This is a genomic window from Burkholderia cepacia, from assembly GCF_001039005.1.
GTDB lineage: Bacteria > Pseudomonadota > Gammaproteobacteria > Burkholderiales > Burkholderiaceae > Burkholderia > Burkholderia theae.
Window position 1 is genome coordinate 56,545 of the sequence record NZ_LDWR01000013.1, and the last position, 56,473, is coordinate 113,017.

Annotated in this window: 52 protein-coding genes, 2 tRNA genes and 1 pseudogene (2 of these 55 running past the window's edge); 22 read left to right on the forward strand and 33 right to left on the reverse strand. The window is 66.3% G+C overall.

The features are described 5' to 3' along the window. The 14 genes from VL15_RS08035 to def all read right to left on the reverse strand — a co-directional run. Window positions 1-34, reverse strand: the start of a protein-coding gene (locus VL15_RS08035; RefSeq protein WP_048244686.1) for a tetratricopeptide repeat protein. It extends 728 nt beyond the left edge of the window; the window shows 34 of its 762 coding nt (coding positions 1-34); its start codon is at window positions 32-34; the stop codon falls past the left edge of the window. Further along, window positions 31-816, reverse strand: coding sequence for an HpcH/HpaI aldolase family protein (locus tag VL15_RS08040; RefSeq protein WP_048244688.1), 786 nt, complete (start codon window positions 814-816; stop codon window positions 31-33). The genes VL15_RS08035 and VL15_RS08040 overlap by 4 nt, the downstream gene beginning before the upstream one ends. A 297-nt stretch (window positions 817-1,113) precedes the next feature. After that, window positions 1,114-1,566: a 6-carboxytetrahydropterin synthase QueD gene (gene queD / locus VL15_RS08045; RefSeq protein WP_006477472.1), complete on the reverse strand. Its 453-nt coding sequence runs from the start codon at window positions 1,564-1,566 to the stop codon at window positions 1,114-1,116. An 18-nt stretch (window positions 1,567-1,584) separates the two neighbouring features. Further along, entirely contained in the window at window positions 1,585-2,217 is a 633-nt protein-coding gene (gene queE / locus VL15_RS08050) for a 7-carboxy-7-deazaguanine synthase (protein WP_048244690.1), read from the reverse strand. A 75-nt stretch (window positions 2,218-2,292) separates the two neighbouring features. Next, complete coding sequence (queC, locus tag VL15_RS08055) at window positions 2,293-3,027, reverse strand: 7-cyano-7-deazaguanine synthase QueC (protein ID WP_048244692.1); 735 nt, start codon at window positions 3,025-3,027, stop codon at window positions 2,293-2,295. 351 nt (window positions 3,028-3,378) lie between these two features. Then, window positions 3,379-3,454: transfer RNA gene (locus VL15_RS08060), tRNA-Phe, on the reverse strand. A gap of 60 nt (window positions 3,455-3,514) precedes the next feature. Then, complete coding sequence (gene esaR / locus VL15_RS08065; protein ID WP_048244693.1) at window positions 3,515-4,216, reverse strand: response regulator transcription factor EsaR; 702 nt, start codon at window positions 4,214-4,216, stop codon at window positions 3,515-3,517. Then, a complete protein-coding gene (esaS, locus tag VL15_RS08070) occupies window positions 4,217-6,634 on the reverse strand; it encodes a sensor histidine kinase EsaS (protein ID WP_048244695.1) in 2,418 nt (805 codons plus the stop codon). It abuts the gene before it with no gap. Further along, window positions 6,624-7,214: a DUF4390 domain-containing protein gene (locus tag VL15_RS08075; RefSeq protein ID WP_048244696.1), complete on the reverse strand. Its 591-nt coding sequence runs from the start codon at window positions 7,212-7,214 to the stop codon at window positions 6,624-6,626. Before VL15_RS08075 ends, esaS begins: the two co-directional genes overlap by 11 nt. Beyond that, entirely contained in the window at window positions 7,211-8,602 is a 1,392-nt protein-coding gene (rsmB, locus tag VL15_RS08080; RefSeq protein WP_048244782.1) for a 16S rRNA (cytosine(967)-C(5))-methyltransferase RsmB, read from the reverse strand. Before rsmB ends, VL15_RS08075 begins: the two co-directional genes overlap by 4 nt. Before the next feature lie 220 nt (window positions 8,603-8,822). Further along, on the reverse strand, window positions 8,823-9,680 hold the full coding sequence (gene htpX, locus VL15_RS08085; protein WP_048244699.1) for a zinc metalloprotease HtpX: 858 nt from the start codon (window positions 9,678-9,680) through the stop codon (window positions 8,823-8,825). A gap of 100 nt (window positions 9,681-9,780) precedes the next feature. Then, complete coding sequence (locus VL15_RS08090) at window positions 9,781-10,422, reverse strand: LysE family translocator (protein WP_048244701.1); 642 nt, start codon at window positions 10,420-10,422, stop codon at window positions 9,781-9,783. A gap of 110 nt (window positions 10,423-10,532) precedes the next feature. Continuing rightward, on the reverse strand, window positions 10,533-11,516 hold the full coding sequence (gene fmt / locus VL15_RS08095) for a methionyl-tRNA formyltransferase (RefSeq protein ID WP_048244703.1): 984 nt from the start codon (window positions 11,514-11,516) through the stop codon (window positions 10,533-10,535). 34 nt (window positions 11,517-11,550) lie between these two features. Continuing rightward, window positions 11,551-12,054 (reverse strand): peptide deformylase, encoded by a 504-nt coding sequence (gene def / locus VL15_RS08100; protein WP_048244704.1) that lies wholly within the window; start codon window positions 12,052-12,054, stop codon window positions 11,551-11,553. Here def and VL15_RS43110 point away from each other — a divergent pair. The 4 genes from VL15_RS43110 to VL15_RS08115 all read left to right on the forward strand — a co-directional run bounded on the left by VL15_RS43110 (window position 12,053) and on the right by VL15_RS08115 (window position 16,801). Further along, window positions 12,053-12,226: a hypothetical protein gene (locus tag VL15_RS43110; protein ID WP_226800059.1), complete on the forward strand. Its 174-nt coding sequence runs from the start codon at window positions 12,053-12,055 to the stop codon at window positions 12,224-12,226. The genes def and VL15_RS43110 overlap by 2 nt on opposite strands. Before the next feature lie 13 nt (window positions 12,227-12,239). Next, window positions 12,240-13,568 (forward strand): DNA-processing protein DprA, encoded by a 1,329-nt coding sequence (dprA, locus tag VL15_RS08105; protein ID WP_048244706.1) that lies wholly within the window; start codon window positions 12,240-12,242, stop codon window positions 13,566-13,568. A 38-nt stretch (window positions 13,569-13,606) separates the two neighbouring features. Beyond that, window positions 13,607-13,987 (forward strand): thioredoxin family protein, encoded by a 381-nt coding sequence (locus VL15_RS08110; RefSeq protein ID WP_048244708.1) that lies wholly within the window; start codon window positions 13,607-13,609, stop codon window positions 13,985-13,987. A 192-nt stretch (window positions 13,988-14,179) separates the two neighbouring features. Then, on the forward strand, window positions 14,180-16,801 hold the full coding sequence (locus tag VL15_RS08115; RefSeq protein ID WP_048244711.1) for a DNA topoisomerase III: 2,622 nt from the start codon (window positions 14,180-14,182) through the stop codon (window positions 16,799-16,801). 129 nt (window positions 16,802-16,930) lie between these two features. On the opposite strand, the gene VL15_RS08120 is transcribed toward VL15_RS08115, so the two are convergent. Beyond that, window positions 16,931-17,980, reverse strand: coding sequence for a LysR family transcriptional regulator (locus VL15_RS08120; protein ID WP_048244712.1), 1,050 nt, complete (start codon window positions 17,978-17,980; stop codon window positions 16,931-16,933). Window positions 17,981-18,403: 423 nt separating this feature from the next. Here VL15_RS08120 and VL15_RS08125 point away from each other — a divergent pair, with 423 nt between their 5' ends. Continuing rightward, entirely contained in the window at window positions 18,404-19,417 is a 1,014-nt protein-coding gene (locus VL15_RS08125) for a D-2-hydroxyacid dehydrogenase family protein (protein WP_048244785.1), read from the forward strand. A 54-nt stretch (window positions 19,418-19,471) separates the two neighbouring features. Here VL15_RS08125 and VL15_RS08130 read toward each other — a convergent pair whose 3' ends face one another. Together VL15_RS08130 and VL15_RS08135 are read right to left on the reverse strand one after the other, a co-directional pair. Next, window positions 19,472-20,338 carry a patatin-like phospholipase family protein gene (locus VL15_RS08130; protein ID WP_048244714.1) on the reverse strand — a complete coding sequence of 289 codons (867 nt, stop codon included), beginning with the start codon at window positions 20,336-20,338 and terminating at the stop codon, window positions 19,472-19,474. A gap of 8 nt (window positions 20,339-20,346) precedes the next feature. Further along, complete coding sequence (locus VL15_RS08135; RefSeq protein ID WP_048244716.1) at window positions 20,347-20,751, reverse strand: PaaI family thioesterase; 405 nt, start codon at window positions 20,749-20,751, stop codon at window positions 20,347-20,349. Window positions 20,752-20,941: 190 nt separating this feature from the next. On the opposite strand from VL15_RS08135, the gene VL15_RS08140 reads away from it, so the two are divergent. Both VL15_RS08140 and VL15_RS08145 read left to right on the forward strand, forming a co-directional pair. After that, window positions 20,942-21,017, forward strand: a tRNA-Lys gene (locus VL15_RS08140). A gap of 188 nt (window positions 21,018-21,205) precedes the next feature. After that, window positions 21,206-22,255, forward strand: a complete 1,050-nt coding sequence (locus VL15_RS08145; protein ID WP_048244718.1) for a DUF3592 domain-containing protein — start codon at window positions 21,206-21,208, stop codon at window positions 22,253-22,255. Window positions 22,256-22,276: 21 nt separating this feature from the next. On the opposite strand, the gene VL15_RS08150 is transcribed toward VL15_RS08145, so the two are convergent. From VL15_RS08150 to VL15_RS08160, 3 genes are read right to left on the reverse strand one after another with little or no spacing between them, the layout of a single operon-like run. Beyond that, entirely contained in the window at window positions 22,277-23,035 is a 759-nt protein-coding gene (locus VL15_RS08150; protein WP_048244720.1) for an amino acid ABC transporter ATP-binding protein, read from the reverse strand. Then, window positions 23,032-23,712 (reverse strand): amino acid ABC transporter permease, encoded by a 681-nt coding sequence (locus tag VL15_RS08155; RefSeq protein ID WP_048244721.1) that lies wholly within the window; start codon window positions 23,710-23,712, stop codon window positions 23,032-23,034. The genes VL15_RS08150 and VL15_RS08155 overlap by 4 nt, the downstream gene beginning before the upstream one ends. 14 nt (window positions 23,713-23,726) lie before the next feature. Then, entirely contained in the window at window positions 23,727-24,509 is a 783-nt protein-coding gene (locus tag VL15_RS08160) for an amino acid ABC transporter substrate-binding protein (protein WP_048244787.1), read from the reverse strand. A 325-nt stretch (window positions 24,510-24,834) separates the two neighbouring features. Here VL15_RS08160 and VL15_RS08165 point away from each other — a divergent pair, with 325 nt between their 5' ends. After that, on the forward strand, window positions 24,835-25,107 hold the full coding sequence (locus tag VL15_RS08165) for a hypothetical protein (RefSeq protein WP_048244723.1): 273 nt from the start codon (window positions 24,835-24,837) through the stop codon (window positions 25,105-25,107). A gap of 89 nt (window positions 25,108-25,196) precedes the next feature. Here the strand turns inward: VL15_RS08165 and phnY are convergent, their stop codons facing one another. Further along, window positions 25,197-26,651 (reverse strand): phosphonoacetaldehyde dehydrogenase, encoded by a 1,455-nt coding sequence (gene phnY, locus VL15_RS08170; RefSeq protein ID WP_048244789.1) that lies wholly within the window; start codon window positions 26,649-26,651, stop codon window positions 25,197-25,199. A gap of 29 nt (window positions 26,652-26,680) precedes the next feature. After that, window positions 26,681-27,919: a phosphonoacetate hydrolase gene (gene phnA / locus VL15_RS08175; RefSeq protein ID WP_048244724.1), complete on the reverse strand. Its 1,239-nt coding sequence runs from the start codon at window positions 27,917-27,919 to the stop codon at window positions 26,681-26,683. A gap of 209 nt (window positions 27,920-28,128) precedes the next feature. Between phnA and VL15_RS08180 the strand changes: the two genes are divergently transcribed. From VL15_RS08180 to VL15_RS08200, 5 genes are all read left to right on the forward strand, one after another. Then, the gene (locus VL15_RS08180) at window positions 28,129-29,184 is read left to right on the forward strand and encodes a putative 2-aminoethylphosphonate ABC transporter substrate-binding protein (protein ID WP_048244726.1); all 1,056 of its coding nucleotides are present in this window, start codon (window positions 28,129-28,131) and stop codon (window positions 29,182-29,184) included. 97 nt (window positions 29,185-29,281) lie between these two features. Next, a complete protein-coding gene (locus VL15_RS08185; protein WP_048244728.1) occupies window positions 29,282-30,373 on the forward strand; it encodes a putative 2-aminoethylphosphonate ABC transporter ATP-binding protein in 1,092 nt (363 codons plus the stop codon). Next, the gene (locus tag VL15_RS08190; RefSeq protein WP_048244730.1) at window positions 30,370-32,097 is read left to right on the forward strand and encodes a putative 2-aminoethylphosphonate ABC transporter permease subunit; all 1,728 of its coding nucleotides are present in this window, start codon (window positions 30,370-30,372) and stop codon (window positions 32,095-32,097) included. Before VL15_RS08185 ends, VL15_RS08190 begins: the two co-directional genes overlap by 4 nt. A gap of 48 nt (window positions 32,098-32,145) precedes the next feature. Beyond that, window positions 32,146-33,276, forward strand: a complete 1,131-nt coding sequence (locus VL15_RS08195; RefSeq protein WP_048244732.1) for a 2-aminoethylphosphonate--pyruvate transaminase — start codon at window positions 32,146-32,148, stop codon at window positions 33,274-33,276. Window positions 33,277-33,373: 97 nt separating this feature from the next. Beyond that, on the forward strand, window positions 33,374-34,762 hold the full coding sequence (locus VL15_RS08200; protein WP_048244734.1) for an FAD-dependent oxidoreductase: 1,389 nt from the start codon (window positions 33,374-33,376) through the stop codon (window positions 34,760-34,762). Window positions 34,763-34,872: 110 nt separating this feature from the next. On the opposite strand, the gene VL15_RS08205 is transcribed toward VL15_RS08200, so the two are convergent. Then, a complete protein-coding gene (locus VL15_RS08205) occupies window positions 34,873-35,601 on the reverse strand; it encodes a phosphonate utilization associated transcriptional regulator (protein WP_048244735.1) in 729 nt (242 codons plus the stop codon). Between the two features lie 194 nt (window positions 35,602-35,795). Continuing rightward, on the reverse strand, window positions 35,796-37,967 hold the full coding sequence (locus VL15_RS08210; protein WP_048244737.1) for a phosphocholine-specific phospholipase C: 2,172 nt from the start codon (window positions 37,965-37,967) through the stop codon (window positions 35,796-35,798). A 231-nt stretch (window positions 37,968-38,198) separates the two neighbouring features. Between VL15_RS08210 and VL15_RS08215 the strand changes: the two genes are divergently transcribed. Next, a complete protein-coding gene (locus VL15_RS08215) occupies window positions 38,199-39,110 on the forward strand; it encodes a LysR family transcriptional regulator (RefSeq protein ID WP_048244740.1) in 912 nt (303 codons plus the stop codon). Window positions 39,111-39,221: 111 nt separating this feature from the next. Here the strand turns inward: VL15_RS08215 and VL15_RS08220 are convergent, their stop codons facing one another. Next, window positions 39,222-40,862 carry an L-lactate permease gene (locus tag VL15_RS08220; protein ID WP_048244742.1) on the reverse strand — a complete coding sequence of 547 codons (1,641 nt, stop codon included), beginning with the start codon at window positions 40,860-40,862 and terminating at the stop codon, window positions 39,222-39,224. 491 nt (window positions 40,863-41,353) lie between these two features. On the opposite strand from VL15_RS08220, the gene VL15_RS08225 reads away from it, so the two are divergent. Continuing rightward, the gene (locus tag VL15_RS08225) at window positions 41,354-41,665 is read left to right on the forward strand and encodes a DUF4148 domain-containing protein (protein WP_048244744.1); all 312 of its coding nucleotides are present in this window, start codon (window positions 41,354-41,356) and stop codon (window positions 41,663-41,665) included. Window positions 41,666-41,768: 103 nt separating this feature from the next. Here the strand turns inward: VL15_RS08225 and gshA are convergent, their stop codons facing one another. The 3 genes from gshA to ada form a co-directional block, all read right to left on the reverse strand. Further along, window positions 41,769-43,382, reverse strand: coding sequence for a glutamate--cysteine ligase (gene gshA, locus VL15_RS08230; protein WP_048244745.1), 1,614 nt, complete (start codon window positions 43,380-43,382; stop codon window positions 41,769-41,771). Window positions 43,383-43,673: 291 nt separating this feature from the next. Further along, window positions 43,674-44,633 (reverse strand): DNA-3-methyladenine glycosylase family protein, encoded by a 960-nt coding sequence (locus VL15_RS08235; RefSeq protein WP_048244747.1) that lies wholly within the window; start codon window positions 44,631-44,633, stop codon window positions 43,674-43,676. After that, window positions 44,630-45,721: a bifunctional DNA-binding transcriptional regulator/O6-methylguanine-DNA methyltransferase Ada gene (gene ada / locus VL15_RS08240; RefSeq protein WP_048244749.1), complete on the reverse strand. Its 1,092-nt coding sequence runs from the start codon at window positions 45,719-45,721 to the stop codon at window positions 44,630-44,632. Before ada ends, VL15_RS08235 begins: the two co-directional genes overlap by 4 nt. 435 nt (window positions 45,722-46,156) lie before the next feature. Here ada and VL15_RS08245 point away from each other — a divergent pair, with 435 nt between their 5' ends. Further along, window positions 46,157-46,570 (forward strand): VOC family protein, encoded by a 414-nt coding sequence (locus VL15_RS08245; protein ID WP_048244751.1) that lies wholly within the window; start codon window positions 46,157-46,159, stop codon window positions 46,568-46,570. Between the two features lie 21 nt (window positions 46,571-46,591). Here the strand turns inward: VL15_RS08245 and VL15_RS08250 are convergent, their stop codons facing one another. The 3 genes from VL15_RS08250 to speG all read right to left on the reverse strand — a co-directional run bounded on the left by VL15_RS08250 (window position 46,592) and on the right by speG (window position 48,718). Continuing rightward, complete coding sequence (locus VL15_RS08250; protein ID WP_048244753.1) at window positions 46,592-47,146, reverse strand: YaeQ family protein; 555 nt, start codon at window positions 47,144-47,146, stop codon at window positions 46,592-46,594. Window positions 47,147-47,325: 179 nt separating this feature from the next. Then, on the reverse strand, window positions 47,326-47,673 hold the full coding sequence (gene sap1 / locus VL15_RS08255) for a surface attachment protein Sap1 (RefSeq protein WP_048244754.1): 348 nt from the start codon (window positions 47,671-47,673) through the stop codon (window positions 47,326-47,328). Window positions 47,674-48,175: 502 nt separating this feature from the next. Then, on the reverse strand, window positions 48,176-48,718 hold the full coding sequence (gene speG, locus VL15_RS08260) for a spermidine N1-acetyltransferase (RefSeq protein ID WP_048244756.1): 543 nt from the start codon (window positions 48,716-48,718) through the stop codon (window positions 48,176-48,178). A 150-nt stretch (window positions 48,719-48,868) separates the two neighbouring features. On the opposite strand from speG, the gene VL15_RS42640 reads away from it, so the two are divergent. From VL15_RS42640 to VL15_RS43120, 5 genes and pseudogenes are all read left to right on the forward strand, one after another. Continuing rightward, window positions 48,869-49,039, forward strand: a complete 171-nt coding sequence (locus tag VL15_RS42640) for a hypothetical protein (protein ID WP_014895655.1) — start codon at window positions 48,869-48,871, stop codon at window positions 49,037-49,039. A 115-nt stretch (window positions 49,040-49,154) separates the two neighbouring features. Next, complete coding sequence (locus VL15_RS08270) at window positions 49,155-49,403, forward strand: DUF2795 domain-containing protein (RefSeq protein WP_048244790.1); 249 nt, start codon at window positions 49,155-49,157, stop codon at window positions 49,401-49,403. A 114-nt stretch (window positions 49,404-49,517) separates the two neighbouring features. Next, on the forward strand, window positions 49,518-50,876 hold the full coding sequence (locus VL15_RS08275; protein WP_048244758.1) for a GGDEF domain-containing protein: 1,359 nt from the start codon (window positions 49,518-49,520) through the stop codon (window positions 50,874-50,876). 903 nt (window positions 50,877-51,779) lie between these two features. Then, window positions 51,780-52,229, forward strand: a complete 450-nt coding sequence (locus VL15_RS43115; RefSeq protein WP_230684371.1) for a hypothetical protein — start codon at window positions 51,780-51,782, stop codon at window positions 52,227-52,229. Beyond that, window positions 52,177-52,997, forward strand: a pseudogene (locus VL15_RS43120) (DUF6402 family protein). Before VL15_RS43115 ends, VL15_RS43120 begins: the two are co-directional and overlap by 53 nt. 484 nt (window positions 52,998-53,481) lie before the next feature. Here the strand turns inward: VL15_RS43120 and mnmE are convergent. Beyond that, a complete protein-coding gene (mnmE, locus tag VL15_RS08280) occupies window positions 53,482-54,876 on the reverse strand; it encodes a tRNA uridine-5-carboxymethylaminomethyl(34) synthesis GTPase MnmE (RefSeq protein WP_048244760.1) in 1,395 nt (464 codons plus the stop codon). 338 nt (window positions 54,877-55,214) lie between these two features. Between mnmE and VL15_RS08285 the strand changes: the two genes are divergently transcribed. Then, a complete protein-coding gene (locus tag VL15_RS08285) occupies window positions 55,215-55,649 on the forward strand; it encodes a transcriptional regulator (RefSeq protein ID WP_048244762.1) in 435 nt (144 codons plus the stop codon). Window positions 55,650-55,775: 126 nt separating this feature from the next. Here the strand turns inward: VL15_RS08285 and yidC are convergent, their stop codons facing one another. Beyond that, window positions 55,776-56,473 carry the 3' end of a membrane protein insertase YidC gene (gene yidC, locus VL15_RS08290; RefSeq protein ID WP_048244764.1) on the reverse strand. Its footprint extends 970 nt past the window's final position, so 698 of the gene's 1,668 nt are visible here — the last part of the coding sequence; the start codon falls outside the window, past its right edge — the gene reads right to left on this strand; the stop codon is at window positions 55,776-55,778.

Sequence of the window (56,473 nt, forward strand, 5' to 3'; positions counted from 1 at the left end):
CGCGGGCGCCGCATGCACCATCACCACCGTTCATGACCGTACCTCCTGCAGCGCCTGCCGCGTCGCGCGCAGCAACCAGCTCACGTCGGCCGACAGCGTGATCATCCGGTAGCCGGCCTCGCGGTACTGGCGCGCGCCCGCCGTATCGCCCGCAAAAATGCCGACCGCGACGCCGGCCTGCTTGCCGGCCGCGAGCACGCGCGCCATCGCGGTTTCGACATCCGGGTGGCGGATGTCGCCGAGATGCCCGAGGCTCGCCGCGAGATCGGCCGGGCCGATAAACAGGCAGTCGACGCCGGGCATTGCCGCGATCCGCTCGACTTCGTCGACGCCGCGCGCCGATTCGATCTGCACGATCACCGCGACCTGCGCATTGGCCGACTGCAGGTAATCGCGGCGCATGCCGAACGCCGCCGCGCGCACCATGCCCGCGACGCCGCGCAGCCCGTCCGGCGAATCGGGCGACGGATAGCGCGTGAGCCGCACCGCGTGCGCGGCATCGTCGGGCGTCTCGATGCACGGAAACATCAGCGTGCGCGCGCCGGCGTCGAGCGCGCGCTTCACGAGCCACGGCTCGCGCGCCGGCACGCGCACGACGGGCTCGCTCGGCAGGTGCGCGGCAGCGATCGCACGCAGTTGCGACGCAACATCACGGCTGTCGTTCGGCGCGTGCTCCATGTCGATGCAGAGCCAGTCGTAGCCGGCATGCGCGAGCGCTTCCGCGGCCGAGTCGCTGCCGAGCGACAGCCACAGGCCGTACAGCGGATCGTCGCCGTCGCGCAGGCGTTGTTTGAGGGAATTGGTGAGCGTGCTCATCGATACGGCCTCCTGGACGGAACGGCAATCGAACGGGACAAGCAACAGGCGAAGCGGAGCGCAACACGCCAGGCAGCAAGCACGGCGGCGCCGTACCGGGCCCTGAAACGTCAGTCGGCCGAGGGCGCCCGATCTGACAGCGCGCGGGCGCGTTTTTTCGGTGCCACGCAACGATCATAGCGCGGCGTTACGCGGAATGTGGGAACGGACGGGGAAGCAGTGCCGGCGCGGGACCCGGCCGCGGGGTGCGGTGACAGGCAGCCCGCGCCGGCTGGCGGGGCTGCCGGGAAGGCAGGATCAGCGGCCGGGCTGGCGCTCGACGTCGGCCCAGCAGTTCGGCGTTTCGTACAGGCGCACGCGCTCGAGGCGCAGGTTCACGCCATAGTGCGCGTCGTACACGTTCGCGAGGAGGTCGAACGCGATCGCCGCGAGGTTCTCGACGGTCGGGATCCGGTCGATCACGACGGTCTTGTGGTCGGCCATCTGTTCGAGGAACGAGCGCACGACGTCGTCGCGCGCATAGACCAGGAACGCGTGGTCCCACTTGCTGACGAGGTGCTCCATCGCAAGCGCCTTCACGTCGGCGAAATCCATCACCATGCCGCGGTCGGGCGCCCCCTCGGTATCGACGAGATCGCCGCGCAGCGTGATTTCGAGCACGTAGCGATGGCCGTGCAGGTTCCTGCACTGGCTGCGGTGATCGGGAATGCGGTGGCCCGCGTCGAATTCGAGTTTTCGGGTAATCAGCACGATGTCAAAAGCCGGGGCTCAGGGAATGTTCAGATATTTGTGGGTCTGCATCGACAGGCGCCACTGCGGATGACGTTTGCACCAGTCGATCGCGAGCTTCGTATTGAGGTCGCGCGACGGGCCGTCCATCGGCTGGACGAGGAAATACTCGAAGTCGAGCTTCGCGTAGTCGGCCAGCCGCTGGTTGTCCTGCGGGATCACGACCTTCAGTTCGTTGCCCTTCGTGACGACGAGCGGCGCGTCGGCTTTCGGACTCACGCAGATCCAGTCGATCGATTCGAGCACCGGCAGCGAGCCGTTGGTCTCGATCGCGATCTCGAAGCCCGCCGCATGCAGCGCGTCGACGAGCGGCTGGTCGAGCTGCAGCATCGGCTCGCCGCCCGTGCAGACGACGAAACGGTGCGCTTCGCCGTCCGGCCACAGCCCGGCAATCGTCGCGACGAGCGCTTCGGCATCCTTGAACTTGCCGCCGTTCTCGCCGTCGGTGCCGACGAAGTCCGTATCGCAGAAGCGGCACACGGCCTCCGCACGATCCTCTTCGCGGCCCGACCACAGGTTGCAGCCGGCGAACCGGCAGAACACGGCCGGCCGGCCCGCATTCGCGCCCTCGCCCTGCAACGTGTAGAAAATTTCCTTGACCGCGTAAGTCATCGTCCTTCGTCCGGCTCGCGCCGCTCGCTGTCGATCAGAATCCGTTATCCATCAAGCACTGCCGGCGCACCCGCGTCACAGCGGCGCTTCGGTCACCCGCTCGCCCTTCAGGTAGGCCTCGTAGCCGCGCTTGCGCAGCTTGCAGGCCGGGCATTCGCCGCAGCCGAAGCCCCAGTCGTGCAGTTCCGCGCGCTCGCCCACGTAGCACGTGTGCGTCTCGACGCGGATCAGTTCGACGAGCGCTTCGCCGCCGAGCTGTTCGGCGAGTTGCCACGTTTGCGCCTTGTCGAGCCACATCAACGGCGTCTCGAGCACGACGCGCGTGTCCATTCCGAGGTTCAGCGCGACCTGCAGCGCCTTCATCGTGTCGTCGCGACAGTCGGGGTAGCCCGAAAAGTCGGTCTCGCACATCCCGCCGACCAGCACGCGCAGCCCGCGGCGATAGGCGATCGCCGCGGCGATCGTCATGAACATCAGGTTGCGGCCCGGCACAAACGTGTTCGGCAAGCCGTTCGCCGTCGTCTCGATCTCGATCGTGCGCGTCATCGCGGTATCGCTGATCGCGCCGAGCACCGACAGGTCGATCATGTGATCGTCACCGAGCCGGTCCGACCAGGCGGGAAACTTGTGCTTCAGCGCTTCGCGCACGCCTTCGCGACATTCGAGCTCGACACGATGGCGCTGGCCGTAATCGAAACCGAGGGTCTCGACCGTCTGGTAGCGTTCGAGTGCCCATGCCACGCACGTGGCCGAGTCCTGCCCGCCGGAAAACAACACGAGCGCGCCGTCTTTAGCGTCTGTCCGAATCACCGTGATACTCCGTGAATGTGTAGGCTCGCGTCGCGCTGCGCCCCGGGGCCGGCTGCCGCCGGGCGGCCCGACGCGTGCCGGCCTGCGCCGGCTCGACCAGTATAGGCAGCGCGGTCGGCCGCGAACGCGGCGGAGCGCTTATACCGCCCATCGCGCGGCATCGTTGCCGCGCGTCACGGCGGCGCGTGGCTGGCGGCCTGCCGTGCGCATGAAGCGATGCGCTAAGTCATTGAGCGGGCACGGATTTTATCATGCCCCCGCGAATGCTGCCGGGCGCGCCGCGTATGACACGCAATACCCACCACAAACGAAAAACCCCAAGAACCTTCCGATTCTTGGGGTTGGAACTGCTGGTGGCCTGGGACGGAATCGAACCATCGACACGCGGATTTTCAATCCGCTGCTCTACCAACTGAGCTACCGGGCCAACGAAGAATGAAAGTATATCGAGCTTTCCCCACCTGCTCAAGCGTTTTCGCGAAAAATTTTATATCGCGCCTTCGGACGGCTTCTTGCCGAGCTCGACGCCGAGCTGCTTGAGCTTGCGATACAGGTGCGTGCGCTCGAGGCCCGTCTTCTCCGCAACGCGCGTCATGCTGCCGTTCTCGCGTGCGAGGTGATATTCGAAGTATGCGCGCTCGAACGCATCGCGCGCTTCGCGCAACGGGATGTCGAACGGGATCGCGGCCGTCTGGCCCGCGAGGCCGAGTGCCGCTGCCATGTCGTCGCCGAGCGTCGGCAGCGCCGCCGCGGACGCAACCGCCGCGGGCCCTGCCGCCTGCCCGGCACCGGCCTTCGCCGCCGCGTTGGCGGACACGGGCGCCGCGCCGCGTGCGAGACCGTGCTCGACGGACTTCAGCAGCTTCTGCAGCGCGATCGGCTTCTCGAGGAAATCGAGCGCGCCGATCTTCGTCGCCTCGACGGCCGTATCGATCGTCGCGTGCCCGGACATCATGATCACGGGCATCGTCAGCAGCCCCTGCGCCGCCCATTCCTTGAGCAACGTCACGCCGTCGGTATCGGGCATCCAGATATCGAGCAGCACGAGATCGGGCGCCTGATTCAGCCGGTATTCCCGCGCGGCCTGCGCGTTCTCCGCCGCCTCGACGACATGTCCTTCATCGCTGAGGATCTCCGAGAGCAATTCCCGGATGCCCATTTCATCATCTACCACCAGGATGGTTGCCATTTACGCTGCCTTTGTCTGCACACTTGCTTTTGTCTTAGCGGGTGTCGCCCCGCCCTGCGCGCCCGCTTCGGCGCCTGGCGCATCACTCGCCATCTGCAGGAACAGGATCGACACCTGCGCACCCTCGACGGTCTCGCCGTGCATGCGATTGCGCAGATCGATCCGCGCACCGTGCTCATCGACGATTTTCTTGACCGTGGCCAACCCGAGCCCCGTGCCCTTCGCCTTCGTCGTCACGTAAGGCTCGAACGCGCGGGTCAGGATGCGTGCCGGAAAACCGGGCCCGTTGTCGGACACGGTAAGACGTACCGCGACGCGCGTTTTGCCCTCGGCGTCGGGATCGCCATATTCTACTGTCTTGGTTTCGATCAACACACGCGGATGCGCAGCTTCCACGACCGAATCCTGCGCATTCTGCAGCAGGTTGTGAATCACCTGGCGCAGTTGCGTCGCGTCGCCGCGAATCACCGGCAGCGACGGCGCGAGCTCGGCGACGATCGGGCTCTTGCCTTCATCACCGACACCGTACAGCCCGAGCACCTCGCTCGCCAGTTCGTTCAACTGCAGGTTCGCGAGCACCGCCGGCGGCGTGCGTGCGTATTCGCGGAAATCATCGACCATCCGCTTCATCGCGGCCACCTGGTTGACGATCATCGTCGCGCCGCGCTTGAGCACATCCGCGTCGGACGGCGCGAGCTTGTCGGACAGCTTCATCTGCAGCCGTTCGGCCGACAGCTGGATCGGCGTCAGCGGATTCTTGATCTCGTGCGCGAGCCGGCGCGCGACCTCGCCCCACGCGACCGATCGCTGCGCGGAAATCACGTCGGTTATGTCGTCGAACACGACGACATAACCGGACGTCTGCGGATCGTCGGCCTGCCCCTCGACCGTCGACACGAGGCGCGCGCCGCGCACGAGCAGCGTCAGCGGTTCGGTTTCGCCCGGCATCTCGATCGCGAACTGCTGCTGCCAGTGGCCGCGATCGCCGCTGCCGCCGTCGGACGCCGCCTCGCGATCGGCGAATGCCTTGCGCACCATCGCGCCGAAACCCGCGGCAACGCCGATCCGGTCGAGCGTCGTGCCGATCAGCGCGTTGAACGGCTGCCGGAAGATCCGCTCGGCGCCGCGGTTCGCCGTCGTCAGCCGGAACTGGCGGTCGAGCACGAACACGCCGGCCGTCAGGTTCGCGAGGATGCTTTCGAGATACGTCTTCGAATGCTCGAGCGCGACGCGGTTCTTCTCGACCGCGAGCCGCGCCTCGGACAACTGGCGCGTCATCGCGTTGAACGACTGCGTGAGGAAGCCGAGCTCGTCGCGCGTCTTGATCTCGCGCTTCGGCGTGTAGTCGCCTTCCGTGATCTCCTTCGTGCCCTGCGCGAGCAGGAACAGCGGCCTTGCGAGCTGCTGGCCGAGCGCGAGCGCGAGCATCATCGCGATGAAGGTCGCGAGGAACAGCGCGAGCGTCAGCGTGCCGATGTACATCTTGCGCAGGCCCGTGCGGCCGAGCGACTTTTCCTGATACTCGCGGTACGCGCGCTGCACGGCGTCGGCGTTGTGCGCGAGCGTGGGCGGCACCGGCTGCGTGAGCTGCAGGAAGCGTTCGGCCGGCTGCAGCAGCGACGTCGACGCATCGGGAATCGGCCGCACGACGCGCAGCCGCAGCGCGCCCTTCGCGCCGTGCGCGCGCGGATCGCCGTCGACTTCGCCCTCGATCGCCGCGTACGCGCCGTGTTCGCGCGCCTGGCTCAGCATCAGCGACGTCGGCAGGTCGTCCGGAATCAGCGCCGCGAAATTGCCCGACGCCTGCGCGACGATATGCAGGTCGGGCGCCGCGCCCGAGCCGGCGCGGGTCGGCTCGACGATCGTCGCGTCCTGCACGCCGAACTGATCGCGCAGCCGCAGCAGCGTGAGCGTCGTGCCGTTCGTGTTCGCATCGACGCTCGCGAGCTGGTCGGACATCAGCCGCGCCTTGGTCTGCAGGTCGGACAGCGACGCATCGAGCATCCCGCGGCCGAGGTTCAGGCCGGCCGTCAGCGCCGTCTCGACGTTCACGTCGAACCACGACTCGATACTGCGCGACACGAACTGGTACGACACGATGTAGATGATCCCGCCCGGCACGACGCCGACGAGCGCGAAGAACACCGCGAGCTTCGCGAGCAGCCGCGTGCCGAACTTGCCCTTCCTCAGGCGCACGACGATCATCCCGATCAGCCCGAGCACCACGAGCAGGAACACGAGCGCGACGACGATGTTGGTCGCGTACAGCCACGAGTAGTAGCGATCGAAGAATTCGGTGTTCGCGCTCGCGGCCGCGAGCAGCACGAGCAGCAGCAGCGCGGTGAGCGCGACGGTCGAGACGATCACGCGAACGAGGAGGCTCTTCCCGCTGGCCGCGCGGCGCACTTTATTTAGCACGTTCGGTCACCGTGAAGTTGAAGCGCTTCCAGTCCGACCCGAGCGTCCAGTCGCGGTTGTTCACGGCGTCGACCTGGAACGGCTTCGGCATCAGCGCGGTGTCGAGCTGCATCCGCACCGATGCGTTGTAGGTTTCCCCCAAGCGCACCTGGTTGCGGTCGATCACGTGCCACGACGTGATGTGCCTGACGACCGCGAGCGCGTCCTTCAGCGACGGGAAGCCGAGCTGCAGGCCGCCGGTCGACACGCGGTACTCGCGCGTGAGCGGCTGGAACGACAGGCGCATGGTTTGCGTCACCGACACCGGCTGCTCGTCGAACCAGTACCAGCGCGCGCGGCTCAGCTCGAAGTCGGTCGTGAAATAAAGCGGGATGCCCTTGTTGACGGCATCCTCGAGGTTCGGATTCAGCTCGAAATCGAAGCGGGCGTCGAGGCTCCAGCCGCTTCCGTCGGCCTGGAGCGACGCGCGCTGCACGGCGATCGACTGGGCATGCGCCGGCCGGACGACGGCCAGGCACAGCGCCAACGCGACCATCAGGACGGCCGCGAGCCGAAGTGGAAAAAGGTGTTTGATCGTCACCGTTTCTGAAACCGCGCGTAGAAAAATCCGTCGTGATCGGTGTTCTGGTCGAGTGCGCCGGCGGCCGCCCCTCCCTGCACTCCGCCCGGCAGCAGCTGGCCGGGGGCGTCCAATCGTACCGCATCTTCACAGGCCGCTTCAAACCAGCGGGCCTGCAACTCGCCTTCTTCGGGGAAGATCGAACAGGTCACGTAAAGCAGTTCGCCGCCCGGCTTCACAAGCGGCCACAGCGCCGACAGGATGCGGCGCTGTTCCGTGACGAGCGCCGGGATATCGGCCTCGCGGCGCAGCCAGCGAATGTCGGGGTGCCGCCGCACGATACCGGAGGCCGAGCACGGCACGTCGGCCAGGATGCGGTCGAACGGGCGCCCGTCGTACCACGCGTCGGGTGCACCCGCATCGCCGACACGCACGTCCGCTTCGAGCGACAGGCGCACGAGGTTCTCGCCGATGCGCGCCGCACGCGTCGCATCGCTTTCGAGCGCGACGACTTCCGCGTCGGCCAGCTCGAGAATATGGCCGGTCTTGCCGCCGGGCGCCGCACATGCGTCGAGCACGCGCATGCCGTCGCGTGCGCCGAGCCATTCGGCCGCGAGCTGTGCGCCGGCGTCCTGCACCGACACGACACCGTCGGCAAACCCCGGGATGCGATCGACCGGCAGCGCCGACGCAAGCCGCACCGCATGCAGGCCGATCGCGGTCGCTTCGATTCCGCTCGTGCGCAGCGTGTCGAGATACGCGTCGACGCTCGCGCGGCGCGCATTCACGCGCAGCGTCAGCGGCCCCTGGCGCTCGCCGGCCACGAGGATCGCCTGCCATGCGTCGGGCCATGCGCGCTTCGCCGCGTCGACCCACCATGCGCGGTAATTCCAGCGCGCGACGGCATCGTCCTGCATCGCAGCGACGAGTGTGTCGCGCTCGCGCAGGAAACGGCGCAGCACCGCGTTGACCATCCCCTTCGCGAACGCGAATTCGCGGCGCGCGCCGATCACGGTCACGGCCTGATCGACAACCGTGAATGGCGAATACGCGGCATCGTCCACCGGGTCGAGCAGCAGTGCGAGCGCGCCGGCGAGCACCGCTTGCACGTGCGCGGGCGGCGCCTTGCTGACGAGTCGGCCGATCAGCCAGTCCGCGCTGCCGAGCCGACGCATCGTGCGGTACGCGACGTCCTGCGTCGCGCCGCGCGCGAGCGACTGTGCACCGGGCACCATCTGCGCGAACACCGTCGAGAGTGCCGCCGGCAGCGCGGTGCCGCGCCGCACCGCATCGACCGCCTGCGCGGCCGCGTCGAGTGCGAAGCCGAGCGATTCGGGCGCAAGATGCAGCGCGGACAGGCGCGCCGGGCGGCCGGAAGAAGACGGAGCGGAAGAACGGGTTCGTGTCATCGGTGCGAAATCGGCAAACGGGCGCGGCAAACAAATGCGGCAAACGGCGGGATCACGCTGGCCTCGTGGCCTCGCGATCCCAAACCGCGCATTGTAGCGTGCGACCATGCGGTCCCTTTGGCCCCTTTACCGCATGCACAAATGAAACACCCCGCAGCGCGAAGCGTGCGGGGTGGCGTGGCGGCCCCCGCGCGGCAACGGCCGCGCGGCGCGCCGAGACTTAGTCGAAGCGGCCAGTACGCGCCATCTCCATCAGGCGCGCGATGCGCTCCTCGGTGGCCGGGTGCGTCGAGAACAGGTTCTGCAGGCCGCCGCCGTGCAGCGGGTTCATGATCATCATCTGCGCGGTGGCCGGGTGTGCCTCGGCCGCCTGGAACGGGATGCCGGCCGCATAGCGATGGATCTTGTCGAGCGCGGTCGCGAGCGACTGCGGATCGCCGGAGATCTGCGCGCCGCCGCGATCGGCCTCGAACTCGCGTGCGCGCGAAATCGCCATCTGGATCAGCGCGCCGGCGATCGGTGCGAGCAGCGCGACCGCAATACCCGCGATCGGGTTGGCCGGCCGGCCGTTCTCGTCGCGCCCGCCGAAGAACATCGCGAAGTTCGCGAGTGCCGAGATCGCGCCCGCCATCGTCGCGGTGATCGTCGAGATCAGGATGTCGCGGTGCTTCACGTGCGCGAGCTCGTGCGCCATCACGCCGCGCATCTCGCGCTCCGACAGCACGCGCAGGATGCCCGTGGTCGCGGCGACTGCCGCGTGCTCGGGGTTGCGGCCCGTCGCAAACGCGTTCGGCGCATCCTCGTTGATCAGGTAGACGCGCGGCATCGGCAGGTTCGCACGCGTGGCCAGCTCGCGCACCATCCGGTAGAACTGTGGCGCCGTGTTCTCGTCGACTTCCTGCGCGTTGTACATGCGCAGCACCATCTTGTCGGAGAACCAGTACGAGAAGAAATTCATGCCGAGCGCGAACAGCAGCGCGATCGTCATGCCACGCGAACCGCCGATCATCCCGCCGATCACGATGAACAGGGCCGTGATCGCGGCCATCAGCGTCGCCGTTTTGACCCAATTGAACATACCCACTCCTTATCCGTCAGGGGACCCGCCGCGCATCAAAGGGCGCGACGGAAAATTGTAAGCGATTTGTTAGATAAGGTCTTGCCGGAAAAATTCAATCTCAGCGTTGTGATGTTGCAAGACGCAGGCCGAGACCGACGAAAGCGCTGCCAACCGTGCGATCGAGCCACTTCTTGACGCCCGGCTTGCCGGAAAAGCGCTGCGTGACGCTGCCCGCGACCCAGGCGACCAGACTGGTCCAGACCGTGCTCATCGCGACGAACACCGCGCCGAGGGTCAGGAATGCCCATGCCTTGTGCGGGCTGTCGGCCGACACGAACTGCGGGAAGAACGACACGAAGAACAGCACGACCTTCGGGTTCAGCACGTTCGTCCAGAAGCCCTGCATGAACAGCTGGCGCAGCGGCTTCGCGGCCGCGGCCTGCGCGGCGTCGGTGCCCGACGGCGCGGCGGCCTGCTTCGTGACGATCATGCGCACGCCGAGGTAGATCAGGTAGGCGGCGCCGACCAGCTTGATCACCGTGAACGCGGCAGCCGACGCCGCGAGCAGCGCGGTCAGGCCGAATGCGCACGCGAGCGCATGAACGCAGCAGCCGGCCGAAATGCCGAACGCCGACATCAGCCCCGCGCCGCGGCCCTGCGCGACGCTGCGGCCGACGATGTAGGCGGTATCGGGGCCGGGCGTGACGTTCAGCAGGAAAACCGCGAGCACGAAGAAGCCGAAATGGGTGATGCCGAACATGAAAACCTCGAAACCGGAAAGCGCAGGGAAATTCTACGCGCGCCTGCCGCGCCGCGCGACTCGGCCGTCCGGCCAATTGCGCACGGCTGGCCGGTCGTGTCGAATGACGGTCAGGCCCCGTCAGGCAACGCGAAACGCTGGCCCGCGGCGAGCGGCGAGCCGGCCAGGAATTCGCGTGCGGGCAACCGCTTGCCGCCCGGCTTCTGCAGTTGGGTCACGCGCAGCGCGCCGCTGCCGCACGCGACGATCACGCCTTCCGGCGCGGCTTCGACGATCGTACCGGGCGCCGCGTCACCGTGCGCCGCCACGGGCTCGGCCGCCCACAGCTTGATTGCCGCGCCGTCGAGCGTCGCGACGCCGCCCGGGAACGGATCGAACGCACGCACCTGGCGCGCGAGCACGTCGGCCGGCTTGCGCCAGTCGAGCGCCGCTTCATGCTTGCCGATCTTTTCCGCATAGGTCACGCCGTCGGCCGGCTGCGGCGTCGCCGGCAGCTTGCCGTCGCGCTCGAGCTGCACGAGCGCGTCGACGATCAGCCGCGCGCCTTCGGCGGCGACGCGGTCGTGCAGGGTCGCGGTCGTGTCGTCGGGCGCGATCGCGATACGCGCCTCCTCGATCATCGCGCCGGTGTCGAGGCCGATGTCCATCTGCATCAGCGTGACGCCCGTCTCGGCGTCACCCGCCTCGATCGCGCGGTGGATCGGCGCGGCGCCGCGCCAGCGCGGCAACAGCGACGCATGGATGTTGATGCAGCCGTCGCGCGGAATGTCGAGCACTTCCTGCGGCAGCAGTAGGCCGTACGCGGCGACCACCATCACGTCGTGCGGGGTCGCGCGCAGCAGCTCGATCGCGTCGGCCGCCTCCGCCGGGTACTTGCCCGCGCGGCGCAGCGATGGCGGCTGCGCGACGGGCATCCCGTGCTCGACCGCGTAGCGCTTGACGGCGCTCGCCTGCAGTTTCATCCCGCGCCCGGCAGGGCGGTCGGGCTGGGTGAGCACGAGCGGCACCGGAAAACCGGCCTCGTGGATCGCGGCAAGAGCAGCCGCGGCAAATTCCGGCGTGCCGGCAAAAATCACGCGCAACGTATGGGTCATGACAGCGTTCGGGATCGGGCAGGGCGAACGCGCATTACATCGCGCGTTCGAGTTTCTTCATCTTCGTCTTGATGCGCGTCTGCTTGAGCGGCGACAGGTATTCGACGAACACGCGCCCCATCAGGTGATCCATCTCGTGCTGGACGCACACGGCGAGCAGGCCCTCGCAGTCGAGCTCGAAAGCCTCGCCCTGCTCGTTGAGCGCGCGCACGCGCACGTGGTCGGGGCGCTCGACTTCGTCGTAAATGCCGGGCACCGACAGGCAGCCTTCTTCATAGATCTGCTTCTCGTCGCTCGACCACACGATCTCGGGGTTGATGAACGCGCGCAGCTCGTTCTTCTCCTCGGAAACGTCGATCACGATCACACGCTCGTGCACGTCGACCTGCGTGGCCGCGAGGCCGATGCCGGGCGCCGCGTACATGGTTTCGGCCATGTCGGCGACGAGCTTGCGGATCCGGTCGTCGACCTTGTCGACGGGCTTGGCGACCTTGTGCAGCCGCTTGTCGGGGTAATGAAGAATATTGAGCAAAGCCATGGTGTTCGGTATTCGGTGGAGCGGCGTGCCGCATCAGCCATCCGGCCGGCTGGCGCCGCTGCCGGGATGCAATGAAGATGAGGCGGATGCGTGGCGTATCAATGCCGCGGATCTCGCCTCCTGCAATTGGCCGGGCGCCTGCGCGCGCGGCCCTGTCGAGTATTTCGGATGATGAAAATTTTATCATGGCGCCACGCGGTCCGCTGGCCGCCGCGTTCGAGGGGAGCCTCATGTCCCCGCAAGCGCTGACCGCCTCCGCGCTGCGCGAGTGGCTGCAGCTCGCGCACGCGCCCGGCCTCTCGCCCGCCGTGCTGCAGGCGCTGCTCGACGCCTTCGGCTCGCCGGCAGCACTGCTGCGCGCGTCCGACCATGCCATCGCCGCCGTGAGCAGCCCCGCCGCCGCCCAGGCCGTGCGCGCGAGCGAGCGCGACGATCTCGGCGCACGCACCGACGCCGCACTTGCGTGGCTCGATGCGCCGGGAAATGCGCTCGTCACGCTCAACCATCCGGCCTACCCGCCGCGGCTGCGCGATCTGCACGATCCGCCGCCGCTGCTATATGTAAAGGGCCGGCTCGACCTGCTGAATGCGCGCGGACTCGCCGTGGTCGGCAGCCGTCACGCGACGCCGCAGGGGCTCGCCGACGCCACACGCTTCGCACGCGAGTTGTCCGACGCGGGGCTTTCGATCGTCTCGGGCCTCGCGCTCGGGATCGACGGCGCCGCGCATCGTGGCGGGCTCGACGGCCGGTCGGGCACGATCGCGGTGATCGCGACGGGTGCCGATCTCGTCTATCCGGCGCGCCACCGTGCGCTCGCCCACGAGATCGCCGCGCACGGCGCGATCGTGTCGGAATGGCCGCTCGGCACGCCGGCCCGCGCCGCGCATTTCCCGCAGCGCAACCGGCTGATCGCCGCGCTCGCTGTCGGTGTGCTCGTCGTCGAGGCCGCCCCGCGCTCCGGCTCGCTGATCACCGCGCGGCTCGCGAACGAACTGGGGCGCGATGTGTTCGCGATGCCGGGCTCGATCCACGCGCCGCTCGCGCAGGGCTGCCACGCACTGATCCGCGACGGCGCGAAACTCACGGCGGCACCGCTCGACGTTCTCGAGGAATACGGGCTGGGCGAACCGACGGCGCACGCGGCGGCTGTCGCGTCGTGCTCCGGAAATCCGGATGCGTACGCCGGCGGCCTGCAGGAAACCGAAGCCGCCGGCCGCGGCACCGTTGCCGGCATCGGGAGAGCCGATCCCGCCGCGCCGGCCCGAATCGAAACCGCACAGCCCCCACCGCCCGGCAACCCGTCTGAACAGGCCGTGCTCGCCGCATTGGGATACGGCCCCGTCACCTACGAATGGCTCGCCGAGCACAGCGGCCTGTCCGACGACGTGCTGCATCGCGCGCTGCTCGCGCTCGAACTGGCCGGCCGCGTCGCAAGCCTCCCCGGCGGACGCTTCGCGCGCCTTGACGCGGCGCCCACCCCGCCCGCGCACGGCATGCTACATTTCCCGGCATAGGGGCAGCCACGCCGCCGACGACATACCCAAGGAAATCCATGCCCGCGCTGAATCTCGACACCGATGCGGATCGGATCGCCGAGCGCCTCGCCGATCCCGGCACGTTGCTGGTCGCGTGTCTGTGCGCCGACTGGTGCGGCACGTGCCGCGACTACCGGACGGCCTTCGACCGGCTCGCCGACGCGCATCCGGACGCCTGCTTCGCCTGGATCGATATCGAAACGCATGCTGACCGGCTCGACGAACTCGACGTCGAGAACTTCCCGACGATCCTGATCGAGGATGCCAACACCGCCCGCTTCTTCGGCACGGTGCTGCCGCACGCGGCGATCGTCGAGCGGATGCTGTCCGACCTGAGCGCGGTACCCGGTGCGCCGCACGCACCGAAATTGCGCAATGTGCTGAACGTCGAAGCCTGAATTCACGAGCCGGCCGGCGGTTTTTCGCGCGTTTGCGCGCCCCGCCGTGCCGGGCGCTTGCCGCCGTTGCAGCCCCCCTCTATGATGGGCCGCTTTTTACGCGCTGAGCCGCCGTCGCTGCGGCGTGTGCTATAAAGCGGTCGTAAAAGGGACCCACAACCGGCGAACCCGGTCTACCAACACACACCTGTCATGTCCAAAGCACTGATCATTGCGGAAAAGCCTTCTGTCGCGAACGACATCGCACGCGCTTTGGGCGGCTTTACCAAGCATGACGAGTATTACGAAAGCGACGATTTCGTCCTTTCGTCCGCTGTCGGCCACTTGCTGGAAATCGCCGCCCCGGAAGAGTACGAGGTCAAGCGCGGGAAATGGAGCTTCGCGCATCTGCCCGTCATCCCCCCGCATTTCGACCTGAACCCGATCGCAAAAAGCGAGTCGCGCCTCAAGGTGCTCACCAAGCTGCTGAAGCGCAAGGACGTCGACCGCCTGATCAACGCATGTGACGCGGGGCGCGAGGGCGAACTGATTTTCCGCCTGATCGCGCAGCACGCGAAGGCGAAACAGCCGGTCCAGCGCCTGTGGCTCCAGTCGATGACGCCGCAGGCGATCCGCGACGGTTTCGCGAACCTGCGCAGCGATTCGGACATGCAGCCGCTCGCGGATGCCGCGCGCTGCCGCTCGGAAGCCGACTGGCTCGTCGGGATTAACGGCACCCGCGCGATGACCGCGTTCAACAGCAAGGGCGGCGGCTTCTTCCTGACGACCGTCGGCCGCGTTCAGACGCCAACGTTGTCGATCGTCGTCGAACGCGAAGAGAAAATCCGCCGCTTCGTCCCGCGCGACTACTGGGAAGTGAAGGCGCAGTTCGTCTGCGCCGGCGGCTTCTACGAAGGCCGGTGGTTCGACCCGAAATTCAAGCGCGACGAATTTGATCCGGAAAAACGCGACTCCCGTCTGTGGAGCCTGCCTGCGGCCGAGACGATCGTCGCCGCGTGCCGCGACCACACCGGCACGGTCTCCGAGGAATCAAAGCCGTCGACGCAACTGTCGCCGCTGCTGTTCGACCTGACGAGCCTGCAGCGCGAAGCGAACGGCCGCTTCGGCTTCTCCGCGAAAAACACGCTCGGCCTCGCGCAGGCGCTGTACGAAAAGCACAAGGTGCTGACCTACCCGCGTACCGACGCGCGCGCGCTGCCGGAAGACTACATCGCGACGGTCCAGTCGACGCTCGAGATGCTCAAGGAGAGCAACAACTACCTGCCGCACGCGAAGCAGGTGCTCGACAAGGGCTGGGTGAAGCCGAACAAGCGGATTTTCGACAACTCGAAGATCACCGACCACTTTGCAATCATCCCGACGCTGCAGGCGCCGAAGGCGCTGTCCGAGCCCGAGCAGAAACTGTATGACCTGGTCGTGAAGCGCTTCCTCGCGGTGTTCTTCCCCGCCGCCGAGTTCCGCGTCACGACACGGATCACCGAGGTGGTCGGCCATCGCTTCAAGACCGAAGGCAAGGTGCTCGTCGAGCCGGGCTGGCTGCAGGTGTACGGCCGCGACGCCGAAGGCGCGGACGCGAATCTCGTGCCGGTGCAGAAGGACGAGAAGGTGAAGACGGACGAGATCGCCGCGGTCGCACTCGTGACGAAACCGCCGGCCCGCTACTCGGAAGCGACGCTGCTGTCCGCGATGGAGGGCGCCGGCAAGCTGGTCGAGGACGACGAGCTGCGTGAGGCGATGGCCGCGAAGGGCCTCGGCACGCCGGCCACGCGCGCGGCGATCATCGAAGGCCTGCTCGGCGAGAAATACCTGCTGCGCGAGGGTCGCGAAATGATCCCGACCGCGAAGGCATTCCAGCTGATGACGCTCTTGCGCGGGCTCGGCGTGAAGGAACTGACCGCGCCCGAGCTCACCGGAGAATGGGAATACAAGCTGTCGCAGATGGAGCGCGGCAACCTCGGGCGTGACGCGTTCATGCAGGAAATCGCCCGCATGACGCAGCAGATCGTCAAGCGCGCGAAGGAATACGATTCCGACACGATCCCCGGCGACTACGCGACGCTCGAGACGCCGTGCCCGAACTGCGGCGGCCAGGTGAAGGAAAACTACCGCCGCTTCGCATGCACGAAGTGCGAGTTCTCGATCTCGAAGATCCCGGGTAGCCGGCAGTTCGAGATCCCGGAAGTCGAGGAGTTGCTGCAGAAGAAGGAAATCGGCCCGCTGTCCGGGTTCCGCAGCAAGATGGGCCGCCCGTTCTCGGCGATCCTCAAGCTGTCCTTCGACGACGAGACGAAGAACTACAAGCTCGAGTTCGATTTCGGCCAGGACCAGGGCGGCGAGGACGGCGAAGCGCCCGACTTCTCCGCGCAGGAGCCGGTCGGCGCATGCCCGAAGTGCAAGGGCCGCGTATTCGAGCACGGGATGAGCTACGTGTGCGAGCACTCGGTCGCGAACCCGAAGACCTGCGACTTCCGCTCGGGCAAGGTGATCCTGCAGCAGGAAATCACGCGCGAGCAGATGGGCAAGCTGCTCGCCGACGGCCGCACGGATCTGCTGCCGAACTTCAAGTCGTCGCGTACGGGCCGCAACTTCAAGGCGTTCCTCGTGAAGCAGCCGGACGGCAAGATCGGCTTCGAGTTCGAGAAGAAGGAACCGAAGGCCGCCGCCGCGAAGAAGACGGCAAAATCGGCGACAAAGGATGCCGAAACCGTCACGGAAGGCGCCGAGGAGAAACCGGCACCGGCCCGCAAGACCGCGGCCAAGACTGCCACCAAAACCGCCGCTCGCAAAACGACGGCGCGCAAGACGGGCTCGTAACGGTCAGATCGCCGGGGCCTTCCCCGGTGGATCAGGCTCCGGCAGGCAGCCATAAAAAAACGCGGATCGATCGCTCGATCCGCGTTTTTTCTTGGTGCCGGCGGCAACCGCCGCCCTGCCGTCGCGCCGTTACAGCGGCGACGGCACCGCGACGCGCGTGCGAGGCGAACGCGGCAGACGCGGCGACAGATTCGGGTCGGCCGCCTCGGGCTGCTCGGCACGTGTCTCGACGCCGATCGGCGCGAGCGTCGCACCTTGCGCGGCCCACTGCTCGCCGATCGTCGCTTCGGTCGAGTGACTGAAATGCTCGACGAGGTGATCGATGAACGTGCGCACCTTCGCGGGCAAATGGCGCCGGCTCGGGTAAGCGATGTTGATTTCGACCTGCGGCAGCCGGAAATCCGGCAGCAGCCGCACGAGTGCGCCGTGCGCGATGTCGCTGCCGATCAGATAGCTCGGCAGGATCGCGACCCCCATCCCGAGCAGCGCGAACTGGCGCAGCATCGCCGTGTTGTTCGCGACGATCACGTTGGTCGGGCGCACGCGCACTTCGCCGTCCGGCCCCGTGAACACGCGCTCGTCGCCCCAGTATTCGGCCGGCAGGCTCAGGCTCGGGTGCGCGACGAGCTGCTCCGGATGCGTCGGCACGCCATGCTTCTCCAGATAGCTCGGCGTTGCGCACACGGTCATGCAGCCCGTGGTCAGCCGCCGCGTGACGATGCTCGCGCTGCGCATCTGGCGCGTGACGACGATGCCAACGTCGAAGCCTTCCTCGACGAGATCGACCTGCCGGTCGACCAGCGTGAGATCCGGCACCACTTTCGGGAAATTCTCCGTGTACGACTGCAACACGGGCGCGAGGTTGTGCAGGCCGAACACGACCGGCGCGACGATGCGCAGCGTGCCGACCGGCTCGTGATTGCGCGCAACGACCATCTGCTCGACGTCCTCGAGCTCATCGAGGATCTGGCGAGCACGCTCCAGATAGACCTGACCGGACTCCGTCAGGGAAAGGCTGCGGGTGGTGCGGTTCAGCAAACGCGTGCCGAGCCGACCTTCCAGATCGGCGACGTGACGCGTCGCGACCGCGTTGGAGATATCCATTGCGCTCGCGGCCCGCGCGAAACTGCCGAGATCAGCAACCTTGACGAACACGCGCATCGACTGCAAATGATCCATAAACGACTCCTGCCGCTGTTACAACTTCAAAAAGATGAAGCAAATGCGTAATTCTCCTACGACAGCGGAAATGATGCAGAGTTGCTCAACAAAGCCCCGGTTGACGATAAAAATAGTCAAAAATCCTCGCCATCTGCGGATAGTTGATCCAACTATTCCGATTGAAGCAACAATTGGGTGAACCTCGTCGAGTAAGCAGCCGAATCAGGAAAGACGTATTTGATGCGACACAACAGCGCACCCGGCCGTACCGCACGCGAGCGGCGCCAGGTGTGGCTGCCGCCAATTGCGGCGGAGCGTAACAACCTGTTAAAAAGACACCATGAAGGCAGCCGACGTAGCATCATGTCGGCCCCGGCCGGGCGGGACGGGTGCGCGATGTGCGCCGCCGCCGCCGCTTTCAACGCGCGACACCCGCTCACCATGAAAATTGCCATCCTCGACGACTACCAGGACGCCGTCCGCAAGCTGAACTGCTTCGAGATGCTTGCCGACCACGACGTGAAGGTCTTCAACAACACGGTGCGCGGCCTGGGACAGCTCGCGAGCCGTCTGGCGGAAGTCGAGGCGCTCGTGCTGATTCGCGAACGGACCCCGATTTCGTCGCAACTGCTCGCCAAGCTGCCGAACCTGCGCATGATCAGCCAGACCGGCCGCGTCTCGAGCCACATCGATCTCGAAGCCTGTACCGACCGCGGCATCGCGGTGCTCGAAGGCACGGGCTCGCCGGTCGCGCCCGCCGAACTGACCTGGGCGCTCGTGATGGCCGCCCAGCGCCGCATTCCGCAATACGTCGCGAACCTGAAGCAGGGCGCATGGCAGCAGTCGGGCCTGAAGACGTCGGCCATGCCGCCGAACTTCGGCCTCGGCCAGGTGCTGCGCGGCCAGACGCTCGGCATCTGGGGCTACGGCAAGATCGGCCGGCTCGTCGCCGGCTACGGCAAGGCGTTCGGGATGAACGTGCTGATCTGGGGCCGCGAGCATTCGCTCGAGGCCGCGCGCGCCGACGGCTATACGGCCGCCGAAAGCCGCGAAGCGCTGTTCGAGCAGAGCGATGTGCTGTCGCTGCATCTGCGCATGCACGATGACACGCGCGGGATCGTCAAGCAGGAAGACCTGATGCGGATGAAGCCGACGTCGCTGCTCGTCAACACGAGCCGCGCGGAACTGCTCGAGGAAAACGCGCTCGTCAACGCGCTGTCGCACAACCGTCCGGGGATGGTTGCGATCGACGTGTTCGAGAGCGAGCCGATCCTGCAGGGCTACAGCCTGCTGCGGATGGAAAACGTGATCTGCACGCCGCACATCGGCTACGTCGAACGCGAAAGCTACGAGCTTTATTTCAGCGCGGCGTTCAGGAACATCCTCGCGTTCGACCAGGGCGACATGTCGAGCGTCGCCAACCCGGAAGCGCTGACGCCGATCCGCAAGCGCTGATCACACGGGCCGGGCTGCGCGCGCCGCGCGGCCCCGCCGCTCCGTTCCCCGTCTTCAGGCGGCCACGCGGCCGCCCGTCATCGCGTCGACGCGCGTGAGGAAATGCTCGCCGTCGCGCCGCCCGAGGTCGTACGCATGCCGCATCTGCGACGGGCTCGTGTAATCCCAGCTCGAAATCGGCACCTTGCTCGACGGCTGTACGTACAGCCGCCGCTGGTCGCCATGCGCGACCGTAAACATCTGCGGGCGCGGATACAGCCGCGTGACGAGCACCAGCACGTCGCCGGGCGACGGGTCGAGTGCGTCGACCGGCACGTTGTCGACCATCCCGCCGTCGAGCACGGGCCGGCCGCCGCGGCGCAGCACCGGCGTAAACGGCGGCGTGCAGGACGACTGCAGGATCAGGTCGGCGAGTTCCTCGACTTGCGTGCAGGCCTGAGCGCGCACGAATTCGGGCCGGAAGCCGAGCGTGCGCCCGAGCGTCGGGTGCAGCGTCTTGCGCACGTACTTCTCGATGTTGTACGCGACGAGGCCGGCAGCAACGGCACTGCGCGCACCGAGCCAGCGCGGCACGTGCGACACGCCGATGCGGATCTCCGGTGCAGCGGCGAGCTTCGCGAACGGCTCGCCGTAGATGTCGAGCAAGGCCTGACGGTAGATGCGGTAGTGCGGAAACACGGGCTCGCGCCCGAACAGGTTGCCCCAGTACGCGTTCTTCCGGTTGTGGCGCAGTGCCTCTTCGTAATAGCGCATCACCCACGCGGCGTCGCGCGTATACAGCATGCACGCGGTCGCCGCGCCGGCCGAGATGCCGGTGATCACGCGCGGGCGCAGCTCGAGTGCCGGCTGCGCGACGTCCCAGAAGCCGGCCTGCCACCAGCAGCGATTGCCGCCGCCCGCAAAAACGATCTGGTCGAACATCGCGCCGCTCAGCTGACGAGCGCGTAGGTCGACGTCGCGTGGACGGCCATCTTGCCGTCCTCGTCGAACAGCTCGACTTCGCCGAACACGAGGTTGCGGCCCATCCGCAGCACGCGCGCGGTGACGAGCACGTCGCCCTTGCGCACGGGACGCATGAAGTTGGTGTTCAGCGACACGGTCGTCATCGGCCGGAACTCGCCGAGCGCGGACGAGATCGCGACCACCATCGCGGTGTCGGCGGCCGCCGTGAACACCTGGCCGCAGATCACGCCGCCCGAATGGCGGAACTCGCCGGAAAACGGCAGGCGCAGCGTGACGCTGTCGTCGCCGATCGACACGGGGACCAGACCGAGCGAGCGGACCCATGGGGCCAGCAGGCGATCCAGCAATTCGCGGACTGCGTTTTCGTCCATCTTCGAATACCCAGAAAGCGTTGCGCGACCGCCGCGCAACGCGTGTGGCGTCATCATACCGGGACCGCGCAAACTGCGATCGCTCGTTACCGCGCCGACAGCTGCCGTAGTCTTGACGAAATATTTTGAGGAAATTCGCAGAAAGGACTTGCCAAGCCTGAATTACCCATGCATAATCTTTCTTCTGTTGGGGGCGTTAGCTCAGTTGGTAGAGCAGCGGACTCTTAATCCGTAGGTCGAGTGTTCGAGTCACTCACGCCCCACCAGGAATTCAAAAAGGCCGGTCAGCGCAAGCTGACCGGCCTTTTTCATTTCCGCCGCCCGCTCGTGGCGGCCCGCGCCTGTCACGGTACGCAACCGTACGCCCCTCGCGCATCGTTTCCGCTAGAATCGTCCGACAAATATCACACGACCGGCGCAGGCACTGCCGTTTGCCCGCCGGCACTGAGAGAACATGGGACGTCAGACATGGAAGCATGTAACCGAGACGCGACCATTCAGAGGGCCTGGTTGCGCCGATATCGGCCTGTCCGTCGGGACACGCCGTTCACCCGATCCCCTCCGAATCCGCCGCGCGACGCACGAACCGGATCCGGCCATGCCGGGTAAGGACGCGCTCGCCGCGCTGGCGCTCGGCGTCGTGCTGCTCGTGCTGGCGGGCGTGCTCACAGTCACGGCCGGCCGCGCGACCGGCCACCTGGTCCGCGCGCCGGGCACGGTCGTGCGCATCGTGCAGGACAGCGACGCGATGCGCGCGTACCGGCCGATCGTCGCGTACCTCGCGAACGACGGCCAGCGCCGCGAGGTCGCCGGCAATACCGCGTCGACCGTGCCCGCGTACGACATCGGCGAGAACGTCGACGTCCTGCTCGACCCCGCCCATCCCGACCGTCCCGCACTGATCGACGATTTCGCGCAACGCTGGTTTCCGGCTGCGGTGACGGCGCTGCTCGCCATCGCGTCGTTCGCGATCGGCGTCCTGCTGACCGTCGGCGAGCGCCACCGCCGGCAATTCGACACACCGCCGACCCGGGCCAAGCGCAAGCAGGCGCGGCGCCGCTGGGATGTCGCGATCGTGCTGATTCCGATCGCGATCGGCACCGGCTTCCTGGCCGGCGCCGGCGCGGCCGGGTTGCGTCAGTGGCAGATCGTCCACCTCTATGCGCGCTCGACCGGCCATGTCGTCGAGATCGCAAAAAATGCCCGGTCACCCCGCACGCGCACGTCGCTGTATTCGGCGATCGTCGCATTCACGACCGACAGCGGGCGCCAGATCACGTTCGCCCAGGGCTCGGCGTCGTCGCATCCGGGCCTGCGCGAAGGCGACGCGGTCAATGTGCTGTATGACCCGGTCACGCCCGAGCGCGCGGTCGTCGATCGCTTCTGGGATCGCTGGGGCCTCACGGCCATCCTGTTCGCGATCGGCGCGCCGTTCCTCGCGGCCGGGCTGTTCGTCGCCGCGACGCTGTGGCCCGAACATCGGCCGCACGAAGCCGCTCAATGACGATCGCTCGCCAGCCGCGCGTCAGAACGCCGGCACGCCTTGCGCGAGCGTCGCGATGAACTTCGCGGTGCGCGGATCGCGCGGCCGGCCGAACAGGTCGCGCGACGCACCGGCCTCGACGATGCGGCCGTCGGCGAGAAACACCGCATCGTGCGCGATCGACGCGGCCAGGCGCAGGTCGTGCGTGGCCATCAGCATCGTCGTGCCTTCGCGTGCGAGCTGGCGCAATACCTCGACCACCTCGATGGACAACTCGGGATCGAGTGCCGACGTCGGCTCGTCGCACAACAACACCTGCGGCGACGGCGCGAGCGCGCGCGCAATGGCCACACGCTGCTGCTGGCCGCCCGACAGCGTCGCGGGCCATGCGTCGGCCTTCGCCGCGATGCCGACCTTGTCGAGCAGCGCGAGCGCCCGTTCGCGTGCGCGCTCGCGCGGCCAGCGCTGCACGGTCACCAGCCCCTCCATCACGTTCTGCACGACGCTCAGATGCGGAAACAACTGGAAATTCTGGAACACCATGCCGGTTTGCCGGCGCACCGCGAACACGGCGTCGCGCGACGGCCGGCGCGCCGGTGCGAAGTCGATGCGCGCATCGCCGACAACGAGCCTGCCCGCCTCGGGCACTTCGAGCAGGTTCACGCAGCGCAGCAGCGTGCTCTTGCCGCTGCCGGACGGCCCGATCAGCGCGGTCACGCTGCCCGGCTGCAATGCAAGATCGATCGCGCTCAGCACGCGATGCGCGCCGAACGACTTGTCGATGCGTTCGAGACGAATCATCGCAACTCCGCCTGGAACAGCGCATGACGGCCGAAACGGGTTTCGAGGCGACGTTGCAGCGTGGACAGCACCGAACTGAACAGCAGGTAGATCACCGCGGCTTCGGTATAGAGGATCAGCGGCTCGTAGGTCACGGCCGCGATGCGCTGCGCGGCCTGGAAGATTTCAGGCACGGTCAGCACGGCCGCAAGCGACGTGTCCTTCACGAGCGAGATGAACGAGTTCGACAGTGCGGGCAGCGCGACGCGCGCGGCCTGCGGCAGGATCGCACGGCGCAGCGCCTGCGCGCGCGTCATCGCCATCGAGTACGCGGCTTCCCACTGCCCCTTCGGGATCGATTCGATCACGCCGCGGATCACCTCGGCGTTGTACGCACCGACGTTCAGCGAGAAGCCGAGCACGGCGGCCGTCAACGGGTCGAGCACGATGCCGACGCTCGGCAACCCGTAGAAGATTACGAACAGTTGCACGAGCAGCGGCGAGCCGCGGAACAGCCAGATATAGAAACGCACGACGGCTTGCGCCCAGCGCGGCCCGAACAGGCGCGCGAGCGCCGCGCCGAACGCGAGCAGCAGGCCGATCGCGAACGACGCGAGCGTGAGCGGAACCGTAAACACGAGCCCCGCGTAAAGCAGGGGCCGCAACGATTCCGCCATCAGGTGCAGCCAGGGCGGCATCGTTCAGCCTCGCGTCACGGCTGCGACACGTCGCGGCCGAAGTACTTCTGCGAGATCTTCGCGTAGGTGCCGTCCGACTTGATGTCCGCGAGCGCCTTGTCGATCGCGGCCACCAGTTCGGGGCTGCCCTTGCGCAGCAGCACGCCCGATGCGTCGCCGGCGCCGGTCGTGTCGGTCGCGGCGATCTTCAGTTTCGCGTCGGGCTTGTGCTTGCGGAAATCGAGGTACGACAGCGAATCGTTGATCGTCGCGTCGACGCGCCCGGACATCAGCAGGTCGATCGATTCGTTGAAGCCCTGCACCGGCACGACGTCCGCGCCGTGGGCCGCCGCGAGCTTGCCGAAATTGCTCGTCAGCGTGTTCGCGGATTTCTTGCCCTTCAGGTCGTCGAACGAGCGGATCGTCGTGTTGTCCGTGCGCACGATCAGCACCGCGTGCGACGTGATGTACGGCGACGAGAAAGCGTATTTCGCCTTGCGCGCGTCGGTGATCGACACTTCGTTGACGACCGCGTCGTAGCGGTTCACGTCGAGGCCCGCGATCAGCCCGTCCCATTTGCCTTCGACGAATTGCGGCTTCACGCCGAGGCGCTGCGCGATCGCGGTGGCAATGTCGACGTCGAAGCCGGTCAGCTTGCCCGTTTCGTCGTGGTACGTGAACGGCGCGTACGTCCCTTCGGTGCCGACCCGGAACACGCCGGACGACTTGATCTGCGACAGATCGTCGGCCGCGAGCGCGCTCGTGACGGCAGTGGCCTGCAGCAACGCGACGACCAGAATGGAGCGAAGGAATTTCATGGTGCGGACCCCGAATGATTGGAGGGAGTGATCCCGCGGCACGCGTGTGCCGTTCGAGAGGTCCGCGAATTCTACCGACGCGTCGAAGCGCGGCAAAAACGCAAATCGGCTAACGATATGAGCCGATCGAATAACGCGCCGATCAACCCCTCATTCCGCTAACGAAATCCGTCGCAACGCCGCGCGTCGACCGTCCGACGACTCGTTACCGGCGGTTACAGAAGCGACACCGCGGTATCACCGATTCGGCACGCGCCACGTACCATGAAGACAGGTGAACCGATTGCTCGCGGGCCTTCGCACCCACGAACGGAGTGAACGGCAAATGAAACGCATCCTGTTGTCCTGCGCCGTCGGCATCGCGACCGCCTGCCTGTCGGCAAGCGCATTCGCACACACCGACGTCGGCGTGTACTTCGGCGTGCCGGGGCCGGTGATCGTGGCGCCACCGCCTGTCTACTACGCGCCGCCACCCGTCGTGTACGAGCCGGCACCCGTCTATTACGGTCCGTACTACGGCGACTATCGCTATCGCCGCTACCGGCACGACAACGGCTGGCATCGCGGCTGGCGGCATCACCACGGCGACGACGATTGACCGTCGCCTGACGGCCGCTGCGGCTGCATCCCGCCGGGAGTCATTCCACGCGCCGGCCTTCGAGCCGGCGCGCCCGCATCACACACCGCTTACCAGGGCAGCGAATACGTCTTCGTATTCGTGAAGCTCTTCATCGCTTCCTGCACGCCTTCCTTGTAACCGAGCCCCGAATCCTTCACACCGCCGAACGGCGTCAGTTCGAGCCGGTAGCCCGGCACCTCGCGCACGTTCACGCTGCCGACTTCGAGCTCGGTGATGAAGCGCGTGATGCTGTCGAAGCGGTTCGTGCAGACCGACGACGACAGCGCATAGTCGGTGCTGTTCGACATCCGGATCGCTTCGTCGATGTCGCGAAAGCGCATGATCGGCGACACGGGGCCGAAGGTTTCATACTTCACCAGCGGCATGTCGGGCGTCACGCAGTCGACGACCGTCGGCGAATACAGCGCGCCGTCGCGCACGTTGCCGACCAGCAGCCGCGCACCGCGTGCGACGGCATCGTTCACCTGCTGCTCGCAGAACTTCGCGGCCGCTTCGTCGATCACGGTGCCCATGTCGACCGACGGATCGGCCGGATTGCCGTACGACCATGCACGCGTCTTCTCGACGACCAGTTCCGTAAAGCGATCGGCCACCGACTCGTGCACGAGCATCCGCTTGATCGCCGTACAGCGCTGCCCCGAGTTCTTGTACGAGCCCGACACCGCGAGCGTGCTCGCTTCGTCGAGATCGGCGTCTTCCATCACGATGATCGGATCGTTGCCGCCGAGTTCGAGCACCGCGCGCCGGTAGCCCATCCGCGATGCGATCGACTTGCCGATCGATACGCCGCCGGTGAACGTGATCAGGTCGATCGCCGGGTTCGTGATCAACTCGTCCGCGATCTCTGTCGGGTCGCCGGTGATCACCTGCAGCATCTGCGGCGGCAAGCCGGCTTCGTACAGGATGTCGGCGAACAGGTAACACGACAGCGGCACCTTCTCCGACGGCTTCACGACGATCCGGTTGTTGGTCGCGACCGACGGCACGATCTTGTGCGCGACCTGGTTCATCGGGTGGTTGAACGGCGTGATCGCCGAGATCACGCCCAGCAGCGGATCGCGCTGCGTGTACACGCGGCGCTTCTTGCCGTGCGGCGTCAGATCGCACGAGAAGATCTGCCCGTCGTCCTTCAGCACTTCACCGGCGCCGAACGTCAGCACGTCGGCCACGCGCCCCGCTTCGTAGGTCGAATCCTTGATGCACAACCCGGCTTCGGCCGTGATCAGCGCCGCGATCTCGGCGGTGCGCGAGCGCACGATGTCGGCCGCGCGGCGCAGGATCGCCGCGCGATCGTGACGCGTGAGCGTCGGCCGGTATGCGTGCGCGACCGCGAATGCGCGCCGCACGTCGTCCAGCGTCGCCTTCGGCACGGTGCCGACCAGCGAGCCGTCGTACGGGTTGCGCACGTCGATCACCGCGTCCCGATGAATCCGTTCGCCGTCGATTCGCAGTGCTTCGCGACGAATCTCGCGGACGTCCGTCGATGCTGCAATGGCGTTCATGAGTGTGTCCCCTTGCGGATGCGGATGCATCACTGCAGATGGTTGAGCGCGATGTCGATGATGTCGAAGTTGCGCAGCCGCGCGCGGCCCGTGACGTCGGTGGCGACCGGCTTGCTGAAGATCAGCGGCACGATCTGCTCGGAAATCCCGCCGTGCGAGCGCAGCGGCACGTCGAGGCCCGACAGGTCGTGCTTGATGCGGCGCGTGCCGAGCACGACGTCCTGCTTCGAGATCACGATCAGGTCGCCCATCCGCGCGGGCGGCAGCTCGAAGCGCGCGCAACCCTCGGCGCCCGTCAGCACGACCTCGATGCCGTCGACCGCCGCAAGACGCGCGCGCAGCGCATCGGCGTCGGCCGATGCCGGCACGTAGACGGTCGCGAACGAGCCGAGCGCGCCGTGGTGCACGACGTACGGATCGGTGATCGGCAGGATCACGCGCGCCGCATCGTGGCCGAGCCACTCGTCGAACAGTTCCTGCAGGTAGATCACGTTCGGCTCGCCGGTCTCGTCGTCGTGCTTCGCGTTCATCCCGTGGTCGGCCGTGATCGCGACGATCGCGCCGAGTTCGTCGAGGCGCTGCAGGTAGGTGTCCATCATCGCGTAGAACGCGTTCGCGCCGGGCGTGCCGGGCGCGCACTTGTGCTGCACGTAGTCGGTCGTCGACAGGTACATCAGGTCGATCGGGCGCGTCTCGAGCAGGCGCACGCCGGCCGCGAACACGAACTCCGACAGGTCCGCGCTGTACACGCTCGGCACCGGCTTGCCGACCAGTTCCAGCACGCCGTCGATGCCGTTCTCCTCGATGCTCGCCTCGTCGGCCTTTTCCGACGAGAAGCAGATGCCCTTCAGCCCCTTGCCGAGCAGGCGGCGCAGCTTGTCCTTCGCGGTGACGACCGCGACGCGCGCGCCCTGTTCGGCGAAGGTCGCGAGCACGGTCGGTGCGACGAGGTACTTCGGATCGTTCATCAGCACTTCGGCGCCGGTGTCGCGATCGTAGAAGTAGTTGCCGCTGATCCCGTGGATCGCCGGCGGCACGCCGGTCACGATCGACAGGTTGTTCGGGTTCGTGAAGCTCGGCACCACGCATTCGCCCTTGAGCGCCGTGCCGGGCTTCAGCAGGGTGCGCAGGAACGGCGCGACGCCGGCCTCGGCGGCTTCTTCCAGATATTCGTATGCGCAACCATCGACGCAGACCACCACCACGGGCCGGCTCATCCAGTTGTAACGGCGGCCGTTCACTTCCACGGATACAGGCGTTTCAGTCATGACGTTCATTCCTTTCAGTTCGAAGGGGTTGAGCCGTCGGCGCCCGCGCCGCGCCGAAGGGAGGTGTTTTCCATGCTTGACATTAAAATGGATGATTTGTAGATTGTCAACAACATGCAGAGAACAGAAAGCAAAACGACGTAGCAAAGAGAGGGCTGGTCTCCACTCATCCGCCGCGTGCCGCGGCGCCACAGTCAAGGGGTCTGAAGATGAACGAAGTGCCGGTAAACAAGCGTTTGAACGCATGGGCAGCGGGCGCGGCCCGCTTCGCGGTGGCCGCGGCGGTCGCGCTCGGCGCCGCGCAGGCGGCGCACGCAAAGACGTCGCTGCTCGTCTATACCGCGCTGGAAGACGAGGCGATGAAGCCCTACAAGGATGCGTTCGAGAAAGCGAACCCCGATATCGAGATCCGCTGGGTGCGCGACTCGACCGGCTCGGTCACCGCGAAGCTGCTCGCGGAAAAGAACAACCCGCGCGCGGACGTCGTGCTCGGCCTCGCCGCGTCGAGCCTCACGCTGCTCGACCTGCAGGGCATGCTGATGCCATACGCGCCGCAGGGTTTCGACCAGCTCACGCGCAAGTACAGCGACGCGAACACGCCACCGCGCTGGGTCGGCATGGACGTGTGGGGCGCGACGATCTGCTACAACCGCATCGCCGCGCAGGCGAAGAACATCCCGAAGCCGACGTCGTGGGAAGACCTGACGAAGCCGATCTACAAAGGCGCAATCGTGATGCCGAGCCCGGTATCGTCGGGTACGGGCTACCTCGACGTGACCGCGTGGCTGCAGACCTTCGGTGACGACAAAGGCTGGAAATTCATGGACGCGCTCGACAAGAACGTCGCGCAGTACGTGCACTCGGGCTCGAAGCCGTGCACGCTCGCCGGCACCGGCGAATTCCCGATCGGCATCTCGTTCGAATTCCGCGGCCACGAACTGCAGGCGCAGGGCGCGCCGATCGATCTCGTGTTCCCGAAGGAAGGGCTCGGCTGGGACATGGAAGGCACGGCGATCATGAAGACGACGAAGCAGCCCGATGCCGCGAAGAAGCTCGCCGACTTCATGGCGAGCAAGGACGCGAACCAGATCACCGCGCGCTGGTGGGCGATCGTCGCGTATCCGGGCGTCGCTCGGAAGCTGGCCGGCATCCCCGACAACTATTCGGACCTGCTCGTGAAGAACGACTTCGTGTGGTCCGCGAAAAACCGCCAGTCGATCCTCGATACGTGGCAGAAGCGCTACGGGGCGAAAACGCAGCAGTAACGCCGCGACCGGCAGCGGGGCCGCGCCGCGCGCCGCCCCGCGTCACCCTTTCCCTCGTCGAATCCGGCCCCCGGGCCGCCCCAGCATGGAGGCGCGCATGGCACCTTATCTGAGCGTAGAACGCATCGAGAAGCGGTACAACGACACGCAGGTTCTCACCGACATCAACCTGAGCGTGATGAAGGGCGAGATGATCTGTTTCCTCGGGCCGTCCGGCTGCGGGAAAACCACGCTGCTGCGGATCATCGCGGGGCTCGAAACGCAGAACGCCGGCCAGATCATGCAGGACGGCCGCGACATCTCGCGGCTGCCGCCGCAATTGCGCGACTACGGCATCGTGTTCCAGTCGTACGCGCTGTTCCCGAACCTCACCGTGTACGACAACGTCGCGTACGGGCTCGTGAACCGCAAGATGAAGCGCGACGCGATCCACGAGCGCGTGCACACGCTGCTCGCGCTGGTCGGCCTGCCCGACAGCCATCGCAAGCATCCGGGTCAGTTGTCCGGCGGCCAGCAGCAGCGCATCGCGCTGGCGCGTGCGCTCGCCACGTCGCCGGGCCTGCTGCTGCTCGACGAACCGCTGTCGGCGCTCGACGCGCGCGTGCGCGTGCGGCTGCGCCAGGAAATCCGCGCGCTGCAGCAGCGGCTCGGCGTGACGACGATCATGGTCACGCACGACCAGGAAGAAGCGCTGTCGATGGCCGACCGCATCGTCGTGATGAACCACGGCGTGATCGAGCAGATCGGCACGCCGCTCGAAATCTACCGGCAGCCCGCGTCGCCGTTCGTCGCGGACTTCATCGGCCGCGTCAACACGATTCCCGCCGAAGTCGCGCAGGACGGCACGCTGCGCGCGGGTGCGGTCGGCCTCGACTGCCGCCACGGCGCCGCGCGGCCCGCGCAGGGTGCGGCGGTGTCGGTCTACGTGCGGCCGGAAGACCTGCGCATCCGCGTGCCGGGCGAAACGGCCGACAACGTGCTGGCCGGCCGCGTCGAAAAGCTCGAATTCCTCGGCGCATTCTGCCGCGTGAGCTTCCGCATCGACGGGCTCGACGGTCAGGAGATCGTCGCCGACCTGTCGTATCACGACGTCGACCGCACCGGCGTGCAGGCCGGCGCGCGCATCGACCTCGCGCTCGATCGCGAGCATGTCCGCGTGTTCCCGAGCGCGAAGGAGCGACTGCAATGAGCACCGTCCTGACCGAGCGCCGCCGCGGCGCCTCCGCCCCCGCCGACGTGCGGCAGATCACGCACTGGCACGACCGCATCGCGCAGTTCGCGCTCGTCGCGATGGCCGCGCTGATGTCGCTGTTCCTGCTGCTTCCGCTCGCGCTCGTCGTGCAGAAATGCTTCGTCGATGCGGACGGGCATTTCGTCGGCGCGCACAACTTCGTCGAGTATCTGGAAGACAGCGGCGTGCTGCGCTCGATGCTGCATTCGCTGACGGTGGGCGCGCTCGTCACGGCGATCGTCGTGCCGATGGCGTTCACGTTCGCGTATGCGCTGACGCGCTCGTGCATGCCGCTGAAGAACGCCGCGCGCACGATCGCGCTGCTGCCGCTGCTCGCGCCGACGCTGCTGTCGGCCGTGTCGTTCATCTACTGGTTCGGCAACGCGGGGCTGCTGAAGCCGCTGCTGCACGGCCATTCGATCTACGGGCTGCCGGGCATCGTCGCGAGCATGGTATACGCGTCGTTCCCGCACGTGCTGATGATCCTCGTCACCGCGCTGTCGCTCGCGGACGGCCGGCTCTACGAGGCCGCCGACGCGATGGGCACGAGCCGCACGCGCAAGTTCTTCACGATCACGCTGCCGGGCGCGAAGTACGGGCTGATCAGCGCGACGATGGTGGCATTCACGATGTGCATCAACGACTTCGGCGTGCCGGTGGTGATCGGCGGCTCGTACAACGTGCTGTCGACCGACATCTACAAGCTGATCATCGGGCTGCAGGACTTCAACCGCAGCGCGGTCGTGAGCCTGATGCTGCTGTGTCCGGCACTCGTCGCGTTCGGCGTCGACTTCTTCATCCGCCGCCGCCAGCAGTCGCAGCTCGGCGCGCGCTCGACGCCGTATCAGCCGAAGCCGTCGCGCGGCTTCGACGCCGCGATGCTCGCGTACTGCGCGCTCGTGTGCGTGTTCTTCGTCGCGGTGGTCGGCATCTCGGTGTTCGCGTCGTTCGTGAAGTTCTGGCCGTACCAGATGAGCCTCGGGCTGCAGCATTACCGGATGGGGCTGATCGGCGCCGGCATCTTCGACGCGTACAAGAACAGCCTGCGGATGGCCGCGACCGTCGCGATCGGCGGCACGATCGTCGTGTTCGGCGGCGCGTACCTGATCGAGAAGACGCGCGGCGCGCGCTGGCTGCGCGGCTTCATCAGCCTGTGCGCGATCCTGCCGATGGGCGTGCCGGGCCTCGTGCTCGGCATCAGCTACATCTTCCTGTTCAACGCGCCCGGCAATCCGCTGAACGGGCTGTACGGCTCGCTGTGGCTGCTCGCGATCGTCACGGTCGTTCACTACTACGCGTCGAGCCACCTGACCGCCGTCACCGCGCTCAGGCAGATCGACAGCGAGTTCGAGGCCGTGTCCGCGTCGCTGAAGGTGCCGTTCTACAAGACCTTCCTGCGCGTGACGGTGCCCGTGTGCCTGCCGGCGATCCTGCTGATCGCGCGCTACCTGTTCGTCAACGGGATGACGACGGTCTCGGCCGTCGCGTTCCTCTACTCGCCGGACACGCAGCCCGCGTCGGTCGCGATCCTGAACCTCGACGACGCGGGCCAGATGGGCCCGGCCGCCGCCATGGCGACGCTCGTGCTCGCGACGTCGTCGTGCGCGTGCCTGCTGTTCGCGTGCATCTCGCATCGCCTGTTGCGCCGCACGCAGGCCTGGCGCACCCCGCATCGCCGCTGATCCTTTCGCCGCATTCACGTGACGTCCCGACTTCACCAAGGAGACACCATGACGCTCGCCGCCCAGCCCATCCTGCTCACCCCAGGCCCCCTGACGACCTCCGACCGCACGCGCGACGCGATGCTGCGCGACTGGGGTTCGTGGGACAGCGACTTCAACGCGATCACCGCGCGGCTGCGCGAACGCCTGCTGCGGATCGTGCACGGCGAAGGCACGCACGAATGCGTGCCGCTGCAGGGTAGCGGCACGTTCTCGGTCGAGGCGGCGATCGGCACGCTCGTGCCGCGCGACGGCCACGTGCTCGTGCCGAACAACGGCGCGTACTGCCAGCGCCTCGCGAAGATCTGCCGTGTGCTCGGCCGCAAGCTGACGACACTCGACTACCGCGAGGACCGCCGCGTCGACCCCGCCGACGTCGAGCGCGCACTCGCCGCCGATCCGGGCATCACGCACGTCGCGCTCGTGCACTGCGAGACGGGCGCCGGCGTGCTGAACCCGCTGCACGAGATCGCGCAGATCGTCGCGAAGCATGGCCGCGGGCTGATCGTCGACGCGATGAGCTCGTTCGGCGCGATCGACATCGACGCGCGCACGACGCCGTTCGACGCGGTGATCGCGGCATCGGGCAAATGCCTCGAAGGCGTGCCGGGGCTCGGCTTCGTGATCGCGAAGCGCAGCACGCTCGAACGTTGCGAAGGCAACAGCCACTCGCTCGCGATGGACCTGTACGACCAGTGGGTCTACATGCAGCGCACGACGCAGTGGCGCTTCACGCCGCCGACGCACGTGGTCGCGGCGCTCGACGCAGCCGTCGCGCAATACGTCGACGAAGGCGGGCTCGCCGCGCGCGGCGGCCGCTACCAGCGCAACTATCGCGCGCTGATCGACGGGATGCACGCGCTCGGTTTCCAGCCGTTCCTCGATCCGGCGATCCAGGCGCCGATCATCGTCACGTTCCATGCGCCGGACGATCCGAACTACGATTTCAAGACGTTTTATCAGGAGGTCAAAAAGCGCGGCTACATTCTGTATCCGGGCAAGCTGACCGAAGTCGACACGTTCCGCGTCGGCTGCATCGGCCACTTCGGCGAGGCCGGCATCCCCGGCGCCGTCGCCGCGATCGCCGACACGCTGCGGGCGATGGGCGTGCGCCGCGTGTCGGCCGAAGCGGCAGCCTGACGCGACTCGATGCAACCGGCCGCGTGCCCCGGTGCGCGCGGCCGGGTTTTCCTGGTCGTGCGCGGCACGGCCCCGACCCTTACTGACGAAACATCCGATGCGACCCTTCTGGATCGAACAAGCGCTGTTCAACGACGGCGATCTCGCCCCCGCGCTGCAAGGCGCGACGCAGGCCGACGTCTGCATCGTCGGCGGCGGCTTCACCGGGCTCTGGACCGCGATCCAGGCGAAGCAGCAGAACCCGGCACTCGACATCGCGATCGTCGAGGCCGACCTGTGCGGCGCCGGCGCGAGCGGCCGCAACGGCGGGTGCCTGCTCACATGGTCGGCAAAATTCCTGACGCTGCGGCGCCTGTTCGGCGAAGCCGAGGCGATCCGGCTCGTGAAGGCGTCGGAAGCGGCCGTCCAGCACATCGCCGATTTCTGCCACGCGCATGACATCGATGCCGAACTGCGGCTCGACGGCACGCTGTACACCGCGACGTCGCGCGCGCAGGTCGGCACGCTCGCGCCGGTGCTCGACGCGCTCGCCGCGTGCGGCATCCACAGCTACGAGCCGCTGCCGCCCGCCGAAGTCGCGCGCCGCTCCGGTTCCGCGCGCAATCTCGACGGCGTCTACTCGCCGATCGCCGCGACCGTGCATCCGGGCAAGCTCGTGCGCGGGCTGCGCCGCGTCGCGCTCGCGATGGGGATCCGGATCTACGAGCGCACGCCGATGCTCGACTTCACGCCCGGGCAGCCAGCCGTCGTGCGCACGCCGTCCGGCAGCGTCACGGCGGGCAAGCTCGTGTTCGCGATCAACGCGTGGATGGCGAGCCGCTTTCCGCAGTTCGAGCGCACGATCGCGGTCGTGTCGAGCGACATGGTCATCACCGAGAAATGCCCGGAACTGCTTGAACGGACCGGGCTCGTCAACGGCGTGTCGGTGCTCGATTCGCGGATCTTCGTCTACTACTACCGCACCACCGCCGACGGGCGGCTGATGCTCGGCAAGGGCGGCAACACGTTCTCGTGGCGCAGCCGCATCGCGCCGGTGTTCGACCAGCGCTCGCCGTACGAGGCGCAGCTCACGCAAAGCCTGCGCGAATTCTTTCCGTCGCTCGCGGGCGTGCCGGTCACCGCAAGCTGGAACGGGCCGTCGGACCGCTCGGTCACGGGCTTCCCGTTCTTCGGCCGCCTCGACGACGCGCCGAACGTGTTCTACGGCTTCGGTTATTCGGGCAACGGTGTCGGGCCGACCTACATGGGCGGGCAGATCCTGTCGTCGCTCGTGCTCGGCCTCGACAACGCGTGGACGCGCAGCCCGATCGTGCGCGGCCCGCTCGGCCATTTCCCGCCGGAGCCGATTCGTTATGTGGGCGCGCACGTCGTGCGCAATGCGATCCGCCGCAAGGAGCGCGCGGAGGACGAGAGCCGGCAGCCGTCGGCCGTCGATACGTGGCTCGCGAAATTCGCGAGCGCGGCCGGGAAGGCCGACAAGGCGTGACGAGGCGTGACGAGGCGATGATGCAACGACGGTAACGACGCAATGAAAAAGGGACGCTGCGAAGCGTCCCTTTGCTTTTCGGCGACGGCCCGAGTGAGCCTTGCCGGGCCTTACGCGCGCGCGGTTTTGTCCCGCGCCGCCTTGCCCGTCGCGGGCAGCCCCTGCTCGTGCGTGCGGCGCATCCGCGCGAGGCCGTGCGCGACGTGCTCACGCACCAGCGCGACGGCCTTCTCCCCGTCGCCGCCCGCGAGCGCTTGCACGATCTTGTCGTGCTCGGCCGCGGACACGGCGATCGCATCTTCCTCGGCCTCGATCGCGGCCTGGCGCAGCAGGCCGAGCTGGCGCACGAGCCGGCGGTAGGTGTCGGTGAGGTGCGTATTGCCGACGCCGACGACCATCGCGTCGTGGAACTGCACGTTCAGCTCGGTATAGCGCGTGACGTCGTGAGTCTTCGCGGCATCCTTCATCGACTGGATGATGCCCTTCAGCACCTTCAGCGTGTCGGGCGAGATGCGCTGCGCGAGCGCGCGCGCGACCGACTCGTCGAGCATCGCGCGCACTTCGTAGATTTCCTCGGCCTCGCGCAGCGGCACGACCCGCACGGTCACGCCGCGGTTCTTCTCGTTGCGCAGCAGGCCGGCCTGTTCGAGCGCGCGAAACGCTTCGCGCACGGGGCCGCGCGACACGTTCAGCTTGGTCGCGATCTCGACTTCGTTGAGCTTCTCGCCGGGTGCGTATTCGCCGGAGACGATCGCGCGCTCGAGCATGTCCTGGACAATCATCGCAAGCGACTGGCTTTGCAGGAGTTCGATGGCGCTGAGCGTGTTCGGGGCAGTCATGGTCGGGCAGGCAGCGGGGCTGCGGTGAAAACGAGGGCGCCATATCGGCGAATGATCCTTATATACCCTCGGCCCGACACATTGTCAACAGTTTTCAGTTTCCAAAAACCAATCCCGCCCGCCGGCATGCAACCGGCAGGCGGCGGCCGCGCGACGGGCAGACTTCGCCCGAACCGCGCGACGCGCACCGACCGTCAGGCCGAGTGCTTCACCGGCCCCGGATCGCTGTGGCTCGGCCGGCCCGTCTCGACGTGGCCCGCGAAGCGGCGCACGACCTTGTCGTCGCCGCCGCGCAGCGTCGTCGCGGTAATCGTCAGATCGTACCAGCCGTGGCTCGACGACAGCTCGAAGTGATCCTCGACGCGCTCGCCCGGCTCCAGCGTATAGGTGCGCGCATGCGCATGGCTGTACGCGTTGTCGACCGTCATGCGGCACGTCGCGCGCCCGCTGTTGCGCAGTTGCAGGTATACGTGACGGTTGCGCACGTCGTAGCCGATCTTCGCTTCGGGGTTCGCGTGGCGGCCGTCCGCCGCAAGCCGCGTGTTGCCCTGGAACTCGCACAGATAGCCATTCGGGCCGTATGCCGCGAGATGGTATTCGCCGCGCGCGGCCGACGTGCTCCACGTGTCGACGAAACGATCGTGCGCGGACACCGCATAACGACGCGGCGGCGTCGTCGGGTTGCGGCGGTCGTACACGTAGAACGCCGCACCCGCGTCGCCCGAGTTCGCGAAGTCGAGCGACACGGTGTCGTCGTGTCCGCTCACGCGGCTGTGCACGAACAGCTCGTACGGCAGCGCGCGCGCAGGCCGCGTGCCGGGCTCCTGCGCCGGCATCGACTGCTGCGCGGGCACCTGGTACGCCTGGCCGGCCGTCGCGATGTGCTGCGGCACCGTGAAGCTCACCGTGCGCGTGTCGGGCCGCGCGGAGAAGTCGAACGCCGACGTGAGGTCGCCGCAGATCGACCGGCGCCATGCGCTGATGTTCGGCTCCTTCACGCCGAAGCGCGCTTCGAGGAAACGCAGCACCGACGTATGGTCGAACGTCTCCGAGCAGACCCAGCCGCCCTTCGTCCACGGCGAGATGATGATCAGCGGCACGCGCGGCCCGAGGCCGATCGGCTGGATGCCGCCCGGGTCCGCGCCCGGCACGAGCGGGCTCATCTCGCCCGGGTACTTGTTCAGGTCGAGCAACTCGTCGCCGAGGTTCGACAGCAGGTTCGACGACACGATGCCCTGGCCGCCCACGCCGCTCGTGACCGGCGGCACCGGCGGCACGACGTGGTCGAACAGCCCGTCGTTCTCGTCGTAGTTGAGGATGAACACCGTCTTCGCCCACACCTCGGGGTTCGACGTGAGCGCCTCGAGCACCATGTTGATGTAGAACGCGCCGTCGGTCGGCGACGCCTGCGGGTGCTCGCTGTACTTGTACGGCGCCACGATCCACGACACCTGCGGCAGCCGGTTCGCCTGCACGTCGGCCTTCAGCTCGGCCAGCGTGTGGTCCGACGCGCCCTTGTCGACCAGCGGGCCGCTCGCACCTTCCTTCACCTGGAAGCGCTTGAAGAACATCAGCGAGTTGTCGGTGTAGTTGTCGGTCGGGTCGCCCGGGATGCCCGTGCCGCCCTGGTACACCTTCCAGCTGACCTTCGCGTTCTCGAGGCGTTCGGCGTAGGTCGTCCACGTGTAGCCGTTCACGTCGTCGCGCTCGCCGATGCCCGGGCCGTTCGGCGGGTTGCCGTAGATGTTGCGCGGGTCGACCGTGCCGGTCCACAGGTAGATGCGGTTCGGCGCCGTGTCGGCGTGCGCGGAGCAGAAGTACGAATCGCAGATCGTGAACGCGTCGGCCAATGCGTAGTGGTACGTGAGATCCTGGCGCTTCAGGTAGCCCATCGTCAGCACGTCCTGCTTCTGGTTCACCCACTGGTCCCACTGGCCGTTGTTCCAGGACAGGTGGCCGCTGCTCCAGCCGTGGTTCGTGCCCGGCTGGAATTCGGTCGTCTGCTTCGGGTCGAGGTAGAACGGCAGCACGTACGGCGCGGACGGATCGATGCCGCGCGAATGGTAGTTCTTCGTGAACACCGACGCCGGCGGCTGCTGCCACACCGGCGCGCCGCTCGGCAGCAGGTGCGGGCGCGGGTCGTTGAAACCGCGCACGCCGCGCAGCCCGCCGAAGTAATGGTCGAACGAACGGTTTTCCTGCATGAAGATCACGACGTGTTCCACGTCGCGGATCGTGCCGGTGCGATAGGCGGCCGGCATCGCCAGCGCGTTGCGGATCGCGGGCGGAAAGCCCGCGTAGGCGGCCATCGCGCCGGCCGACTGCGCGGCGAGGCGCAGGAAATCGCGTCGATTGTTCGAGGACATGAAGGGAACCCTGTTGTCGGTAGGAGTGGGGTGCCGGTCGAGCGGGGCCGGCGGTCGGTGTGTTACCCGCTATTACCCCGCACCGGCATGTCCCGGCCGTGACCGGTTCCCGCAGGTTTCTTGCGCTGACCCCCAGCTTTTTTTCGAAGCGGCGCACGACGCGCCTTTCATGCGGCCGACACACGCGTGCGCTACGCTGACGCGCGATGAAGAGGGGGGAGAAGCCGAGTCGTGTTCGATCAGCTGAAGGCGTTCCACGCGACCGTCCGGCAGGGCAGCATCACGCGCGCCGCACGCCACCTGGGGGTGAGCCAGCCGACGATTGCCGCGCAGATCCGGCAGGTCGAGCAGGTGTACGGCGTCGAGCTGTTCTACCGCAGCGGCCGCAAGCTCGAGGTCACCGAGACCGGCATCGAGCTGCTGCCGCTCGTCGAGAAGATGATCGCGCTCGAGGCGCAGGCCGACATCATGCTGCGCAACGTCGGCGGCCTGTTCGAAGGGCACCTGCGGATCGGGGCGACGGGCCCGTACTACATCATGGACGCGGTCGGCCGCTTCTCGAACGCGCATCCGTCGATCGCGCTCACGTGCCGGATCGGCAACTCCGAGGAGATCCTGCAGGCGCTGCAGGAATTCCGCATCGATCTCGCCGTCTCATCGCAGCGCAACGACGCCGACGGCCTCGAACGCAAGGTGATCTCGACCGATCCGCTGGTGCTCGTCGTGCATCGTACCCATCCGCTCGCGCGTTTCGACGCGATCGATCCGGCGCAGCTCGCCGACGTGCGGCTGCTGATTCGCGAGGAAGGCTCGATCACGCGCCGCTGCACGGAGACGATCCTGGCCGCGGCCGGCGTCGCGACCGCGTCGGTCGCCGAGATCGGCAGCCGCGAAGCGATCCGCGAGGCGATCCTGCATGGCGTGGGCGGCAGCCTGTTTCCGCTCGGCGAGGCCGAGCGCCATCCGGATCTGCGCGTCATCGCGCTGCGCGGCGTCGACACGACGATCGACGAATACGTGTACTACCTGAAGGCGCGCCGCCAGAGCCCGGCGATCGACGCGTTTCTTGCATGCATCCTGCCGGCGGAGCCCGCCACGCGCGCCGCGACACTCGACCCGACGCGGCGGGCGAACGCGCGCTGAGCCGCCGCGCGTTCGCCGCTTTCGCGCATTTCCTGCTGCATTGCCTGGCGCTTTTCGTCGCGCCTTCCCTCGTTTTTTCCTCGTGCCTTCCTTCTCGCGTCCGGCCACGCGTCACTTCGGCAGCGCCGGAATCATCCATGTGAACACGTGCTGCTGCAGGAACACGAGCACGCCGAGCAGCAGCGTGAGAATCACGCTGTGCCAGAAGGTGCGCGCGAACACCAGGCCTTCCTGCCCCTTCAGATCCGTCGTCGACACGCCGGTGGCGATGTTCTGCGGCGAGATCATCTTGCCCATCACGCCGCCCGACGAGTTGGTCGCGGCCATCAGCACGGGATCGAGCCCGAGCTGCCGTGCGGCGACGACCTGCAGGTTGCCGAACAGCGCATTGCCCGACGTGTCGCTGCCGGACAGGAACACGGCGATCCAGCCGAGCGACGCGGACACCAGCGGGAACAGCGCACCCGTTGACGCGACGCCCGTGCCGAGCGTGTAGCTGATCCCCGAGTAGTTCAGCAGGTACGCGAGCCCGACGATCATCATCACCGTGACGATCGCGATCCACGTCTGCCGCCACGTCTTGACCACGCATTCGAGGAACGCGCCGGCGCCGGTGCGCGTCAGCACGGCGGTGATGATCGCCGACAGCAGGATCGCGGTGCCCGTGCCGAGCGGCTGGAAATCCCAGATCGCCGCATACGGCTTGTGGTACAGCGACACGAACACCGCGTTGTGCAGGCCCGGCCACTTGATCTTCACGTCGCCGATCATCGCGACGTTCGCATGCACCCACACGATCACGACCACCGACACGACGAGCCACGGCAGCCAGCCGCCGAAGCCCGCGCGCGCGGCGCCGGCCGCCGCGGGCACGCTGCGCGCGAGCGCGTATTGCGGATCGGGCTGCGGCCGCCACACCTGCAGGAAGCCGATCGTGACGATCAGCGACGTGAGCGACGACAGCACGTCGGTGAGCTGGTAGCCGAGGAAGTTCGACGTGACGAACTGCGCGATCGCGAAGCTGGCGCCCGACACGAGCAGCGCCGGCCAAAGCTGCCTGATCGAGCGCAGCCCGCCATACGCGCCGACCACATAGAACGGCAGCAGCAGCGCGAAGAACGGCAACTGCCGGCCGACCATCTGGGCGAGCGTCGCGGGCGGCAGCGACGTGACCGCGCCGAGCACGGTGATCGGCACGCCGAGCGCGCCGAACGCGACCGGTGCGGTGTTGAACAGCAGCGTATAGGTGAGCGCTTCGAGCGCGGGGAAGCCGAGCGCGATCAGCAGCGCGCTCGTGATCGCGACCGGCGTGCCGAACCCCGAGATCCCTTCGAGCAGGCAGCCGAACGAGAACGCGACGACCAGCAGCACGAGGCGGCGGTCGTCGGGCAGGTTGTCGAGCATCCACTGCCGGAACTGGTCGAAGCGGCCCGACTTCACCGCGATGTTGTACAGCAGCAGCGCGTTGAAGACGATCCACATCACCGGCACGACCGCGAGCGCCATACCCGCGCCGACCGCGTTGAACGCGAGCCCGGCCGGCATGCCCCACGCGCCGATTGCGACCACGAGGCCGGCGACGAGCCCGGCAAGCGATGCCTGCCATGCGGGACGGCGCAGCACGCCCAGCGCGATCAGCGCGACCGCGATCGGAATCGCGGCGACGAGGAACGACAGGAACAGCGAGTTGGCGACCGGCGTCAACGGCTGCGCGAAGACGATGCCGGGCGGTAGGGCGTCGGTGGGATTCATCGTGTCTCCAGATGTCGACCCGAGTTGGCGCTTTAGCGCTTACTCGGGTCCCATGCCATGTGCGGTCGACCCGAGTTGGCGTTTCGGCGCCCCCGGATTCGGGGCAAAGCGGTCGTTCCACGGTCGCGACGACGATCGGACGCTTGCGCACGCAACGACGTTGCACGGCCAACCGATCAGTCGCTTAAAAGAGGTTAGGAGGCGCGCGGCGCTTGTACAAGGGGGACAAGCCCGATGCGTGGCGACCCGGTGCGAACCCTCCGCTACACGGTGGCCGGCAGATGGCGGGCAACTGTCGCGCTCGACAGGAAGCCCGTCGCGAACGGTTCGCCATCGCGCTCGACACGGTCACCCGCGCAATGTTGCAGGTGCAACAAAAGTGCCTGCCGGCGGGCGGGATGTTTCGTTTGGCGTCCGAAGCCTAGACTGGCCGCATCGATTCCACCCGCGCCGACGACGGCGCGGCACCGGAACCTCACGGAGCGAACACGATGAAGACGATGAAACACGCGGCATGCGCGATCCTGCTGATCGGCGCGGTCTTCGCCGCCCATGCGCAGCCCGCATCGACGCTGACGCGTGCGCAGGTTCGTCAGGAACTCGCGGAGCTGCAGGCCGCCGGCTACCGGACGAGCCTCGCGAGCAGTCCCGACTTTCCGGAGAACATGCAGGCGATCATGCAGCGTGCCGCGCAGGCGCGCGGCGAGGACGCCGGTTACGGCAGCGAAGGGAGGGGGAACGTGGAATCGGGCAAGCCGGCGCTACCGCACGCGATCGATCGCGGCACCTACACCCATCACTGATTGCGGACTGAACCCGATTGAACGGGTAACGGCGCGGCGCCACCGGCGCCGGCCGACACACACACGGCCCGCACACCAGCGCGCGCGGCCGCGTGCATGATCCTCAAACGCTGAAGCGGTTCAGCGTATAAGCACGATAGGCCGCGACGAACGCATCGAACGATCCGGCCTCCTTCGCTTCGAGCTCGGCCTGCTCGGCCAGCGACTTCGCGGCGAGCGCCTGCTCGGTGCTCAGCGTGTCCGCCGACGGCGGATGCGCGCGGAAATGCGCGGCATGCGCTTCGCTCTGCGCCAGCGCGAACCCGAGGAACGACTGCCCGTTCTCGCGCATCGTGCGCAGCACGCGCGCAGATGCGGTGCGTTCCGGATCGGCGAGCTTCTCGCGTTGCGCAGCGATGGCGCGCGTATGCTCGTCGCCGCCGCGGATCTCGTCGAGACGGCGGCCGATGGTTTCGATATCGGTCATCAGGTCGTCCGCCCACGCCTGCAGCGTGATCGGCTGGCCGTCGCGTGCCAGCGTGAGCCCCGGCTTGCGGCCTTCCATCGTCACGCGGCCGAAGTTCGCGTTCGCTTCCTTGTACGCGTCGCAGTCGAGCGCCGCGCTTTCGTCGAGCGCGCACGCGAGCAGGAACGCGTCGATGAAGCGCGCGGTCTCCAGCGCAATGCCGGTCGGCTCGAACGGATCGATGTCGAGGCAGCGCACCTCGATGTACTGCACGCCGCGCGATGCAAGCGCATGCAGCGGCCGCTCGCCCGAATACGTGACGCGCTTCGGGCGGATCGTCGAGTAGAACTCGTTCTCGATCTGCAGCACGTTCGTGTTGATCTGGATCCACTCGCCGTCGCGATGCGTGCCGATCGCCTCGTACGCCGGATACGGCTCGCTCACGGCCTTCGACAGCGCGTCGAGATAACCGGGCAGCGTGTTGTAGTCGACGTGCAGCGCGGCCTGGGCGGTCGTGTTCGAGTAGCCGAGATCGCTCATCCGCAGGCTGGTCGCATACGGCAGGTACAGCGTATCGGCGTCGAACGTCTCCAGCTTGTGCGGCTTGCCGCGCAGGAACTTCGTGTCGAGCGCGGGCGACGCGCCGAACAGGTACATCAGCAGCCAGCTGCGTCGGCGGAAGTTGCGGATCTGCGCGAGATAGCGCTCCGACTGGTAGTCGACGAGCGTGGCCGTCGAGCCTTCTTCCGCATGCAGGCGCCGCCACACTTCCTCGTGCAGCGAGTAGTTGTAGTGGATGCCGGCGATGCACTGCATCGTGCGGCCGTAGCGATACGCGAGGCCGCGCCGGTACACAGTCTTCAGGCGGCCGATGTTCGACGTGCCGTAGTCGGCGATCGGAATCTGGTCGTCGGCCGGCAGCAGGCCCGGCATCGATTCGTTCCACAGCATCTCGTCGCCGAGCGCCGCATAAACGTAGCGATGCAGATCGTCGAGGCGTTCGAGCGTGATGGCGGCGTCGCGTTCCGCGGGCGTGATCAGCTCGATCAGCGCCTCGGAATAGTCGGTCGTCAGCGACGGATGCGTGAGCGCCGATCCGAGCGCGCGCGGATGCGGCGAGAACGCGATCATCCCGTCGCGCGTCACGCGCAGGCTTTCCTTTTCGATGCCGCGCAGGCCGTCGGGCAGATGCTGCCGCGTCGGGCCCGAGCTCAGCGCTTCGAGGCGATTCAGCAGCAGTTCGGACTGGCGGTGAGTCATGGTGTTCGACATGGAGACGCAAGTGCGTGACGGCCGCGCGCAGAACGCCGCGCGCGGCCGGCTGGATTGTTGGTCGCTTCGTTGGTAGCGGGCACTTTAACATCTCGCCGGAACACGCGCTTGAGGTGGCGCCGGGTACGGCGCGCGGGGCGGAGCGGGCCGCCGGACGGGGCGATTGCGGCCGTCGCGGCGTGTGGCACCGGAGCCAGGCGGCACCGATGGGCACGTCGATCACGTGCATTCGTCCGATGGAACGCGATGCGCGGACAGGCGGCGGCAGGTGCAACCGTGCCGCCGAATCGATCATCCGCCGCGCGCGCCGCCCGCCCGGTCGGCCACTTCGTTCCACAAATGCAGCGCCGCGTACGCGCGCCACGGCCGCCAGCCTTCGGTGCGGCGCTTCTGGCTCGCCAGCCGGTCGAGCGCCGGATCGCGTGCGGCGATCGACTGCATCAGCACGAGATCGGAGGCCGGCCACGCATCGGGGTCGCGCCAGGCGCGCATCGCGATGTATTCGACGGTCCACGGGCCGATGCCCGGCAGATCGAGCCATGCGCTACGCAGCGTCGCCAGATCGGCATGCTCGCGGTCGACCGGCACGTCGCCGGCCGCCACCGCGCGCGCCACGCCCGTCAGTGTCGCCACGCGCTTGCCGGGCATTCCGATCTTGTCGAGATCGCACGCGGCCAGCGCGTCGGGCGTCGGGAAACGCCACGCGGGTGCGCCATCGTCGACGGGCACCACACGCTCGCCGGCCCGTTCGACGAGCCGGCCGACGATCGTCGTCGCGGCCTTCACGCTCACCTGCTGGCCGACGATCGCGCGCACGGCCAGCTCGAACCCCGACCATGCACCTGGCACGCGCAGCCCCGGCGCAGCCTCGACGAGCGGCGCGAACCAGGGATCGCGCGCGAGCCCGCCGCCGATCGCGGCCGGATCGGCGCCGAGGTCGAACATCGTCGCGACGCGCGCGGCGAACGCATCGTCGACATGACGCGCGACCGCCCCTTCGACCGTCGCGATCAGGCAATGCTTGCGCGGGTGTTTCGTGACCGTGAGCCGGCCGGAATCGCCGTGCAGGTCGACGATGCGGCGATACGTGCCGTCCGCGACCTGCTCGACACCCGGAATCGCGCGCCCGCTGAAGAAGCGCAGCACGCGCGCCCAGTCATACGGCGCATTGAAGCGCAGTTCCATCTGCGCGGACGGCGGCACATGGCCGCCGTTCACGATTGACGTGATCGTTGTTTTGGCGAGGCTCAAACTGCGCTGCCCTCCGTCACGGCTTCGGTTTCATCGTGGTGGACATGACGCGCCTCGGATGCCAGCAACGTCGCCTTGCGGCGCACGCCCCAACGATACCCGGAGAGCGCGCCGCCCTTTTGCACGACGCGGTGGCACGGGATCGCGAGCGCGACCGGGTTCGACGCGCACGCGGATGCGACGGCCCGCACCGCGCGCGGCGAGCCGAGCGCCTCGGCGATCTCCGAGTAGCTGCGCGTTTCGCCGTACGGAATATGCGTCAGCGCTTCCCACACGCGCTGCTGGAAGGCGGTCGGCGCGATGTCGAGCGGCAGGTCGAACGCGTGCCGCGTGCCGTCCAGGTACGCGCGGATCTGCGTGATGAACGGGGCGAGCCGCGCGGGCGCTTCAACCAGTTCGGCACGGGCGAACGCGTCGTTCAGCTCGCCGACGAGCGCGGCCGGCTCGTCACCGAACGCGATCCGGCAGATGCCCTGTTCGGTCGCGGCGACGAGCACCGTGCCGAGCGACGTCGCCGCGGTCGCATAGTCGATCCGCAGGCCGGCGCCCTGGCGGCGGAACGCGGACGGCGCCATCCCGAGCTCGCGCGGCACCGACGCATAGAGCCGCGACGGCGAATTGAAGCCCGCGTCGACGGCCGCCTGCGTGACCGGCTGCCCGCTTTGCAGCGCCTGCCGCAGCGCGGCACCGCGCTGCGCGGCCTGGTACTGGCGCGGCGACACGCCGACCACGCGCTTGAAGAGCCGTTGAAGGTGGAACGGGCTCACGTGCACGGCATCGCTCAGTTGCTGGAGCGTGAGCCGCTCGGCGTGCGCGTCGAGCACCGCGCATGCGCGGTTGACGATCTCGAGCTCGCGCGGCAGCCCTTCCGGCTGGCAACGCTTGCAGGGCCGGAAGCCGGCTGCACGCGCGGCGGCCGGATCGGTGAAGTAGGACACATGCTCGCGGCGCGGCAACCGCGACGCGCAGGTCGGGCGGCAGAACACGCCGGTCGTGCGCACGGCATAGAAGAACGCGCCGTCCGCATGCGGATCGCGAGTGGTCACGGCGCCCCAGCGGGCATCGTCGGTCGGATAGGCGGTTTTCATCTGAACCTCGCACTCTTTATGTAGTGTAGATGGTGCCTACTCTAGACATCGGCACGTGCCGTCGCGCCCTGAATCTTGCTCTCTGATTCGAGCCGGCGAACCGGGGACACATCATTCAAGCATAAATCCGACAAAACGCCTGCGCCGGCCGTTCCGGCGCGGTTTTCGTCATCGTCCCGTCACCATTTTGCTGCAGTGCGGATGCGACAAATCGCCGTCCTGACGTTTTTTTGCATTCGGAATATTGCGTCGCACCATCGCCGTGTGTATAGTTGGAACTGTCTCCTCCATGTCTCCTCCTGATATGGATTAAGCCCGTTCCGCTCCGCGTGAACGGGCTTTTTTTCGTCTGTCGATTGTGCCGCGTTCCGGCGGGCGGCGCAGGCGCGATGCGTCTACACTCGATGCTCGACGACTGCGAAGGAGTGCCCGCCCATGAAGCCCACCATCCGCGCGATCGATCACATCGTGCTGCGCGTGACCGACATGGCGGCGATGACGCGCTTTTACTGTGACGCCGTCGGCTGCCATGTGGAGAAGGAACAGCCCGATCTGGGCCTCGTGCAGCTGCGCGCCGGCGATGCGCTGATCGACCTGATATCGGTCGGCGGCCCGATCGACCGTCCCGACAGCGGGCCGCCCGGCACCGGACGCAACCTCGATCACCTGTGCCTGCGCGTCGAGCCGTTCGATCCCGACGCGCTGACCGCGCATTTCGCCGCGCATGGCGCGCGGCCGGAAGCCCCTGCGGAGCGCTACGGCGCCGGCGGCTACGGGCCGTCGATCTACCTGTTCGATCCCGAAGGCAACATGCTCGAATTCAAGGGGCCGCCGGCCGCGATCGGTTGAGCGCGGCCGGTGCGCGGGCCGTCACGCGCCCGCGCGCGCCTTCAGGACCGACCATTCGACCGCGATCGGGTCGTGATCGGCGCTCGAGATCCACGCCGCGCCGTCCTGCACCGTGCACTGCAGGCGCATCGTGCGTTCCGCGAGCTGCCCGAGCGCGGCCGCGACGCCATCGGCGAGCGACAGCACCTGCACGTTGCGCAGCCGCTCGACCTTGCTGCGCACGCCCTGCCACCAGATATCCGACGTCTTGCCGCCGTACGCGATCACCGTGACCTGTCCGGCACGGCCGGCCGCCTTCGAGATGCGCCGCTCGTCGGGCTGGCCGGCCTCGATCCAGACGTCGATCGCGCCCGTCAGGTCCTTCTGCCACAGATCGGGCTCGTCGACGTCCGACAGCCCCTTGCAGAATTCGAGCCGCTCGTTCGCGAACAGCGCGAATGCGACGATCCGCACCATCATCCGGTCGTCGGTTTCCGACGGATGGCGCGCCACCGTGAGCGCGTGGTCGGCGTAGTAATGCCGATCCATGTCGGCAATTTGCAGTTCGGCTTTGTAGATCGTGGATTTCAGCGCCATGCGGATGCGGCCCGGGCGGGCATTCGGTTCGGTCGGGCCGTGATGATACCGAATGCGCGCCGCCCGGCGCGTGTCATGTGCACTCCACAGCGCAACGGCCCGGCATGCGCCGGGCCGTGTTCGGTTCGCGCCGCCGGCCAATCGGGCCGGTGCGCTCGCGCGTCGTGCGACTGCGCGGGTTATTGCTTGACGAAGCGCGAATCGGTCCAGAGACCCTGCTGGTCGCTGTTGTCGGCGCTGACGAACTGCACGTCGCCCTGCTCGACCGACACCACGCGGAAACGCTGGCCTTCCGGTACCGACAGGCAACGGAAGTCGTCGAAGTACTGCTGCTTCGCCTGCGATTTGCCGTCACGCTCGTGGCTCAGTACGGAGTCCAGATTGTCTTTCGACAGGCAGCCCCATGCGTTCTTCGTCAGCTGGATTTCCTGCGTCGGCTTGACGGCCGAATCGCCGCCGGCCTGGGCGATCGACACCACGCAAAATGCACCGACGAGGGCAACGAGGACACCGGTTCGTTTCATCATGTTCTGTCTCCAGGCTTGCGGGCACCAGGCTTGGGTTAGCTATGTGTTTAAAGATGATCGTGAACCCGCGTTTTTCACTTTAGAAGACCGGCGAGCGATAGCAAGCACATTTGTTGTGCGATCGCAATAGCGGCGGATTGTCGCACCCCGCGCGCAGCCCGATTTTCGTGCGATGCGCGCACGCGGCGAGGTGTGCCGCGCGGCGGACCGGCCCGTGACACCGGGCCGAAAGCGTTATCCGGCAAGGTTTTCAGAAAAATTACAATGCGGCGATTGAACGGTTTGGATAATCCATTTCGCCATCCCGATCATTTTGATGCGTTGCACCTAAAGTCATCCGAAACGATCTGACTTTACCGCAACGCGGCATCGCATTTACCTGATACAAGAAAAATGCCAGGTATAAGCGCGTGCGTATTTATCCGTATTTCCCCGCATGCCTCCGGCGCCCGCGGAGGCCCCGCCGCGGGTGTCTTTCGTCAGTGTCTTGACCCGGCTTTATTCAGGCCGATTGCTGGCGCTCGAAATAATCGCGCTGAAAAATGCACATGCGATAAGCGTTGTGATACGCGCCGTTTCCGAAAAATTCTTCCTTCAATTCGGCCTCGTGCTGGAATCCGCATTTTTCGTACACGTGAATCGCCGCCGCATTCGACGTATCGACGATCAGGTACAGCTTGCGCATGTTCAGCACCTTGAATGCGTACTCGATCGCAAGGCGCGTCGCCTGGCCCGCATAACCGCGCCCCTGGCATTGCGGCGCGATGATGATCTGGAACTCGCCGCGGCGATGGATGTAGTCGAGCTCGATCAACTCGACGAGGCCGACCAGTTCGCCTTGCGAATCGACCGTGACGAACCGGCGCTCGCGCTGGTCGTGCACGTGACGGTCGTACAGTTGTGACAGTTCCGAGAAGGTTTCGTACGGCTCCTCGAACCAGTAGCGCATGATCTTCGCGTCGTTGTTCAGTTCGTGGACGAAGCGCAGGTCCTGGCGCTCCAGCGGTCGTAGCGCAAGCGTGTTGGTATCGTTCTGGAGTTGCATGTTCAGTCCTTTTTGAGGCCGGCGCACGTGCGAAACGCCCGCGCGGCGCGGCCGCGTTCGGGCCCGTTTCGCACTGTAAGAAATTGAACGCGGGCGAAGTTCAGAGCCTAGAATGGGAGCTAGGGTTCCTGCCACCGCAGGGAGGCTATCGTGATCGAGCAAGTCATACTCGGTATTTTTCTCGTCCTGCCGCTCGTGATCGTGGCGGCGCTGTTCTCCGACGAACTTTGGCAGGAGCATCGGCGTCAGCATCCACGCGACGAAAACGCACCCCATATCGACTGGAAGCACCCGTGGCGCCGCGTGCGACGCGAGCATTGAGTCGATCGCCGTCCCTCCGCAGTGCGTGCCGGCCGGGCCGCCCCGAGCCGGGTAACACGTGGCGCGCCCCGATTCCGCTTCGATCCGATTCCCGCTCAACCCGCGAGACGCCGCCGTGAACGACCAGCCCGCTCCCCCGCCGCACGATATCCCTCACGAAACGATCGATCTGCAGATCGCCGACGTGCTCGCGGCCGTCCGCTACCCGGCGAACAAGGATGCGCTCGTCGATGCCGCGCGCGACGCCGGCGCCAGCAACGAAGTGCTGTCGATGCTCGACGGCCTCCCCGAACAGGACTACGCGGACGTCGACGCCGTCACGCACTGGGTCGCCGGCAACTTCGGCCCGGGGCTCGGCATTTGAGCGCGCGCCAATAACGCGATAGGATCGGGCCGCACCGGTCGCGCCGCGGCCGGATGCGTGCCGTGCCGCCCGGCGCAAGACCGGGCGTTTCCGCACGCGTGTCCGGGGGACTCCATGGAAGGCATCCTGATCCAGCACACGACGCGCCGTCAGCTCTGGTTCGGCGCGTTGACGGCGCTCGTCATCCTGCTTGCGCTCGGAATCGCCGCGCCGCACGCGAACGTCACGCTGCCGGCCGTCGAGCCGTTCATGCCGATGTGCGCGCTCACCGTGTTCACGACCGCGAGCATCGCGGCGTTCTTCCTCGGCGCGCAGTTCACCGTCACGCGCCAGCCCGTGCTCGGTGCGCTCGGCGGCGCCTACGCGTTCACCGCGCTCGCCGTCGCGCTGCAGCTGCTCACCTTTCCGGGCGTGTTCGCGCCGCAAGGCCTGCTCGGCGCGCGCCCGCAAAGCGCCGCCTGGATGTGGGTCTTCTGGCATGCGGGTTTCCCGTGCTTCGTGATGGCCGCGCTGCTCGCGCGCGAGCGGCTGACGCGCGCACCGGTCGGTGACAGGCAGACGCGCCGGTGGGCGGTCGCGCTCGTCGGCGGGCCGGCCGTCGCGGCCGCGCTGCTGTGCGCGTTCGCGCTGAACGTGTCGCTGCCGCCCGCGTTCCATCCGCCCGGCGACGCGGCCTTGCTGCCCGTCAACGGCATCGCGCTCTTCGTGTGGATCCTCAATGCGCTTGCGCTCGTTGCCGTGCTGGCCACCGGCCGGCTGCGCACGACGCTCGACCTGTGGCTCGCGATCGCGGTGCTCGCGTGCCTCACCGACACGACGCTGAACCTGCTGGCCACGAACCGCTACACGGTCGGCTGGTATCTCGCGCGCGTGTTCAGCATGTTCACGCCCGGTGTGCTCGTGTGCGTGCTCGCCTGGGAAGTGACGATGCTGTACCAGCAGCTGTTCGAGGCGCACGCGACGCTGGTTCGTTCTTCCGCGCGCGACGGCCTGACCGGCGCGTACAACCGCAGCCACTTCAACGATCATTTCCACACGCTGTTCCTGCAGGCGCGACGGCAAAGCGAACCGCTGTCGCTGCTGATGGTCGACGTCGACCTCTTCAAGGCCTACAACGACGCGTTCGGTCACGTGAAGGGCGATGCGTGCCTGATCGCGGTCGCGAATGCGCTGGCCGGCGCGGTGAGGCGGCCCGCGGATATCGTCGCGCGTTACGGCGGCGAGGAGTTCGCGATCGTGCTGCCGAACACGGGCGCGCGCGGTGCGCGGGTGGTTGCCGAAGAGGCGCGCGAAGCCGTGTTGCGGCTCGATCTCGCGATGCCTGCTGCGCCGGCGGGGCGCGTGAGCGTCAGCGTCGGCTGTGCGACCGTATCGGCCGACGACTTATCGACACCCGATGCGTTGATCGAAGCCGCCGATGCCGCGCTGTATCGTGCGAAGGATGCGGGGCGAAACAGGGTCGTCGTCGCCTGAAAACGTCTGCTGTTTGGGGCATTTGTTACGGTCATTTTGACCGGAATAATCCGCTGTTACGGATTGCGGAACAGGGATACGAACGCTTACAGCCGGTGTTGCAGGCGCTCGCTATGCTGGGTTTCATATTGAACCCACGCAGGTGAACGCCATGAAGAAAACTCTTTTGCTGATTGCCAGCGTCGCCGTGCTGCTGAGCGGCTGTATCGTGGTGCCTGACGGCGGGTATTACGGTGGTGGCGGGTATTACCATCACCATCATTGGGATTGAAGCGGGGGATGATCCGGATGGGTTTATCCGGATCCTCTCGCCATCAAGCCGGTGTTGTCAGCTCGGCATGCATCAGAAATACCTGCAGCGCAGCGAGCGTTTCGTAGTGGCGACGCTCGAAGCGCGCATCCTTGTGGGCAATCTTCGATCGGCAATGCCTCGACCATCATCCAGTTGGTCGTCCTCGCCGCCCGAAATTCAAAACGCCCCCCATACGTCGACACCGCCCCGGTGGACATCAGCTGTACGAGCGTCGTGGCGACACACCAACGCCCATTCCACGATGCGTAGGCCTCGTTCGCGAAACGCAGATCGCCTTTGATCACTCGCTCACAATTCAACGAGTACCTGTCACCTCAAGTTTGTGGTTTAGGTGCGGGCTGACGCTCGTCCCAATTGCCCTACCAAGACGAACGTCAAAAAGGCGAAACTCCTTTCAGTATCGACAGGCACATCGACGATCCCACGATCCCAGTGCATTTACATGACCAGGGAAATCCAGATTATATTTGGTCAAAAAACAATCATCCGGATAAACATTTCGAACTAGTCCGATTGATTTTCGAGACGTGACCACGCTAGCGTAACAGGCATCGCACGTACCGCTCAACATCGTCGAAGCCAAAGCAGAAATGCCATCAAATAAAGATAAAATCCCACACTTCACAATAAATAAAATTTTTTGGAAATGGAAACTCCATGACGGAGAAGATGGATGCAAGATCGTTCCAAACATCGCGCTATCCATGGATAAACCTGCACCATCGCTTCCGACGCAACAAAAACCGAAGGTGACCGAACCCCAACGTGCCGCCATCGCGCCAAAGCGTGACTCTCTTGACCAAATGGTTGATGATTTGGAAAGGGCCGGCAAGGCTCTCGCACGCTTTCAAGCGTGGCTCAATGCTCCCGATCCTCAAAAACCCGTCATCGTGAAGCCTAAAAGGGATGATTCCGTACCAGCGTTTGATATCCAAGAGATTCCCGCAGCAATGCGCAAAATATACCTCCCAAAAATCTGCCGCTCTGATGGAGCGGTGGTTTTCCGGAAAATTAAATTATTCACGCACCTCTTTGGATGAATCATCAGAAATCAATCAAGACGGAAACCGTACCCCTCCGACATGTACGACATGTCCACCATTAAATTGGATTGGGTTTTGCGCTTCCCCCGGGCGAAGCAGCAATTCGACCACCTTATTAATGAAGCGATTCGCTCACAAAAATCCAGAAATCAACTTCACAAACTACTGATCCCGTATAAAGACTGTGCAACGAGACTCTACACCGACGACATATGCGGGAACGATCTCCGCAATATTCACCGACGATTTCAATTTCAATACTCAAGAGTGGACAGCACGTTTGGGCAAAAAATTGAAACTCAACTGGATGCACAACTTCGCAATAATGGTGTACCTGACGATTTATCTGGGGCGCTGGGTTCCTTCAACATATATGCAGCACTCGGAAGCGTGCGCTTCTCATGGGATGTGGATTCCCACAGAACAACAGCCGAGGTGACGGGAATGTGGGTGTATGTGAAAGACAATTATACATTTACCGACAAACCCGGCGAGCGATCTCAATATTTAGGGCATTGGAGTAGCAACGGGGTCATCGTCGTCCCATATAGTGCAGCCGCTGCATTCTTGAACTCCGAGCATGTCCCATATGTCAAATATGCGGTCGCCAGAGGCAATTCGCTCATCAAAGGGAATGTCTACTATCCAGTGGAGAACGTTGACTTTCGACGATGGGCTGAAATACACACCAGAGGCGGTGACTTTATCATCTACTCCGACAAAAAATATATTCCGATCTCGCCTCCCATAGAAATCCCACTGTGAAAAAACTCAACAATATATTATGAGTAATTCCTTGAAGATTATTCTTACATCACTTCTCATGGCACTGGTTGGTATTTTTTTCTTTAACCCAACACCCCGAGGAGAACAATGTAGAAAATCGACATCTCCGGATGGGACATATATTGCCGATCTGTGTCTCTTAGCCTGGGTTCCAGGCGGAGATTCTCGATATGTCGGCCGTGTGTACCGCGCGCAAACCGGAAGGTTGTTAGCTCAGCACACATTTAGCACACCTACTCCCGAAATTTCATGGAATAGCTACGGCGATGTCTATGTGTCCTTTTCAAAAGGAGACGGCGGGGATGACTCTATATACATATCGCTCCCGCCATCGCTCATCGATCGGCTTCTAGCAGCACGTCCGCACCTGTAAAACCACAGTGCCAATCTGATCGATGGGTACAGACACATTCTATTTCAGGGCAATGGCCGTGCCATTCCCGGCTTGCAGTCCTTTTCGCTTCTATTTCCCGATACAAAACCTGCTGAAAATCACCCCCAGCAGATCATCCGAAGTGAACTCCCCGGTAATCGCATTGAGCTGCTCCTGCGCGAGCCGCAGCTCCTCCGCAAACAGATCGAGCGACTGCGCGCGCTGCTCCGCATGATCCGCTGCCTGCGCGAGATGCTCCTGCGCGGCCCGCAGCGCGATCAGGTGCCGCTCGCGCGCGAGATACACGCCCTCGGCCCCCGCCTGCCATCCCGCGATCCGCAGCAGCTCCGCACGCAGCATGTCGATCCCGTCGCCGCGCTTCGCGGACAGATGCACCTCGGTCAGATCCCCTTCCGCAGCCGGATGCTCGACACAAGCCGGCACACCAGTCAGATCCGTCTTGTTCAGTACGCGCACCACCGGCACGCCGCCCGGAAACCGCGCGGCGATCACCTCGTCATCCGGCGTCAGCCCCGTGCGCGAATCGAGCAGGTGCAGCACGACGTCCGCGCGCTCGATCTCGCTCCACGTGCGCGCAATGCCGATCCGCTCGACCTCATCCTCCGTCTCGCGCAGCCCGGCCGTATCGATGATGTGCAGCGGAATCCCTTCGACCTGGATCGTCTGCGCAACCTTGTCGCGCGTCGTCCCGGCGATCGGCGTGACGATCGCCAGCTCCGCGCCGGCCAGCGCGTTCAGCAGCGACGACTTGCCGACGTTCGGCTGCCCCGCGAGCACGACCGACAACCCTTCGCGCAACAACGCACCCTGCCGCGCATCGCCGAGCACATGCACGAGCTGCGCGCGGATCTTCGCGAGCTTGCCGCGCGCGTCGGCCGCTTCCAGGAAGTCGATCTCCTCTTCCGGAAAATCCAGCGTCGCCTCGACCAGCATCCGCAGCGTGATCACGTCGTCGACAAGCGCATGGATCTGCCGCGAGAACGCGCCGTCGAGCGACCGCCCGGCCGAGCGTGCCGCCGCCTCGGTGCTCGCCTCGATCAGGTCGGCAACCGCCTCGGCCTGCGCAAGGTCCAGCTTGTCGTTCAGGAACGCGCGCCGCGTGAACTCGCCCGGCTCCGCGAGCCGCAACCCGAAGCCGCGCCCCGCATCCAGGCAGCGCTGCAGCAGCAACTGCATCACGATCGGCCCGCCATGGCCCTGCAGCTCGAGCACGTGCTCGCCGGTGTACGAGTGCGGCGCCGGGAAATACAGCGCGATGCCGCGGTCGAGCGGCGCGCCGTGCTCGTCGAGGAACGGCACGTAGCTCGCATGGCGCGGCGCGAGCTTCTGCCCGCACAACGCGTCGATCAGCGGCAGCGCGGCCGCCTCGCCGCCGCGCCCGAACGACACGCGGACGACACCGATGCCGCCCCGGCCGGCAGCAGTGGCAATGGCGACGATCGGATCGGAATCGGTAGCGAGCATGGGAATCGGATGAATCGGGTGGTCAGACAGTGAGTGGTGCGCCCGCGCAACAGTTCGGGCATCGGATCGCCGGCATTGTAGCGTGCCGGCCCACACGCCACCGGCCGCCACGCAGGATTCGGACTCGCCCGAATTTATCCCGCCGGGGATAAGTCGAGTATCAGTCCAACGCAATGTCGCAGCCACCGTTTCGGACGAGTATGCCTGCCGGAGCGGCTTGACGCTGCGTCCCTCAATTCCGTCATCCATCCCGGGCAAGGCCGGGATTCGTCCGAATGAGATACGTTTATCTCATATGGTTGTCTGAAACGCGGCGGTGGAATTGCACAATCTCCCCCATGCCGACATCCGAAGAAAAAGCCGCGTTCTCGGAACGCCTGAAATTCGCCCTGCGGCGCAGCCCGGAGAAGGTCACCGGCGCGACGGAGCTTGCGAACCGATTCAATCTGCGCCACCGCGGAACGCATCCCGTTTCGCCGCAAACCGCGCACAAATGGCTGACGGGCCGCACGATTCCGACGTCGGACAAACTCGAAACGCTCGCCGAATGGCTGCGCGTCGAACTGCACTGGCTGCATTACGGCCCGTCGCCGAGCGTGATCGAGCACCCGACGCCGCAACCGCTGCCGCGCGACGAGCGCTATCCGCCGACGCCCGAGACAATCGAACTCGCGTCGAAGATCGAGGCACTTTCTCCGCATCAGCGCTACCTCGTTCAGGAACTGATCGAGCAGTTCTACGGCGAGCCGAAAATCGAAGCGAAGAAGGCCTGAGCGGGAACGGCACGCGCATCGCACGGCGCGCGCCGCCGCCAGCCAACAAAAAAGCCGCATGGGCGAACCATGCGGCTTTTTTTGCGTGCATCGCGGGCGGCTCGCCGCCCGCGGGTGCGCCGGGCGTCAGGCCGGCTTCTTCTTGACGCCGCCGAGCTTGCGCGTGATGTAGTACTGCTGCGCGATCGACAGCACGTTGTTCACGACGTAATACAGCACGAGGCCGGCCGGGAAGAAGAAGAACATGACCGAGAACGCGATCGGCATGAACTTCATCATCTTCGCCTGGACCGGGTCCGGCGGCGTCGGGTTCAGGCTCGTCTGCACGAACATCGACACGGCCATCAGCACCGGCAGGATGAAGAACGGATCGCGCTGCGACAAGTCGTGGATCCACAGAATCCACGGCGCGCCGCGCATTTCGACCGATGCGAGCAGCACCCAGTACAGCGAGATGAACACCGGGATCTGGATCACGACCGGCAGGCAGCCGCCGAACGGATTGACCTTCTCGGTCTTGTACAGCTCCATCAGCGCCGAATTCATCTTCTGCGGATCGCTCTTGAAGCGTTCGCGCAGCGCCTGCATGCGCGGCGTGATTTCCTTCATGCGCGCCATCGACTTGTAGCTCGCGGCCGACAGCGGGAAGAACACGGCCTTGATCAGCACCGTCAGCAGCACGATCGCCCAGCCCCAGTTGCCGACGTAGCCGTGGATCTTCTCGAGCAGCCAGAACAGCGGCTTCGCGATGATCGTCACCCAGCCGTAGTCCTTCACGAGTTCCAGGCCCGGCGCGATGCCTTCGAGCATGCGCTCTTCTTCCG

What these genes read in the sequence shown, in the direction of transcription:
- VL15_RS08040 (WP_048244688.1), bottom strand. Translation starts at nt 816, where the DNA reads ATGAGCACGCTCACCAATTCCCTCAAACAACGCCTGCGCGACGGCGAC.
- queE (WP_048244690.1), bottom strand. Translation starts at nt 2,217, where the DNA reads ATGACTTACGCGGTCAAGGAAATTTTCTACACGTTGCAGGGCGAGGGC.
- esaR (WP_048244693.1), bottom strand. Translation starts at nt 4,216, where the DNA reads ATGGCAACCATCCTGGTGGTAGATGATGAAATGGGCATCCGGGAATTG.
- rsmB (WP_048244782.1), bottom strand. Translation starts at nt 8,602, where the DNA reads ATGACACGAACCCGTTCTTCCGCTCCGTCTTCTTCCGGCCGCCCGGCG.
- htpX (WP_048244699.1), bottom strand. Translation starts at nt 9,680, where the DNA reads ATGTTCAATTGGGTCAAAACGGCGACGCTGATGGCCGCGATCACGGCC.
- VL15_RS08090 (WP_048244701.1), bottom strand. Translation starts at nt 10,422, where the DNA reads ATGTTCGGCATCACCCATTTCGGCTTCTTCGTGCTCGCGGTTTTCCTG.
- fmt (WP_048244703.1), bottom strand. Translation starts at nt 11,516, where the DNA reads ATGACCCATACGTTGCGCGTGATTTTTGCCGGCACGCCGGAATTTGCC.
- VL15_RS43110 (WP_226800059.1), top strand. Translation starts at nt 12,053, where the DNA reads ATGGTGTTCGGTATTCGGTGGAGCGGCGTGCCGCATCAGCCATCCGGC.
- def (WP_048244704.1), bottom strand. Translation starts at nt 12,054, where the DNA reads ATGGCTTTGCTCAATATTCTTCATTACCCCGACAAGCGGCTGCACAAG.
- dprA (WP_048244706.1), top strand. Translation starts at nt 12,240, where the DNA reads ATGGCGCCACGCGGTCCGCTGGCCGCCGCGTTCGAGGGGAGCCTCATG.
- VL15_RS08110 (WP_048244708.1), top strand. Translation starts at nt 13,607, where the DNA reads ATGCCCGCGCTGAATCTCGACACCGATGCGGATCGGATCGCCGAGCGC.
- VL15_RS08115 (WP_048244711.1), top strand. Translation starts at nt 14,180, where the DNA reads ATGTCCAAAGCACTGATCATTGCGGAAAAGCCTTCTGTCGCGAACGAC.
- VL15_RS08120 (WP_048244712.1), bottom strand. Translation starts at nt 17,980, where the DNA reads ATGGATCATTTGCAGTCGATGCGCGTGTTCGTCAAGGTTGCTGATCTC.
- VL15_RS08125 (WP_048244785.1), top strand. Translation starts at nt 18,404, where the DNA reads ATGAAAATTGCCATCCTCGACGACTACCAGGACGCCGTCCGCAAGCTG.
- VL15_RS08130 (WP_048244714.1), bottom strand. Translation starts at nt 20,338, where the DNA reads ATGTTCGACCAGATCGTTTTTGCGGGCGGCGGCAATCGCTGCTGGTGG.
- VL15_RS08135 (WP_048244716.1), bottom strand. Translation starts at nt 20,751, where the DNA reads ATGGACGAAAACGCAGTCCGCGAATTGCTGGATCGCCTGCTGGCCCCA.
- VL15_RS08145 (WP_048244718.1), top strand. Translation starts at nt 21,206, where the DNA reads ATGGGACGTCAGACATGGAAGCATGTAACCGAGACGCGACCATTCAGA.
- VL15_RS08150 (WP_048244720.1), bottom strand. Translation starts at nt 23,035, where the DNA reads ATGATTCGTCTCGAACGCATCGACAAGTCGTTCGGCGCGCATCGCGTG.
- VL15_RS08155 (WP_048244721.1), bottom strand. Translation starts at nt 23,712, where the DNA reads ATGCCGCCCTGGCTGCACCTGATGGCGGAATCGTTGCGGCCCCTGCTT.
- VL15_RS08160 (WP_048244787.1), bottom strand. Translation starts at nt 24,509, where the DNA reads ATGAAATTCCTTCGCTCCATTCTGGTCGTCGCGTTGCTGCAGGCCACT.
- VL15_RS08165 (WP_048244723.1), top strand. Translation starts at nt 24,835, where the DNA reads ATGAAACGCATCCTGTTGTCCTGCGCCGTCGGCATCGCGACCGCCTGC.
- phnY (WP_048244789.1), bottom strand. Translation starts at nt 26,651, where the DNA reads ATGAACGCCATTGCAGCATCGACGGACGTCCGCGAGATTCGTCGCGAA.
- phnA (WP_048244724.1), bottom strand. Translation starts at nt 27,919, where the DNA reads ATGACTGAAACGCCTGTATCCGTGGAAGTGAACGGCCGCCGTTACAAC.
- VL15_RS08180 (WP_048244726.1), top strand. Translation starts at nt 28,129, where the DNA reads ATGAACGAAGTGCCGGTAAACAAGCGTTTGAACGCATGGGCAGCGGGC.
- VL15_RS08185 (WP_048244728.1), top strand. Translation starts at nt 29,282, where the DNA reads ATGGCACCTTATCTGAGCGTAGAACGCATCGAGAAGCGGTACAACGAC.
- VL15_RS08190 (WP_048244730.1), top strand. Translation starts at nt 30,370, where the DNA reads ATGAGCACCGTCCTGACCGAGCGCCGCCGCGGCGCCTCCGCCCCCGCC.
- VL15_RS08195 (WP_048244732.1), top strand. Translation starts at nt 32,146, where the DNA reads ATGACGCTCGCCGCCCAGCCCATCCTGCTCACCCCAGGCCCCCTGACG.
- VL15_RS08200 (WP_048244734.1), top strand. Translation starts at nt 33,374, where the DNA reads ATGCGACCCTTCTGGATCGAACAAGCGCTGTTCAACGACGGCGATCTC.
- VL15_RS08205 (WP_048244735.1), bottom strand. Translation starts at nt 35,601, where the DNA reads ATGACTGCCCCGAACACGCTCAGCGCCATCGAACTCCTGCAAAGCCAG.
- VL15_RS08210 (WP_048244737.1), bottom strand. Translation starts at nt 37,967, where the DNA reads ATGTCCTCGAACAATCGACGCGATTTCCTGCGCCTCGCCGCGCAGTCG.
- VL15_RS08220 (WP_048244742.1), bottom strand. Translation starts at nt 40,862, where the DNA reads ATGAATCCCACCGACGCCCTACCGCCCGGCATCGTCTTCGCGCAGCCG.
- VL15_RS08225 (WP_048244744.1), top strand. Translation starts at nt 41,354, where the DNA reads ATGAAGACGATGAAACACGCGGCATGCGCGATCCTGCTGATCGGCGCG.
- gshA (WP_048244745.1), bottom strand. Translation starts at nt 43,382, where the DNA reads ATGTCGAACACCATGACTCACCGCCAGTCCGAACTGCTGCTGAATCGC.
- ada (WP_048244749.1), bottom strand. Translation starts at nt 45,721, where the DNA reads ATGAAAACCGCCTATCCGACCGACGATGCCCGCTGGGGCGCCGTGACC.
- VL15_RS08245 (WP_048244751.1), top strand. Translation starts at nt 46,157, where the DNA reads ATGAAGCCCACCATCCGCGCGATCGATCACATCGTGCTGCGCGTGACC.
- VL15_RS08250 (WP_048244753.1), bottom strand. Translation starts at nt 47,146, where the DNA reads ATGGCGCTGAAATCCACGATCTACAAAGCCGAACTGCAAATTGCCGAC.
- sap1 (WP_048244754.1), bottom strand. Translation starts at nt 47,673, where the DNA reads ATGATGAAACGAACCGGTGTCCTCGTTGCCCTCGTCGGTGCATTTTGC.
- speG (WP_048244756.1), bottom strand. Translation starts at nt 48,718, where the DNA reads ATGCAACTCCAGAACGATACCAACACGCTTGCGCTACGACCGCTGGAG.
- VL15_RS08275 (WP_048244758.1), top strand. Translation starts at nt 49,518, where the DNA reads ATGGAAGGCATCCTGATCCAGCACACGACGCGCCGTCAGCTCTGGTTC.
- VL15_RS43115 (WP_230684371.1), top strand. Translation starts at nt 51,780, where the DNA reads ATGCCATCAAATAAAGATAAAATCCCACACTTCACAATAAATAAAATT.
- mnmE (WP_048244760.1), bottom strand. Translation starts at nt 54,876, where the DNA reads ATGCTCGCTACCGATTCCGATCCGATCGTCGCCATTGCCACTGCTGCC.
- VL15_RS08285 (WP_048244762.1), top strand. Translation starts at nt 55,215, where the DNA reads ATGCCGACATCCGAAGAAAAAGCCGCGTTCTCGGAACGCCTGAAATTC.